The following is a 57671-nucleotide window of genomic DNA, read 5'->3' as shown; positions in this document are numbered from 1 at the left end:
ATAACATTGTTGCGATGTGGGTACCTGAGCATGAAGCCAAAGCCGGCAGTGAACATCAGTTTAGTTATCGTATGCACTGGCTGGCCGATGAGCCTTATCCTTCAACACTGGCGCGTTGCGGGATAACGCGGCTGGGAAGAGGGGGCAATCCCGGCGCTTATACCGATCCTGCGGCACGCAAATTTATGGTTGAATTTCACGGCGACGTACTGGAGCAACTGCCCGCAGATGCACATATTGATGCGGTGGTCAGCGCATCACGCGGTACGCTGAAAGATATTAAGGTGAACAAACTCCCTTCAGATAAAGGCCACTGGCGGACGTTTTTTGATTTGCACGTCGACGGCAAAGAACCGGTTGAACTCCGGCTCTACCTCAAATCTGGCGACAAAACGCTGTCAGAAACCTGGATGTACCAGTATCTGCCGTTTACCTCGTCACCGAAACCGTTGCAGGGAGTGTGAAGGCTAAACCTGCATAAAAAACGGGGATGCAAATTGCATCCCCGTTGTTCGTTACGCTCAGGATCAGAAGTCGTAAGTCATGGAGACTTTCAGAGAACGCGGATCGCCCTGATAGATATAGGTGCCGGTACTGTCGATATTTGACCAGTATTTCTCGTTGGTCACGTTATCCACACCGGCACGCCAGACCATATCGTTCTGGTTGATCTTTGTCCGGTAACGCACGCCGAGATCCAGAACGGTGTACGAGTCAATTTTCTTCGTGTTAGCAGAATCAGCCCATTGGGAGCCGGAATGATTAATTAGCGCGGTTGCCGTCAGACCTTCCACCGGTTTGATGTCATATTCTGCGCCCAGCACCAGATTGTATCGCGGCACACCAATCGCATCTTTGCCGTTGTATGTGTCATCTTCAGTTTTGGTCATCTTCGGATCAATCCAGGTCGCGCTGCCGTTCAGGCGCAGGCCGAGCACCGGTTCGCCAAATACGTTCAGCTCGACGCCACGGTTACGTTGTTCACCGTCCATGCCGTAATAGCCATCACTGTTCAGGATGCCGGAAGGTTTTTTGATTTCAAATAACGCCAGTGAACCTCCGATGCGACCAAAATCTGTTTTTACGCCCACTTCATTCTGTTTTGAATGCGCAATCCCGGTGGTTGTACCGTAGTTTTTCGCGGTATCCGGTGCGACATCGCCCGGCTGCAAAGACTCGGTATGGTTGGCGTAGAGGGAAAGTACCTGCCACGGTTTATAAACCACGCCGTACGTCGGCATCCAGCGACTGTCGTCGTAACGCGATGAAACATCTTCTGCGCCGGTCTTATTGCTGTAGTTACGCACGACTACTTTCTGATGACGGGCACCGACGGTGAACAACACGGTGTCATCGAGCACACCCAACGTATCGCTGAGTAAATAGCCCTGAGTGCGGTTACGTCCGGTCGTCAGCGGATCGTTGTAATTGCCGCCTGAAAGATTAGGTGTCGGGTTCGGGACATTCGGGGTGTCATAAATATTGGTGTTTTCTGCATTGGCACCGTAAGCCATACGCCAGGCGGTGTTATTGCGTGACGTCAGTGCGGAATAACCGAAGTTCACTTTGTGAGTGATAAATGCAGTTTCGAAATTGCCGCGAATGCCCGCCATACCGCTGAAGTTGTTGATGATGCGGTTAGTGTCCAGACGGCCAATCGTCGCCGTTCCGTCTTCATCTTTCAGGGCAGGGGACGCGTAGTCGCCAGTTTCCCGCGAATGCTGTGCGCCAACGCCGCCATAGACGGTCCAGTTATCGGTGACATCGTATTCCGCTTTGGCCATCCCGAACTCAGATTCAATGTTGCTGTAAATCCAGTCCTGACTGTAGTTGTGGCTGTTGGACGGCACTTTCGGAATGAAATCCACTCCGCTGATATTCACGCCAAGACGGGCGTCGTGGAAGGTCTTCTTCTGATAGCCCATGTCCAGAGAAGTGCGAAGACGATCGCCGCGATAATCGAGCCCGAGTGACGCTGCCGTGGTACGTTTTTTCTCACCATCAATATCGGTTTCACCCTCTCGGTTAACCGCATTGAGACGGACACCAAACTGATTATCATCACCAAAACGACGCCCCAGCTCCAGCGTGCCGCCAACCTGAGAAGAGGATGTGTAATCAATACCGACACGGGTCAGTGGCGTGTCATCCGCATGTTTCGGTTCGAGGTTGATCATGCCGCCGACGCCGGTCGTCGCTGCACCGTTCATCAATCCGTTGGCACCTTTAAAAATTTCTACCCGGTCGATTAATGAGGCATCCATGACCTGACGGGGAACGACGCCCGGCAGTCCGCCATAGGTCATGTCATCGCCGTCAAGTTCAAAGCCACGGATGCGGTAGGTTTCGGCAAAGTTGCCGTATCCCTGCACGTTCTGGACGGTGGCATCATTACGCACTACATCAGCAATCGTTTTTGCCTGCTGATCCTGCACCAGTTTCGAGGTGAAGCTCATCACGTTGAACGGCACATCCATCGCATTTTGTTCGCCGAGCATACCGAGACGGCCGCCGTGCGCCACCTGTCCATCGAGATACGCCGGAACCAGATCATTTCCGCCTGGTTTGAATTCATTATCTGGCGCGCTGACGATGGTCATGGTATCGCCTGACGCTGCTGTCGAAGAGGTCGCCGGAGCAGTCGCCGCCATCGCCGGTATACAAGTGACGCTGACAAAGAGTGCCAGCAGGCTCGGTTTAAACCCTGTGAATGTAGCGGAATCGCGCATAATGTAACCCTGATGTAAAAAAGGACTGAGAATCATTATTATTTTGATTTGCGATTATGCTTGCGACAATTTGGGATGCAAGGAAAATCTAAGCTGGCTAACTTATTTGGCGGGAATCGCCTCGTACATCATAAAAAAATCCACGGCATCGCGTGGATTTTGGTTAATGCCGAGGTTTTTAGTTTTGCTGGAGGAGCGGAGCGAAATCGATCCTATTTCTTCTTATTCAGCATCGCCTGTAAATCAGCAAACGGATTATAGGTGGCAGCGCCGACATCATCTTGTGCATCCTCACCGGCTACCACCGTTGAACCGTACTGGTCGGCTTCGGTGTATTTCGAGTGCTCATGGTCATGGCAATACAGACACAATAACTCCCAGTTACTGCCATCTGCCGGGTTATTGGTATGGTCGTGATCAATATGGTGAACCGTCAGTTCACGCAGGTTTGAATACACAAACTCCCGCGAACAGCGTCCGCACACCCACGGATAGATTTTGAGCGCTTTCTCACGATAGCCGCTTTCCAGCCGCTGGTAGTTTTTTGGGATCAGTGCCATTGAGATGTTACCTGTTACGAAGAGAAAATTTTATGAGAATGCCTCTAATATATCGCGTAATGAGGGAGAGGCGAAATGAAAGAGGGAGTCGGGCGCCGGTAGCCTGATCATAAAAAGAAAAACCCACGACAATGCGTGGGTTTTTAGTCAATGCAGAAACTGAAGTGCGGTTTACACGTTGAACAGGAAGTTCATCACGTCGCCATCTTTGACGATGTAGTCTTTACCTTCTGAACGCATTTTGCCGGCTTCTTTCGCGCCTTGCTCACCTTTGTAGGTGATGAAGTCTTCGAACGCGATGGTTTGTGCGCGGATGAAGCCTTTCTCGAAGTCGGTGTGGATCTTACCGGCAGCTTGTGGCGCGGTGGCACCCACTGGGATGGTCCATGCGCGGACTTCTTTCACACCAGCGGTGAAGTAAGTTTGCAGGTTCAGCAGTTCGTAACCGGCGCGGATCACGCGGTTCAGGCCCGGCTCTTCAATGCCCAGTTCAGCCATGAACTCTTCGCGGTCAGCATCTTCCAGCTCAGCAATATCAGACTCAACCGCTGCACAGACGGCCACAACCACAGAGCCTTCGGCGTCTGCGATTTTACGCACCACGTCGAGGTAAGGGTTGTTTTCGAAACCGTCTTCGTTGACGTTCGCGATGTACATGGTTGGTTTCAGCGTCAGGAAGCTCAGGTAACGGATGGCCGCTTTGTCTTCTTCGGTCAGGTCCAGCGCACGCAGCATACCGGCGTTTTCAAGCTGTGGCAGGCATTTTTCCAGCGCAGCCAGTTCTGCTTTGGCATCTTTATCGCCACCTTTAGCGCGTTTCTGCACACGGTGAATGGCGCGCTCACAGGTATCGAGGTCAGATAACGCCAGTTCGGTGTTGATGACATCGATGTCGTCAGCCGGATCCACTTTGTTGTTAACGTGGATGATGTTGTCGTTTTCGAAACAACGTACAACGTGGCCGATCGCTTCGGTTTCACGGATGTTGGTCAGAAACTGGTTACCCAGGCCTTCACCTTTAGATGCGCCTTTTACCAGACCTGCGATATCCACGAATTCCATGGTAGTTGGCAGAATGCGCTGCGGTTTTACAATCTCGGCCAGCTTGTCTAGACGCGGATCAGGCATTGGCACCACGCCGGTATTCGGTTCGATGGTGCAGAACGGGAAGTTTGCTGCTTCGATACCCGCTTTGGTCAGCGCATTGAACAGAGTAGATTTACCGACGTTCGGCAGGCCCACGATACCGCATTTGAATCCCATGTTTTTCTCACCTTAATAGCTTAGTTATCAAGCGATTAACTCTAACCGCACGATGTAATGTCCATAATTCTCCGCATTATACACGTAAACGACATTTATCTCGATCCGCTTGTGATCCCACGTGGTGCAGGCTGCGGATTAAACCTTGCCTCAGTTCCGTCATTTTTAGATACTTGTCACAATTTTTTAACTGAGTTGGAAATATACCGGATGTCTTATGTTTAGCCTGCGTGGTTTGAAGTTGTCAGAAGTGAAGAATGAAACGCTGGCCGGATTTGTGGTGGCGGTGTCGATGATCCCGGAAGCGGTGGGGTTCTCGCTGGTGGCCGGGTTGTCGCCGATTGTCGGTCTGCACACGGCGTTTATTATCGGGCTGGTGACCGCGCTGTTCGGCGGCAAACCGGGCATGGTTTCCGGCGCGGCAGGTTCTATTGTGGTGGTGCTGATGAGTCTGGCGGCACAGCACGGCATGGGATACGTCCTGTGGGCGACGATTTTTGCCGGGATCATTCAGATCCTGATTGGCGTTTTCCGCCTCGGTAAATTTATCCGTCTGGTGCCGTTGCCCGCGGTTCACGGCTTTGTGAACGGGCTGGCGATTGTCATTATGCTGGCGCAGTTACACATGATTGCCGGGCAGGGACCGCTGATGTACGGGCTGGTTCTGCTGGCGATTCTGGTGGTGGTGCTGTTCCCTAAACTGACCAAAATCATTCCGTCTTCGCTGGCTGCGCTGATTGTGGTCTCCGCCGTCGCGATTGGCTTTAATCTGCATACTTTACGTGTGGGAGATCTCGCGGATATTTCCGGCGCGTTGCCGCATTTCAGCCTGCCGGTCGCTCCGTTCAATGCTGAAATGCTGAAAGTCGTGTTGCCGTATGCGGTCGTCATCGCGCTGGTCGGTTTGATTGAATCGCTGCTGACCATGACAGTGCTCGATGAAATGGGTAATCAGAAAGGTAACGGTAACCGCGAAAGTATTGCGCAGGGTGCTGGAAATACGATTTGCGGATTGTTTGGCTGTTTCGCCGGTTGTGCAATGATCGGGCAGTCGATCATTAACTTCACGTCCGGCGGTCGCGGACGCATTTCCGGTACGGTGGGCGCTATTTTGCTGATCTTGTTCGTGGTCAGTCTCTCCGGATATATAGGTCTGCTGCCGGTTGCCGCGCTGGCCGGGATTATGCTGGTTGTCTGCTACAACACCTTTGAGTGGAGTTCGTTGCGCCGCTTGCGCCGTATGCCGAAAGCCGATGTGCTGGTGATGCTGATTGTTACCGTCATTACCATTTTCACCGATCTGGCTGTGGCGGTGATCAGCGGTGTGATTATCTCGGCGCTGGTTTTCGCCTGGCAGCAGGCGCGTATCCGTATTCGTGAGCACAAAACCAAAGGCGACCTGGCGGTATATAAACTGGACGGGCCGCTGTTCTTTGGCTCTGCCGCAACCTTTGCCGAGCTGTTTAATCCTGAAAACGATCCGCAAAATGTGGTGCTGGATTTTGCCGGTACGCGGGTGATGGATTCGAGCGGGGTGGAGGCGATTGATAAGCTGACGACGCGTTATCTTGAAGCCGGTAAAAGCATCCGCCTGCGCCATCTGAGTCATGACTGCATAAGTCTGCTTAAGAAAGCCGGACCATTCTGCTCGCATGAACTCGACGATCCGCAATATTATGTCGCGGAAGATACTCTCTGAAATCCTCATGGTGTCGCCTGAAAATGGCGCACCTCTTATGTGACTTTCCTTATAAAAACGGCTGGCAGAAAACCAATCTGCCGGACGTCCCGCCTTGCTGATAAATGCTTACAATTCGTGGCAAAAAAACGGCCAAATTCATATCGCTGAAAATTCTGTAATGTTATACGGTTACGCTCATCTGACTGCGTAATTGCTGGCTCCGTGCCCGCGTCGCGGGTTATTTTTTCTCTGCCGGAGCAGACATGAGCACAAACAAGGCATCCGGGGCTGATGACGCCGTTAAACCTCTGCGTTTTCAGGTGGCCGCCTCCCACACACGCTGGCTGACCGGGCTTATCAACGGCATTATGGTGATCAGCAGCGTGCTGTATCTGATATTGCTGATGCTGTATATGGTTTCCCCTGACTCAGTCTGGCCTTGGGTGACCGGCAATATTATGGCTGCCCTGTGGGTTTGCGCCGCCTCCCTGCAATGTGCGCGACGCATTACCCGCTGGCGCGGGCATCAGTTTGCATCTCCGGCTGAACCCGTTTTGCCGGAAAAACCTTCCGCTTTTCTCCGTCGTCTGACTGCTTCAGCTCGCGTGCGCCCGCTGTTGCGTTATGTCGATGCGCACGTGTTCTTTCAGGCACTTCCAGCATTAGCCGCATTACTGCTCATCTTTCTTTTGTGGCAACTGCCTTTACCCGCTAACGAAGCAGGGGATGCGGGATATTTTGCCGGATCATTCTTCATTCTTTGCGCATTTGCGGTGCTGGTGCTTGAACGTCACTGGACGTTAAAAAATCCGCAGGAATGGCCGGAAGCCGCAAGACTGGCACCGCTGCTGCGCATGCTGATTGGCGTTTTGCTACTGAGTGCCGCCGGCGTGATGTTTGCACGTGGCACGGCGGTCTGGCCCGCGCATTTGCTTATGCTCACGGGAATTTTGCCGGCGCTGGTGGCGCTGGAACTTTTCCTGCGCGCGCTGATGGCGCTGTTTTCGCCACCGCGTGAGGACAAAGAGCCTGAGTTTATCGCGGGCAGCCTGCTGGCAGCACAAATTTGCTGGCCGCCGCGTCCGCTGCAGTTTGTGCAGAACGAATTGCATCAGCATTTCGGCATCGATCTGCGCCAGATCTGGGCATTCCATTTTATCCGCCGCGCGCTGTTGCCGCTGGCCGCATTCTTACTGCTGACGGGCTGGCTGCTGACCGGTGTCAGTGAAGTCCCGCTGACGCAGCGTGGGATTTATGAATCCTTCGGGAAACCGGTCGCGGTCAGGCAACCTGGTTTGCATCTCGGTCTGCCGTGGCCTTTCGGGCATACGCAAATGGTTGACAACGGCGAAGTGCATGAACTTACCACCGGCGCGGAAGAACCGGCGACGGCATCGCCGGTTGAGGTTGCCGATACCGCCGAAGGCCCCGCGCCGGAAAGCGCCAACCGGTTATGGGATTCCAGCCACAGCAGCGACAAATCACAAATTATCGCCAGCGCGGGCAATGACCGGCAGAGCTTTCAAATCATGGATATGGACGTGCGGTTTGTGTACCGCATCGGCATGAACGATGACGCAGCAATGGCGAGTTTGTATCACACCGAAAATATGCCGGTGCTGATCCGCAGTATCGCCAATCAGGTGCTGGTGCATGATTTCTCCTCCCGAACGCTCGACAATCTGCTGGGCAGCGAACAGACCCGCCTTGCCGCCGATATCGGCCAGAAAGTGCAACGCCAGCTGGATAATCTCCACAGCGGTGTGGAACTGCTGGCGACGGTGATCGAATCCATCCATCCGCCAGCAGGGGCAGCGGATGCTTATCATGGCGTACAGGCCGCGCAGATCCTGGCACAAAGCGCGATTGCCGGTGAGAAAGGACAGGCCGCGCAGCAGCTGAATGCCGCGCAGCAATTTTCCCGTCTGGCGCTGGATGCTGCCACGGCACAAAGTCATGAAAATCTCGATCAGGCGCAGGTGATGACCTTGCGGTTTAACGCGGAAAATCAGGCGTATCAGGCTGGCGGGCAGTCGTTCCTGAATGAGCGTTATTTCAGCCAGCTGACGCTGGCGATGCAACAACATCCAAAAGTTTTGATTGTCGACAGCCGTATTGGTGGCGAAACGCCGCCGGTTCTGGATCTGAGAAATTTCACCCTGCCATTTACGCCCGGTGCGGATAAAGCGGCGCATTCTGTTAAAGCGGAGACTACCCGGTGAGTGATCCCCAACATACTCAATCCCACGACCATGACCACGATGCCCAACACGTGCATCATCACGGTGGCGGACATCACCATCATCACCACGCGCATTCCGGACCCGCTGCGCCGAAATTCTGGCGGCGCGCGTCGGTTGCCATCGTGCTGGTGGCGCTGATTGCCGCGTCTGCCTGTCTGGTACAGGTGCGTTCCGGCGAAGCGATGGTGATCACCCGATTTGGTGATCCGGTACGGGTGCTGCTGAATCCCGGGCTGGCATGGCATCTGCCGGTGCCGCTGGAAACTGCCATTCCGGTAGATTTACGCATCCGCACCACGTCGAGCGGTTTGCAGGATGTTGGCACGCGCGACGGCCTGCGGATCATCGTGCAGGCGTATACCGTCTGGCAGGTGAAAAACGATGCTCAGCATGTGCAGCGTTTTATCCGTGCGGTACAAAACCAGCCGGATATGGCTGCCGCGCAGATACGCACGTTTATTGGCTCGGCGCTGGAAACCACCACCAGCGGTTTTGCGCTGGCTGATCTGGTGAATACCGACGCCAGCAAAATTCGTCTTTCCGGTTTTGAACAGCATCTGCATGACCAGATTGCCCGCCAGTTACTCGACAGCTACGGCATCGAACTGGTGCAGGTTGGCGTTGAGCGCCTGACGCTGCCTTCCGTGACACTGGATGCAACCGTAGATCGTATGCGTGCTGAACGCGAAACCATCGCCACCCAGCGCTCTGCTGAAGGCAAACGTCAGGCGGCCGAAATCCGGTCTTCCGCCGAGCGCGATGCCCGCGTGATTAAGGCCGATGCGTCGGTTAACGCCGCCAATATTGAAGCGCAGGCGCAGGTACAAAGTGCGGCGATTTACGCCAAAGCGTGGGCCGGTAATCCCCCGTTGTACGATTTGCTGCGCTCGCTCGATACGCTCAACAGCGTGATCACGCCCGGCACACAGCTTGTATTGCGTACCGATGCCGCACCGTTCAGACAGCTAGTCGAAGGCCCGCCGGTTTTACCCGCCGCCAATAACGAGCCACATCCATGAATCCGCTGGCCCGTTTTCAGGGCAATGCCTGGTTTCAGGCGGGAAGGATGGCGTATCTGGCCTTATTTGCCATAACGCTGATTGCCGCCGCCAGCTGGCTGTTCTCCAATGTCCGCCAGATTGAGCCGGACAAACGCGCGGTGGTGATGCGCTTCGGAGCCGTATCACGCACGGCAGGTGCCGGTCTGCTGCTGGCGTGGCCCGAACCGCTGGAGCAGGTGGAAATATTACCCGCCGCCGACAGGGTGATCGAACACCATGTTACAGCCTTGCTGAGAAAAGACATTGTGCCCGCGTGGACCAATACCGGCGGCGAGAAAAGTGACGCGGTAGCCGGTGCCGGATATTTGCTGACCGGTGATTCCGGCGTGGTCCAGCTGGATGTGCAGGTGTATTACGTCATCACGGATCCGGTGGCGTTTGTGTTACAGGGCGGGCATGTATTACCGGCGCTGGATCGCTTAACCGAACACGCGGCGGTGGCGATTTGTGCCTCACGCGACCTCGACACGATTCTGGTCGCACGACCAGAAATGGTGGGTAACAGTAGCAATATCGCCGAACGACGCGAGCGGCTGCGCGGTGATTTGCGTCAGGGCATCAATCAGCAACTCGCCGCGCTGAATGCGGCGGGCAGCAGCACCGGTATTGAAGTCATGCGTGTTGATGTGCAGTCTTCTTTGCCGCCTGCGGCGGTTGATGCTTTTAATGCCGTTCTGACTGCCAGTCAGCAGGCGGAGCAAAACATCGCCAGCGCCACTAATGAGGCGGCTCGTGTGCATCAGGACGCTGTTCAGTCGGCAGATCGCGCCTTACAGGTTTCACAGGCCAAAGCCAGTGAACAGATTGCGCGGGCTTCCACCGATACCGCGACGATTGTGCAACTGGCAAACGATCATTCTCCTGAATTGTTGTGGCGTTTGTGGCGCGAGCGGATGCCTGCGATCCTGGCTCATGCCGGCAGCGTGACGGCGGTTGACCCCCATGACGACGCGCATCTGATCCTGCCGGGGCCAGACCGTCCATCCTCTCAACCCTGAGGTATTTGCCCTGTGACTTCTTTTACTTCTGAAGAACCGGCAGCGAAAAGCGTGCTGCTGACGCGTCATGAACAGCGGAGCCTGTCGGCGCAGCTGCTTCTGGCGATGACCGCGTTCGGTTTGCTCCTGTGCGGCTGGATCTGGCAGTGGCTGTTCCCGCAGCAAAGCGATGTCGGGCAGATTCTGTTCGGCGTGGCGTCTTTGCTGGTGGCGGTGCCGGTATTGCGTTCGGCGATTTACAGCTTGCGCAGCCCGAGTTTGCACGGTGTTACCGATCAGCTGATTGCACTGGCGATGCTCGGCGCGTGGGCGACCGGCGACCTGATGACCGCCGCATTGCTGCCGGGCATTATGATTTTTGGTCATATTCTGGAAGAACGTAGTGTGATCGGTTCGCAGGAAGCCATTGATGCGCTCAGCCGTCTGACCCGCAGCCGCGCACGGCGGATTTTGCCCGATGGTGAGATTGAAGAGATCGACAACCATCAGCTGCGAACCGGCGACCGGGTTGAAGTCCGCGCTGGCGACCGGCTGCCCGCCGACGGGCGTGTCATCTCCGGCAGTGCCAGTCTGGATACCGCACCTATCACTGGCGAATCCGTGCCACAGGAAGCCCGTGCAGGAGACGATGTTTTTGGTGGCGCCATTAATCTCGACGGATTGCTGTCTGTTGAAGTCACGCGAACCGGCGCGGATGCCACGCTGGGTAAAGTGATTGCGCTGATGCAAAAAGCTGAACATGCCAAACCGCCGATCACCCGTCTGCTCGAGCGTTATGCCGGGCAATATCTGGTGCTGATTTTGCTGATCGCGGCGGCGACCTGGTTCATCACGCGTGATGCCCACGCCATGCTGGCGGTGCTGGTGGCGGCCTGTCCATGTGCGCTGGTGCTTTCCGCACCCGCGACCGCAATTGCCGGTATTGCTGTCGCGGCGCGTCACGGGATCCTGATCCGCAGCTCTGCTTTTCTGGAAGAACTGGCCGATCTCAACGCCATTGTGGTGGATAAAACCGGCACGCTGACGCACGGCGAACTGCATCTGCAACAAACGGTGCTGGAGGAAAACGAATCCCCGGATGCAGTGCTTGTTCTGGCGGCCAGTCTCGGCGCGGCCAGCAGCCATCCGGTCAGCCGCGCGCTGGCGAAGTTATTTCCCCGGGAACAATATTTACCACTGGAAGAGTTTTCAGAACAGCAGGGCATGGGCGTGCGGGCGCAAACTGCGCAGGGCGAGGCATTGCTGGGTCGTCCGGCGTTTTTCAGCCAGAACAACGTCGCGGTGAGTGATGTCCCTGAGCATGACGGGCCGCTGGTCGGTCTGGCGCTGAACGGGCGTTTTCTTGGCTGGTTGCTGCTGGCAGATTCTTTACGGCCTGAAGCGCAGACTGCGTTAGCCGAACTGCGTCAGCTGGGGCTGCAACGACAGCTTTTACTGACCGGCGACCGCGCCAGTGTGGCGCATCGTATTGCCGGTGAACTGGGCATCAGTGACGTGGTCGCTCAGGCTTTACCTGAAGATAAACTGCATCAGGTCTCCGCTGAAATTGCCCAGGGCTACCGTCCGATGGTGGTCGGTGACGGCATCAATGATTCTCTGGCGCTGAAGGCTGGCGTGGTGGGGATTGCGATGGGCGCAGGCGGCAGTGATATCGCGCTGGCCTCTGCCGATGTGGTGCTGATCGGCAGCGATTTACGTCGTCTCGGAACGTGTGTCCGCCTGAGCCGTGCGTGCCGCCGGACGCTGAAAATCAACGTATTCATCGGACTGGGCTGGACGCTGGTGGTGATGGCTGCTGCTGCAATGGGATTGCTCGGCGTGGCGGGCGTACTGATCGCCGCATTGCTGCATAATCTGAGCACGTTGCTGGTGCTGGGTAATGCCGGACGTTTACTGCGTTTCGACGAGCCGCTCTGAACGTCTGAATTTTGTTGTTCTGTTCATATAAAGAAAACGGGCGCAAATTTGCGCCCGCGTTTCATCTTGCTTGCCGGAAATGCGTGTTAAAGCTCGGCTTTAAAGGTATGCAGACGACGCATGGTTTTTTCCAGACCTTCCTTCATCAGCAATTCAGTGCAGCGCAATGACTCATCAATTGCATCATCAATCAGCTTCTGTTCACTGGCTGGAGGCTTGCCCAGCACAAATCCCACTACTTTGCTTTTATCGCCCGGATGGCCGATTCCGATACGCAAACGGTAGAAATTCGGGTTGTTACCGAATTTGCTCTGAATATCTTTCAGACCGTTGTGACCGCCGTTACCGCCGCCAAGTTTGATTTTCGCCATGCCCGGAGGGATATCCAGCTCATCATGCGCGACCAGAATCTCGTCCGGCTCGATGCGGTAGAACTGCGCCATCGCCAGAACCGCTTTGCCGCTGAGGTTCATAAAGGTGGTCGGCACCAGCAGACGGACGTCCTGACCGGCCAGCGACAGACGCGCGGTGTAACCAAAAAACTTACTTTCTTCTTTCAGCTGCTGGTTGTGCTGACGGGCGAGAAGATCAACATACCAGGCCCCTGCGTTATGGCGGGTCTGGGCGTATTCTGCGCCGGGATTGGCCAGTCCAACGATCAATTTAATGCTGCTCACGATTTTCGCTTCTTTATCCGGTGAGGTTTAGCGGGCTAGTTTACCTGTCGCGTTTCACTGTGCCAAACATCACAAAGAATAATTCGTGCCAGTTACGCAAAATATTGAATAGTTCATTGTGCTGACTATTAACCTTTCAAACCTATATATCTGGAAAACGTAAAGATTTGTCGTTCAATGTTCTCTCTCTGTGATCGCTGCCGCAAAGTGAACCGGATGGGACGTCTATAGTTAAAGGCAGGAAAAGACAAGACAGCAATGATGCTAAGACTATCGACAACTGGAGGTGACTTATGAAACGTAAAACCGCACGAATGATCGGCAATGGCCTGATGGGACTCGGTTTACTCACAATGGTCGGTGGTGTTGGTTATTCGATTTTGAACCAGATGCCTGAACTCGGGTTGCCGCAATTCCTGGCTCATGGCGCGATCGGCAGTATTTTCGTCGGCGCCATTTTATGGGTGGCAGGAGCGAGAGTCGGCGGGCATGAACGCGTCGCAGACCGTTACTGGTGGGTTCGCCACTTTGATTCCCGCTGCGCGAACAGCAAATCGCATCGCCATTCCTGAGTCTCTTAAACAAAGTTAACAAAGTTTTATAAACAGTGTTTTATAAACAATAAAAAACCGTTGTCGCTCGCGCGATAACGGTTTTTGCATTTCTGTTCATGGCAAAACGCATTCAGGCAAAACAAAACGCCCCTGAAACAGGGGCGTAATGATTAATGCTCGAACATCGCAGAAATGGATTCTTCGTTGCTGATGCGGCGGATAGCCTCAGCCAGCATGCCTGACAGGGTCAGGGTACGCACTTTTTTCAGTGCGCGGATTTCTGCGGACAGTGGAATGGTGTCGCACACAATCACTTCGTCGATGACGGAGTTCTTGATGTTTTCCACTGCATTGCCGGAGAAAATCGGGTGGGTAGCGTAAGCGAATACGCGTTTAGCACCGCGTTCTTTCAGTGCTTCAGCGGCTTTACACAGCGTACCACCGGTGTCGATCATATCATCGACCAGTACGCAGTCACGGCCAGCTACGTCACCGATAATGTGCATCACCTGAGAAACGTTTGCGCGTGGACGACGTTTATCAATGATAGCCATGTCGGTATCGTTCAGCAGTTTTGCCACAGCACGGGCACGAACAACACCACCGATATCCGGAGAAACCACAATCGGGTTTTCCAGGTTTTGTTGCAGCATGTCTTCGAGCAGAATAGGGCTGCCGAACACGTTATCTACAGGTACATCGAAGAAGCCCTGAATCTGCTCTGCATGCAGGTCTACAGTCAGAACACGGTCAACGCCGACGCTGGACAGGAAGTCAGCAACAACTTTAGCGGTGATTGGCACACGGGCAGAACGCACCCGGCGATCCTGACGTGCATAGCCGAAGTAAGGAATAACGGCTGTGATACGACCAGCGGAGGCGCGGCGTAAGGCATCAACCATCACGACCAGTTCCATCAGGTTATCGTTAGTAGGCGCGCAGGTGGACTGGATAATGAAAATATCTCCGCCACGTACATTTTCGTTAATTTGCACGCTTACTTCACCGTCGCTGAAACGACTGACGGCGGCGTCACCAAGGCTGGTGTATAAACGGTTGGCAATACGTTGTGCTAGTTCCGGGGTGGCGTTACCAGCAAAAAGCTTCATATCAGGCACGAGAAGAACCTCAGGCTTGCGTCCAGGGAAGACATTGGCTTTTGGTACCACCGGGCGGTGAGCGGTACCAAAGCATTATGCTCACGATACTTCTAAATCTTACTACTTAAATCTGTTGAATAATTGGCTGGCAAAGAACAGACACAAAACTGCTGTGACTCTCTACGCTTTGCCCGCAGTTCTCAACCAGACTTCGCGAAAACGGTGCAACGGCGAGATATTAACACCTTGCGCGACAAAACCCCGACTCCACGATGGCATTTTGTCCAAAACCTGACGGGCGGCAAACTCAGTGTCGAATTCTGCAAACACACAAGCACCTGTCCCGGTCAGTCGCGACGGCGCGTATTCTAACAGCCAAGAAAGTAGCTGTTCAACCTCGTAAAAACGTTTTCTCGCAATCGGTTCGCAATCATTTGCGTAAGGCGTGTCCAAAAGCACATTAACAGGGCGTTTTGGTGTATTTCTGGTCAGCTCGGGATCGCCGAAAATCACCGGCGTTGGAATACTGACGCCCGGATGTGCGATCAGATACCATTTTTCCGCTGGTTCGACCGGCTGTAAAATCTCGCCAATCCCTTCGGCGAAGGCGGCATGGCCCATCACAAATACCGGCACATCCGCGCCCAGCGTTACACCCAGTTGCGCCAGTTCAGTATCGGAAAGCCCGCAATTCCAGACCGTATTCAGCGCCACCAGCACGGTCGCAGCGTTAGAAGAACCGCCGCCCAGACCGCCGCCCATCGGAATACGTTTTTGCAGCGCAATGTCTGCTCCCTGAGGCGTGCCCGTATGCTGCTGCAATAAACGCGCGGCGCGCACCACCAGATTATCTTCGGTAGCCACACCCTCAACCGGGGTGGTCAGGACGATGTCGCCGTCGTCACGAACGTTAAAACTCAGGCTGTCACCGTAATCGACAAACTGAAACAGCGTCTGCAAATCATGGTAGCCATTCGGGCGCTGCCCGGTGATATAAAGGAACAAATTGAGTTTAGCCGGAGAAGGCCACAATTGCTGCGTCATCTCAGTTTAGCGTCCAGTTATCCATTTTCAGTTTGATACGCTGTTCGCCCTGAGTCATTTCCAGACGCTGCGGCAGGGAAGGTTTGGCGTCATCGTCATAGCTCTGATAGACCACGGTGCCCGCTTTGCCGTTCTGCGTGAATTTCACCTGAGACAGACGGTACTGGCTGTCGAGCGTGAAATCGGTGCCATCGCCTGGCAGGCCAAGCATCCAAAGACGCAGATTAGCCAGCGGGATCGACATGCCGGTCAGCTTCTGGATCATGTCATCAGGGTTATCACTGGTGTAGCGTTTGCCTTCATTATTGGTCAGCTGCGCAATACCACTTTGCACTTTAAGCTCCATTTCGGTGCTGCCCAGCGGATTGGTCAGCAATAAACGGTAGCTGTCCGGGGAATATTGTTGCCAGAAGAAGCGGGCATAGACTTTCTGTTTATCGGAAAGATAAGCGAAAGAACCGCGGGTCTGATAATGCTCGAGCTGTTTAACCTGAGCTTCATGTTCACGCCACTGCGGAGAAGTCGGGCTGGTCGCCGGGCCTTTCGGCGCGTTAATCGAACAGGCGGCAAGCACTAAGCTTGCAAGAGGAAGAAGGCGGACAAAGTGTGCTTTACGCATTGGCATAACAGATAAAATCCTTTGTGCTTTGGCGAAATGGGATGCCAGGGCAAATGTGGCGTGCGTCAGTTTAGCACAGCAGAAGCGTTGGATGATCTCAACCCTGCGCAGATGATCGGCGATCAATTCGTTTTGGGACAATGCTGATGTGTAAAAGGATTTAACCGAAGGTGCTGTTCGCCTTTTATTGATCTCGCGCATCTTGTAGAATGCGCAGCAGACGTAAACCCATACTATTATAAAGTATAAGCCGATAACCGCTCCCGATATGACCCTGCTTGCATTAGGTATCAACCACAAAACAGCCCCGGTGTCTCTGCGTGAACGGGTAACATTTTCACCCGAGACTCTCGATCAGGCGCTTTCCAGTCTGCTCCAGCAACCGCTGGTGCAGGGCGGAGTCGTGTTGTCTACCTGTAACCGCACTGAGTTGTATCTCAGTGTTGAGCAGCAGGAAAATCTGCAGGAACAGCTGGTTAAGTGGTTATGCGATTACCATCATCTGAGTGAAGATGAAGTCCGCAAAAGCCTTTACTGGCATCATGATAATGAAGCCGTCAGCCATCTGATGCGCGTCGCCAGCGGACTGGATTCACTGGTTCTCGGTGAGCCGCAAATTCTCGGGCAGGTGAAGAAAGCCTTTGCGGAATCGCAAAACGGTCAGGCCGTTTCCGGTGAACTGGAACGTCTGTTCCAGAAATCCTTCTCGGTGGCCAAGCGTGTCCGTACTGAAACGGATATCGGTGCCAGCGCCGTCTCTGTGGCGTTCGCTGCCTGTACGCTGGCGCGCCAGATTTTCGAATCCCTTTCAGATGTGAATGTGTTGCTGGTCGGTGCGGGTGAAACCATCGAACTGGTTGCGCGTCATCTACATCAGCATAATGTGCGTCACATGATGATTGCCAACCGTACGCGCGAGCGTGCGCAGTCGCTGGCGACGGAAGTGAACGCAGAAGTGATCAGCCTGCAGGATATCGATTCCCGCCTCGCTGAAGCCGACATCATAATCAGTTCCACCGCCAGTCCGTTGCCGATTATCGGTAAAGGTATGGTCGAGCGTGCATTAAAAGCCCGCCGTAACCAGCCAATGCTGATGGTGGATATCGCCGTTCCGCGTGATATCGAACCGGAAGTCGGCAAACTGGCGAACGTCTATCTGTACAGCGTCGATGACCTGCACAGCATCATTCAAAACAATCTTGCACAACGCAAAGCGGCGGCCATTCAGGCTGAAACTATCGTGGAGCAGGAGAGTTCAAACTTCATGGCCTGGCTGCGTTCGCAGGGAGCCGTTGAAATTATTCGTGATTATCGCTCGCGTGCTGATATTATTCGCGCCGACGCACAAGCAAAAGCTCTCGCCGCCATTGCGCAGGGCGCTGACGTCGAAGCGGTGATCCATGAATTAGCCCATAAATTGACAAACCGTCTTATTCACGCGCCAACCCGTTCTCTGCAACAGGCAGCCAGCGACGGTGATGTGGAGCGTTTGCAAATTTTACGCGACAGCCTCGGGCTGGGTCAGCAATAGTTCTCCTTTTCTCACAGGGTTAAACACCACGCATGAAGCCTTCTATTGTTGCCAAACTGGAAGCGTTACAAGAGCGCCACGAAGAAGTGCAGGCGATGCTTGGCGATGCCAGCGTTATTGCCGATCAGGATAAATTCCGCAGTCTTTCCCGCGAATATTCACAGTTAACGGCTGTTTCTGAATGTTTTCTGGCCTGGCGTCAGGCGCAGGAAGATTTAGAAACCGCTGAGATGATGCTCAACGATCCTGCTCTTAATGATAAAGAAATGCGCGAAATGGCGCAGGATGAGATCAAAGAGTGCAAAGCCAATATCGAAGAACTCGAAGAAAAATTACAGCTTCTGTTACTGCCAAAAGATCCGGACGATGAACGCGGTTGTTTCCTGGAAATTCGTGCTGGAACCGGCGGTGATGAGGCGGCTATTTTCGCCGGTGACTTATTCCGTATGTACAGCCGCTACGCCGAAATGCGTCGCTGGCGTGTAGAGATCGTGAGCGCCAGTGAAGGTGAGCACGGCGGTTACAAAGAAGTGATCGCCAAAATCAGTGGTGAAGGCGCTTACGGCCAGTTCAAATTTGAGTCAGGTGGTCATCGCGTTCAGCGTGTACCGGAAACCGAATCTCAGGGGCGTATTCATACCTCCGCCTGTACCGTAGCGGTGTTGCCTGAAATTCCTGAAGCCGAACTGCCAGAAATCAACGCCGGTGATTTGCGTATCGATACGTTCCGTTCATCTGGCGCGGGCGGTCAGCACGTTAATACCACCGATTCGGCTATCCGTATTACGCACATTCCTACCGGTATCGTGGTGGAATGTCAGGACGAACGTTCTCAGCACAAAAACAAAGCCAAAGCGATGTCAGTGCTGGGAGCGCGTATCCGTGCTGCTGAAATGGCGAAACGTCAGGCTGAAGAGTCTTCAACACGCCGTAACCTGCTCGGCAGCGGCGATCGTTCAGACCGTAACCGCACCTACAATTTCCCGCAGGGGCGCGTTACCGATCACCGTATCAACCTGACTATTTATCGTCTGGATGAAGTGATGGAAGGTAAACTCGACAGTCTTATCCAGCCGATCGTGCAGGAGTATCAGGCCGATCAGCTCGCCGCACTTTCAGAGCAGGATTGATGGATTTTCAGTCCTGGCTGCGTGACGCCACCGGTCGTCTGGCTGCGGGTGAAAGCCCGAAGCGTGATGCTGAAATCTTGCTCGGCTTTGTGACTGGCCGGGCAAGAACTTTCATCATGGCTTTTGGTGAAACACAACTTTCCGCTGAACAGCTTCAACAGCTCGAAACCCTGCTGGCGCGACGTGAGCAGGGTGAGCCGGTTGCGTATCTGACCGGAGAACGCGAATTCTGGTCGCTGCCTCTCTCTGTTTCTCCTGCCACATTAATCCCTCGTCCTGATACCGAATGTCTGGTCGAACAGGCGCTGGAACGTCTGCCGTCTGAACCTGTCAGTATTCTCGATTTAGGAACCGGCACCGGTGCCATCGCGCTGGCTTTAGCCAGTGAACGGCCTGACTGCCAGGTCACCGGGATTGATCTGCAACCCGATGCTGTCAGCCTGGCGCAACACAATGCACAGAAGCTAAATATCCTGAATGCGCAGTTTTTGCAGGGCAGCTGGTTTACGCCGGTTGCCGGAGAACGTTTTGCACTGATTGCCAGTAATCCCCCTTATATTGATGCCACGGACTCGCATCTGTTTCAGGGAGATGTGCGTTTTGAGCCCGCGAGCGCACTGGTGGCAGATAATGCCGGTCTGGCTGATCTCGCACATATTATTGCCGCTGCACCCGCGTATCTTCAGAAAGGCGGCTGGTTATTGCTTGAACATGGCTGGCAACAGGCGGCGGATGTACAAAGACTTTTCCAGGATGCTGGCTATCAGCAGGTGATGACCATCAAAGATTATGGCGGGAATGATCGTGTCAGCCTCGGACAATGGCAGCCATAACGACGCATCATCAATTTCTAAGAGCATCACTCTTTAAGTACAACTGACAGAAAGGAAACAGACAATGGCGTCGTATGTCTGGATTAAAAATCTGCATTTGCTGACAATCACGCTGAGCATTACGCTGTTTGTCCTGCGATTTTTTTGGAAATGGGCGGGTTCTGCTATGATGCAGAAACGCTGGGTGAAGGTTGTTCCACATATTGTGGATACTTTACTGCTATTAAGTGGTATTTCGCTTATCTTCATCACACACTTTTATCCGTTCAGCCCACAGGGAACCTGGCTGACCGAAAAGATTTTTGGCGTTATTATCTATATTGCGTTGGGTTTTGTAGCCCTGAGCAAGCGACCAGTGAGTCAGAAAACCCGCTGGCTGGCCTTTATCCTGGCGCTTGCTTGCCTGTATGTGATTCTTAAACTGGCGCTGACGAAAATACCGCTGCTAATGGGATAACTATGAGTACCCTTGCTGATTTTGAATTTAACACCGCCCGGCTCAGTGCCGGGGTGATCAAAGTAACAGAATCCGTGCGTTTTGATTTTAATCCGGACGAAGTTCGCCATCAGTTGCAATTGCTGGTTGATGAAGCGCGCAGCGTCGTTCCTGCGGATCTTGATCAGGATCAGCAGCTCGAAGTGTTGATTGAACTGTTTTACCGTACCTGGGGTTTTGGTGGCGCGGGGGGCGTTTATCGCCTGTCGGACGCTATCTGGATAGACAAAGTATTGTCATCACGCCAGGGAACCCCGGTTTCGCTGGGGGTGATTTTCCTGCATATCGCGCATGAGCTTGATCTGCCGCTGATGCCGGTTATTTTCCCGACACAACTTATCATGCGTGCCGACTGGCTCGATGAAGAAATGTGGCTGCTCAATCCAATCAACGGCGACACGCTCAATGAGCACATGCTCAATGTGTGGCTGAAAGGCAATCTGGGTGTGACGGCGGAAATCGAAGATGATGATCTCGATGAAGCGGAAAATACGCTTATCGTGCGTAAAATGCTCGACACGCTTAAAGCCGCATTGATGGAAGAAAAACAGTTTGAACTGGCTCTTCGTGCCAGTGAAACCGTATTACAGTTCGACCCGGAAGACCCGTATGAAATCCGTGACCGTGGGCTGATTTACGCCCAGCTGGAATGTGATCATGTGGCGATCAACGATCTTAACTATTTCGTTGAACAGTGCCCGGAAGACCCGATTTCAGAAGTGATTAAAGTGCAGATCCACTCGATTGAGCACAAGCAAGTGACACTCCATTAATTTATAATTACCTCTCGTTCCATCTGATAAATGTTGATAAAACAGCCGGTTGCGGCAGATTCAGATGAAGGATTTTTTACTAAAAGGCCAAAGTATGAAACATAAAGTGGTTAGCATTCAGGACATCAAAGTCGCCAACGACCTGCCGTTTGTGTTGTTCGGCGGGATGAACGTACTGGAATCTCGCGATATGGCGATGCGCGTCTGTGAACATTACGTCACCGTGACCCAGAAACTCGGTATTCCTTACGTGTTCAAAGCGTCTTTCGATAAAGCCAACCGCTCATCTATTCATTCTTACCGCGGTCCGGGCCTGGATGAAGGTATGAAAATCTTCCAGGAACTGAAAAAAGCTTTCGGTGTAAAAATCATTACTGACGTTCACGAATCCTGGCAGGCACAGCCTGTTTCTGAAGTGGTTGACGTGATCCAGCTGCCAGCGTTTCTGGCGCGTCAGACTGATCTGGTTGAAGCCATGGCGAAAACCGGCGCTGTCATTAACGTGAAAAAACCACAATTCGTCAGCCCGGGTCAGATGGGTAACATTGTTGATAAATTCAAAGAGGGCGGCAACGATCAGGTTATCCTGTGCGATCGTGGCAGCAACTTTGGTTACGACAATCTGGTTGTCGACATGCTGGGTATGAACGTAATGATCAACGCCACTGGCGGTCATCCGGTCATCTTCGACGTGACTCACGCACTGCAAACACGTGACCCGTTTGGCGCAGCATCCGGCGGTCGTCGTGCTCAGGTAGCAGAACTGGCACGTGCGGGTATGGCGGTCGGTATTGCAGGCCTGTTCATCGAAGCGCACGAAGATCCGGAACACGCGAAATGCGACGGTCCTTCTGCATTGCCGCTGGACAAACTGGAGCCTTTCCTGGTGCAAATGAAAGCTATCGACGATCTGGTGAAAAGCTTCCCGGCACTCGATACCAGCAAATAATCTGTCTCAGCCGGATAAAACAAAGGCGACCTTCGGGTCGCCTTTTTCGTTTAGTGGTGATTGTGAAGGGCATCCTGCAGGGAACTATAGAAACTGAGTTTTCCTTCAACCGGTTGCATTCTGGCACGGGCCATGGTTTTCAGGGGCTGGAAGGGGATTTCGGCAAGCCGCAGTTCGGTACCTTCCGGTAAACCGTCGATATAGTGCTGCAACGCATTAACGCCACCGGCATCAAGAACAGCCACACGATCCCACAGCAAGACAATCACTTGCTTACCGGAACTGCGTGCCTGTAATTCACTGAACAGGCGCTCAGCCGCAGCGAAGAACAGCGGACCGTTAACACGCAGTACCAGCGTATTTTCCGCCGTTTCGCCAGGGACTTCCGTCAGCCGCGTCAGTTTCGCTATCCGACGCATAAACAGTAAAGACGCCATCACGATACCGGCAGTAATGGCAATCACCATATCAAACAGCACCGTCAGGCTCATGCAGGTCAGCATCACCAGAATGTCGTCTTTCGGTGCGCGGCGCAGGATATCCACCACTTTATGCGCCTCGCTCATATTCCACGCCACCATCAGCAGCAGCGCGGCCATCGCCGCCAGCGGTAACCAGGAAAGCAGCGGCGCGAGAATAAGCAGGGCGAGGATCACCAGCAAGGAGTGGATCACAGCAGACACCGGCGATGTCGCACCGGCACGAACGTTAGCGGCGGATCGGGCAATGGCCGCCGTCGCCGTAATACCGCCAAAGAAAGGGCTGACCATATTGCCAATACCCTGACCGATCAGTTCATTGTCCGAATGGTGTTTCTTGCCGGTCATCCCATCGAGAACCACAGCACACAGTAACGATTCAATTGCACCGAGCATTGCCATGGAAAACGCAGCGGGCAGCAGCGCCTGCACCAGAGACCAGCTCAGTCCGCTGCCATCGGGTTGAGTCCACGGCAGGGCGAATTGCGGCAAGATAGGCGGGATGCCGTTACCTTGCGAGCCATCCGGTAACAGGAAATGAAAGCGGGAACCGATAGTCGCAACCGGATGCCCGGCCTGCATGAAAATCGCCATTACCGCGCAACCGGCCAGCAGCGCCGGAAGATGGCCGGGAACGCGCAATCCCAGTTTCGGCCAGAGGATTAAGACCCCGAGCGTCACAATGCCAATCGCTGCATCGCCCATATCCAGCGTTGGCAATGCCATCACCAGCGCGGCCACTTTACTCAGATAATGTTCAGGCACCGTCGCCATCGTCAGACCAAAGAAATCCTTGAACTGCATCGTCCCGATAGTAATCGCAATGCCGGAGGTAAACCCGAGCGTGACGGGCAACGGGATATATTCAATCAGCCTGCCAAAACGCGCCAGCCCCATTAGCAGCAACATAAAGCCGGACATCAGTGTCGCCAGCAACAGGCCGGATAAGCCGAATTGCTGCGAAACCGGATAGAGGATCACCACGAATGCCGCGGTCGGGCCTGATACGCTAAAGCGAGAGCCGCCGAAAATAGCGATAATTATCCCGGCTACCGCTGAGGTATAAAGTCCGTACTGCGGCGGAACGCCACTGCCAATGGCCAGCGCCATCGCAAGGGGGATAGCGATAATCCCGACGGTTACGCCCGCAATGGCGTCTTTGAGTAAACGTTGAAAGGTATATTTTTCACGAAAACAGGCGTCGGTCAGAGCACTGAAAAGTCTGATGCGGCGACTTCCTGAGATATTCATAGGGCGTAAACCACCTGGGAGAAGAATTGATAATAACCCGGTATTCCTTCACCGGAAAAGTCACAGCCTACGCCGGTCTGACTTGGGTTACGTAGATATAAATCAAGACTCGATAACACTTTCCTGCGTAGTCTTCATTTTATTGTAACGGGTGGCAATGTGATGTGCCGCCAGTTATTTTACATGCGAATACGACGAAGGCATTCATCATCTATATTTATGTTAATACCCGTGAATCGACAGGTAATAGCGTGAGAGGACGCATTTAATTATGCCGGATATATTTTCGCTGACCAGCCTGTATGCGGATATTTGTGTCACGTACGCCACGCTCTCGATCAGCTTTTTTGTCCTCAGCCGCAGTGAGCCTTTTACCTTCAAAGGGTCGTACTGGAAACGCCTGGCCTTCGGCCTGGTGGCGGGCATCACGTCGCTCTATTTGCGGGGCAATCAGCTGGCGCTAACGGACAGCCTTTCTTTTAGTTTTGAAATGTTGCCGATGATTTTAGTGACTTTTTTCGGCGGCTGGCTCAGTGGGTTATCCAGTTATTTCGTGGCATTTTTCTTCAGCGGTATGTTCACGCTTAATAATCTATTTATCGCAATAATCCTCTGCACCCTGTTTTTATTCCGTGTCTGGCAACGGCGGAAACACCGTGAACTTTACATTACCATTGTGCTGATCGGTATTTTCCGTCTGGCGCTGGTTTCCGGATTGCATGGCATTAAGGTGCCATGGACGGAGCTGATTTTTTATCAGCTGGTGGCCGCATTCTGCATGATCCTTTGTTATCACGCGCTGAATTATAAAGAAATCTACATGAGCAAAGTGTTCACCATCCGCGTGAAGGCGGCGACTGATGAACTGACGCAAATTAACAACCGGGCCAGTATTGATTACTGGCTGGCGCAGCGGCAAACGCAGCGGGAAGCCTGCGGCTTAATTCTGCTCGATATCGATAACTTCAAACGGGTGAATGATACCCTTGGGCATCTGGCGGGCGATCGGGTATTAATTGAAGTAGGACGTTTATTACGTCACCTGACACGCAATGAAGATTTCGCCGGGCGTTACGGCGGCGAGGAGTTTCTGGTCATGACGTCGGCTTATGACCCGCCGACGCTGCTGGCTATAGCGGAACGCATCCGCCAGGAAGTCGAAAACTGCGTGATCATTCTGGAAGATGGCAGGGAACTTAAAGTGACGGTGTCATTAGGCGTGTCATTGTATTTGCCGGGAATGATTATCCGCAAGTCGCTAAAACTGGCGGATTTATCATTATATGAGGCCAAACGGCAGGGCAAAAACCGCGTGGTCGCCAGCTCGATCCTGACACTGGCTACGCTCGGTACGAAACGTCATTATTCCAGAATGTAAAAAGGAGCCTTAAAAGGCTCCATGGGTTTGTTATCAGAAAGCAGATTACTTCTGCGTTCCTTCTTCAATTTTCGGCGGATACTTCAGGTCAGCCGCTTCACGCATTTTTGCAACGTCTTTGGCGGTGACAGTTGCCGCTGCCGGATTTCCGAATTGCGTGCTGACATAATTACTCAGTGTCGCAATCTGCTCGTCATTCAGCTGATTGGCAAACGACGGCATCATGATTTCGCCCTTATCCATATGACGCTGCACGCCATTAAGGATAACGGAAACCTGATTTTTGTTGTCGTAAGAACCGGTACTGGTATGACTGAACAGCGACGGATACGCATGGAAGCCCTCGCCGCTGCCTTCACCGCCTTTGCCGTGACAGGCTGCGCAGCTGGCATTAAACAGGGCGGCGGCTGACTGGTCGATTGTCTGACCTTCAGCACGCAGCGGATAAACGTCCTGATTTTTCTGGCCCCATTCATCGCGCGGTTTGGTTTGCTTGTCATCACCGATCGCCGGAACCGAGCGGATATAGGTCGCAATCGCGTTCAGGTCATTGTCTGTCAGATGTTGCAAACTGTGCTCGATGGCTTCAGACATCGCACCGGAAGCTGACGCTTTGCCCGCCACAAAACCGGTTTTCAGGTAAGTTACCAGTTCCTGCTGCGACCAGTTGCCGATCCCGGCGTTTTTGTCCGGCGTGATATTAAACGCCACCCACGAGCCTAAATCACCGCCGGAAAACGCTTTATCGGTATCCATGCCCATGGTCAGCGTGCGCGGTGTATGGCAGGTGCCGCAGTGTTCCAGCGCTTCCACCAGATATGCGCCGCGATTCCAGTCCGCTGATTTGGACGGATCGTTTTTCAGCTCGCCTTTATCGAAGTTAAACATCTTCCACACGCGCATGCCCCAGCGCTGGTTAAACGGGAAAGACAAATCCGTTTGCGGCCCGGCGGAATGTACTGCTGGTTGCGACATCAGATAGGCTTTGATCGCCAGTACGTCTTCACGTTTCATTTTGGTGAAAGAATCGTAAGGCATTGCGGGATACAACTGCTGTCCGTCTTTGCCGACGCCTTCACGCACCGCGCGAACGAACTCATCGTCACTCCAGCTGCCGATACCAAATTCCTTATCAGAAGAAATATTGGTGCCGTAAATCACCCCGAAAGGGGATGCCAGCGGATAACCGCCGCCAAACTTCGCGGTTTTATCTGCACCCGGTGCGGTGTGGCATGCGGTACAGTCACCGGCTATTGCCAGATACTCACCGCGTTTAATCATCTCCGCATTGCCTGCTGCATCATCAGCCCAGGCGCTGGCTGCTGCCATTATCGGCAGCGCCGCCAGCACGAATTTCATTTTCATTGCTCAATCCTCAGAAAATCAGGCCAGGCTTTTCAGCACCGCGTCAGCCATACGTAATGCCAGCGCGGTTCCGGACAGCGTGGAATTCACTGTCGAAGCAGAAGGCATAATGCCGGTACCGGCAATAAACAGGTTCGGGTGGTCATGCGTACGGCAATTTCCATCCACCACGGAATCTTTCGGGTCGCTGCCCATGATCATGGTGCCGGTAATGTGCTGGTTGTTGTCGTAAACGCCACGTTTGCTGTACACCACTTCGGTGCCGCCCATCTCTTTGACGATTTTCTGGAAGTCGAGCATCGACTGGTCATAGCCGCGGTGAACGTAGTCCGGGAATTTGTAGTGAACCTCCAGACGCGGGATCCCCCATTCGTCTTTTTCGGTCTTGCTCAGTACCACGCGGTTTTCAGGCTCCGGCAGCATTTCCAGCAGGCATTTCAGCTGAATAAAACGCTCGGACTGATAGGTCAGTTTGTCGTTCAGCGCTTTGCCGTAATATCCCTGACGTACCAGGCGCTCGGTCAGATAACGCACCGGCGAGGTGTTGGCGACGTCGATACGTAACGCAGAGCGTTCGCGGCGGAAATCACCATCACGCAGATTATTGATACTGCCCGGACGCATCGGGCCGCGACCGAAATACACCGGTTCATCGGCATAGAATTCAACGGAAGTACCCGGGTGATCCATCAGGTTGCGGCCGACCATACCGGAACTGTTGGCGATACCGTCCGGGTATTTGTCACTGGTGGACATCAGCAGCAGTTTCGGGCTTTCGATGCCGTTGGCGGTCAGCACGAAGCGTTTGCCGGTGACTTTGTGGGGCACTTTGTCTGCATCGAGATAATGCACGGCCACGATTTCACCGCTGTCATTGGCTTCGATTTTGTACACCACGGCGTTGGCAATCACGCGTACACCGGCTTCAATGGCTTTGCGCGCGGAGATACCGCCGTGATATTGCGCGTCAATCGGACAGACAGGCATACAGTTGTTGTTGCCACAGCAGGCAGGACGGCCATCGTAAGGAATACTGTTGCGCGCCTGTGGGCCGATACCCAGGATGTAACCGAGTTTGGCAATGCGTTTACTGATGCGGTCGAACCCGTAAGGCAGCGGAATACCCGGCAGCGGATAAGGCTGTGAGCGCGGGGAGTCCAGCGCATCATCACCCGAAACCCCCATCTGAATTTCCGCTTCGGTGTAATACGGCTCCAGCTCTTCATAGCTGATTGGCCAGTCGCGACCCACGCCATACAGCGTTTTGATCTTCATGTCGTTTGGCAGCAAACGGAACGCCTGTCCCGCCCAGTGCCAGGTCGTACCGCCGACACCGCGCAGATATTGCGCAGCATAGAGATCCGGGCCTTTCTGGATCAGATAGTTGTTATCTTTTGGCTGGAACTTCGGTTGCGGAGCCCAGGGTTTGGGCGGATACGGCTCGGTGAAATCGCCTTTCAGCGGTGACTGACGGAACAGTTCTACCGCTTCATCGCGTTTAATCACCGGCCCTGAATCGAGCATCAGCACGGAAACGCCGGCTTTCACCATTTTCAGCGCAGCCAGCGAACCGGCGATACCCGCACCAATAACAACGACATCTGCATTCAGTGCATCAGCCATGAGCAATCACCTCCGTGGAATTTTGTTGCAGTGCAGCAGGCTTGTTGACCCAGAAATTCGGTTCACCCGGCGCATAACTTGGCGGCAGCAGGTTATTTTTCAGCAACTGATAGCTGACGATATTTTCGAATCCGATACATTTCTGGCTGCCAGGCTGACCGACCACACCGAGATACCAGCCGCTGACCAGTTGCTGATACAGCTGCGCCAGCTCTGCCGGTTGCGTGGCCAGCAACTGATGCAAATCTTCACCGACAACATTTTTGTGCGTGGTGATCAGCGCCGAAAGGGCATCCAGCTGCGTGTCGAGCTGCGTATTATTTGATGACTGATGATTTTGTGACTGATGCAGCCAGCTGTAGAGCGCCTGAGCGAGGTGCGGTTCGAGCGTGTCCATGCCGGTCAGCTGTTTAGAAAGTGCCATAAAACTGTCTGGCATTGTCACAGCAGAAGCCAGCGGTGGCGCGGCATGGGCGAGGGTGGCAAATACGCCACCGCCCAGCATCTGGCTACCGATACCCGCAACCATGACGCCCGCAGTGCCGAGTATCCACCGGCGACGAGAGAGATTGATCATGCTGAAAGTCCGTAAATGTTCCGTATAAAACGGCCACGGGCGTGGCCGTCAACAAGAAGGAGTAATTAAAAGTGCCTGTTATTTCAGGACGCTGGCCGCTTTTTCTGATGACTGATTATCGATGTCCTGCTTCGGTGTGCTGACACCGACTGCACCAACCACTTCACCGTTGATGGTCAGCGGGAAGCCGCCACCCAGTGCCACGGCGTGCGGGATTGCCAGCACGGTAGTTTCACCGCCTTGCAGGCGCTGCATGAATTTCAGCGAAGGAGCGTGATACAGCGCTGAAGTGCGTGCTTTACCGATGGAGGCTTCGATGCATCCGGCAGGAGAGCCGTCCAGACGCTGGAATGCCAGTAATGAACCAGACGCATCAACAACAGCAACGCAACCGGTGCTGTGTTGCTCAGCAATGGTCGATTTAACACTGTCGATGACTTTTGCAGCCTGCGCGCTATCGAGCTGAGGATGCCCGGCGGCGAAAGCGGAAGTGGCAGAGAATAATAAAGCGGAAGCACAAATCACAGCACGTGCTGTGTGTTTTTTAACAGACATAGACTCATCCCTTGTAGCGGTAGCAAAACATTGCTTAAAAAAGATCTGGAAAAATAATTGCATTAAATCAATATCTTTAAAATTCAGTGGCGTCATGAGCTGAACACTTGATGTGTTTCTTAATACCATGCAGATGAAGCGGGTATTGAATTTTGTTTCCCAGATGTTAATTCAATTAACAAGCGTGAAAAAGTGACGGTTGCGGGTGGTAACTAATTTTCAGGAGATTTTGTGAGGGTATTTTGGGCAAAACGGGCTTGCAGGCCTTGTTAAATAAGGACTGAACATTTTGTGCGGTTATGTACCAGATGATCCGTTTGTATTAATAAATTGTGATGAAGTTAACAAAAAAGCCTCCGCTAAGGGAGGCTGTAGAATAACGCGTATTGGATTACTGACCCGGCTGCCAGCTGCTGCGGCATTCGTCGCGGCGGAAGCTCAGCACACGGCTGCGGTTTGAAATGAGTTTGACGTTGTAGCCCTGGAAATAAAGACAGAAGGTTTTCTTCCACGGGCCGTCGGGAAGTTCCACCAGCAAACGGCCAGCCCCCAGCGAGGTTAGCTGGCCGCTGGCGCGCTGAGTGCCAACGCCAGTCCGCAGTTTGTCGCCGTCGATATCAAAGGCGGCTTTTGACTCAGGATGATACCAGCGCCCCTGAACCATCTTCAGGCAGTCATTGGGCTCAATCGGCCGGAAATAACGTGGCGCGTGGCCGATTTCCCCTTCAATGGCATGACCATTCCAGCGCAAGCGCATCGGCATATGCGCCGAAAGTGTAATGGCCTCACCGGCATCTTCGCCCTGATACAAGTTATCGGCGGAACCGAGATAACTGGCGGTGCCGTTACTGACTTTCAGCCAGTAAGGATCGGCGATGCTGGAATACAAACCGTCCGGCAGGGCGTCGCTGCGGGCGGGAAGCGGTGATGCGAGTAATGCGGACATCACTTCCAGTGCGTGCGTATAGGCAGTGGTATCTTCACGGTTGGACACCAGCGCGATGCCCGCGTCCAGTTGCGGGTGAAGCAGGAAATAGGTTTTGTATCCTGCATGTGAGCCGCCATGGCCGTAAACCGTATGTTCACCGATTTGCGACGAGGTGGTTCCCAGCCCGTAAGCGGAAGGGATATTGCCGTGCAGATGGCGTTGCGCGGTCAGCGTTTTCAGCACGCCTGCACCCGGACCGCTGTCTGCCAGCAGGCTCTGCAGCCAGACGGAAAGCGACCGTACGCTGCCGGTCAGACTGCCGGAAGCCGAAAGATGTAATCCGGCGACCGCTGTTTTCCAGCCGCTCGTGTCCTGCCAGTAACCGGGCACCAGATTGGGCACAATATCAAACCAGGTTTCCGGCGCGCGGAAGGCTACATCAAGCGGACGCGCGATGTGTTCCGCCAGCAAATCGTCAAACAAAATGCCTTTTTGCCTGAGGATTTCTTCCACCAGCCGGTAACCGGTATTGCTGTAGGAAATCTCGGTGCCAGCGGGGAAATTCAGCGCGCCGTCCTGCGCGAGAAATCCCATAATCGCCTCCGCATCGCTGACGTTATAAACCGAAATCCCCAGCAGGGAGAGCGTTTCCCGTACATCTGGCAACCCGCCCGTCATGTCCAGTGCCTGACCGACAGTCACTTCAGACATCGGCGGTTTCAGGTCAGGCAGATACTGACCGAGGCGGTCTTGCGTTGAAAGTCCGGCATCACTTTTCAGTAAGGCCAGCGCCGCGAAAATATGCTTGGTGACTGAAGCATAGCGAACCACGGAATCAATGCTGAAGGGCTGCGAAGTGGTCAGATTGGCCAGGCCACCGGTGGCGAAACCGCGCAGTGTTTTACTGTCGAAAAGAGTGATTGCCCCGCCGGGCTCACCGGGTTTATCCCAGTTTTGAGTGATGCGTTTTGCTGTCGCCTCAGCGGCTTGCCACTGTAAATCAGAGGTCATGAGAATCTCCACAGACTGTCTATCAGTGAATAAGAGGGCAGCCGGACTGCCCGTGAGACCGGAATAATGTCCGTTTGTGCAACGGTTATTCGGGCTCCTCTAAACTGAGACTTAACGATCGTAGTTCTGCTGTATGCGGGTGGGTGACGTTGCCCGTCCGTAAATCGTCTGCGCTCAGAAGCTCGACCATTTCACCACCAATCATTACGCCAATGCTGGTGCAAAGATGCGTTACCACGGCCAGATTGTGGCTGACGAGAATATAAGTCAGTTTCCGCCGTTCACGCAGGTCGCTTAGCAGATTGAGGATCTCCGCCTGAACCGACACATCCAGCGCCGAAGTCGGTTCATCGAGCAGTAAAATTTCCGGTTCCGAAATCATTGCCCGCGCAATGGCGACACGCTGACGCTGTCCGCCGGAAAGCTGATGCGGGAAACGAAAACGCACCGCCTGCGGCAGACCGACTTCGCTCAGGGCATCGGTTATGCGCTTCTCAATGTTGAGAAAACCATGCACGATCAAAGGTTCGCTGAGAATGCGGTCGATGGTCTGGCGCGGATGCAGCGAACCGTACGGATCCTGAAACACCATCTGCACGCGGCGGAAGAAGCGTTTCTGGCGTACCGGCAGTTGATCTTCACCGCCGATTACCATTTCTCCTGACCATGACTGATTCAGTCCGGCCAGCGCGCGTAAAATGGTCGATTTTCCGGAGCCACTTTCGCCGACAATCCCGAAGCATTCGCCCGGCGCAACGCTGAAACTCACGCCTTTGACCACTTCGGTCTCGCCAAAAGCAATCCGCAAATTGTTGAGAATGATTTTGTTGTTATCTGCATCCTGATAGAAAAGAGGGGATTGGTCAGTCATGAGGTTTTCCATGCTTCGTCACGCACCAGAACCGGCAGTCTGTCACGCGGATGTTTCAGCGACGGCAGACATTCCAGCAGCCCGCGGGTGTAAGGATGTTGCGCTTTCAGCAGGTCGCCCGCCTGTAATGTTTCGACGATACGGCCTGCGTACATCACGGCCACGCGGTCGCAGAATTTGGATACCAGCGGCAAATCGTGGCTAATCAGGATCAGCCCCATACCGCGACTGGATACTAAGTCATCCAGCAGGCGTAAAATCTCGGCCTGCACGGTGGCGTCCAGCGCGCTGGTCGGTTCATCGGCAATCATCAGTTCCGGATCCGGTGCCAGCATCATGGCAATCATTACGCGCTGGCCCATACCGCCGGACACTTCATGCGCATAGCGTTCGGCGACTTTATGCGGGTCACGGATACGCACCTGATCCAGCAATTCTATGGCGGCGTTCATCGCCTGTTTTTTCGAACCGCCTTTATGTGTCTGCCACGCTTCCGCCACCTGTTTACCAATGGGCATGACCGGATTGAGCGAGTATTTCGGATCCTGCAAAATAAATCCGACGCGTTTGCCGCGTATCTGCCGCATCTGCTTTTCACTGGCGTTGCGCAAATCAATACCGTCGAAAGACAGCGTTTCAGCACGGCATTTTGCACTTGAAGGCAACAGGTTCATCAGGCAACGCGCGGTCAGGGATTTCCCCGAACCGCTCTCGCCGACAATCCCGAACTTTTCTTTACCCAGTGACAGCGAAACGCCGCGAACTGCGTCGAAACTGCCGCTGTTGGTCTGAAAGGTAATATGCAGATCTTTGATATCAACCAGCATCATTTCTCCTTAGGATCGAGGACGTCGCGCAGGCCGTCGCCGAGGAAGTTAAACGCCAGTGAAGTGACAAAAATCGCAATGGCTGGGATCAGCGGCACCCACCATTCGCTGAACAGGAAACGGCGCGCAGTGGCAATCATCGCGCCCCATTCCGGCGACGGCGGCTGAGCGCCCATCCCCAGAAAACCCAGGCTGGCAGCGGTGATAATGATCGAACTCATATCCAGCGTGATGCGCACCACCAGACTGGGCACGCACAGCGGCATGATATGGCGAAGCACAATACGCGCCGGTGTCGCGCCGGTCAGGCGGCAGGCGGCAATATAATCCGTGCCGCGCACCTGCATAGTTTCAGCGCGGGCGAGACGGGCATACGGCGGCCAGGCAGTAAGGGCGATCGCCAGAATGGCACTTTCGATACCAGGCCTGAGTGCAGCCACAAAGGCCAGAGCCAGGATCAGACGCGGGAATGCCAGGAAAATGTCGGTGATGCGCATCAGAATACGGTCAAGCAATCCGCCTGCGTAACCGGCCACGCAGCCGATCAGCAGGCCAAGCGGGGCAACAATCGCCACCACAATAATCACCATCCCGAGCGTGATACGTCCGCCATAAAGAATACGGCTCAGGGTATCGCGTCCCAGTTCGTCGGTACCCAGCCAGTGCAGGGAAGACGGTTTTGCCAGACGGTGTGCCAGATCCTGTGCACCCGGATCGTAACTGGTCAGCCACGGCGCACAGATGGAAATCAGCAGGACGATAAGCACGGTGAACAGACCGGTAACGGCCAGCGGATTTTTGCGCAGACCAAGCCAGATGCGGTAACGACGGCCCCAGACGGCTTGTGTCCGGGTATGCGGCGTATCCGCCAGCAGCCAGGCACGGCTGCCCGCGCGGGGTTGAGGTGTGACAGGAAGAGTGCTCATTTTACGCGGGGATCCAATAGTCTGTAGAGAAGGTCGGCCAGCAGGTTAAGCAGCACGTAAATCGCGCCAATCAGCAGCGTGGAGCCGATCACCGGGTTCATATCCGCATTCATCAGCGAGACGGTGAGGTATTGCCCGAGGCCGGGCCAGGAGAAGACGTTTTCAGTCACGACTGCGCCTTCCAGCAAACCGGCATACGTCAGTGCAAGCACCGTAATCAGCTGTACGCCGACCGTCGGGAAAGCATGTTTCCAGATGACGCGTTGCGCAGAAAGCCCTTTGGCGCGGGCCGTTATCACATATTCTCCGCCGAGTGCGTTGAGCATAAAAGTACGGGTCATGCGGGTGATGTAAGCCATGCTGAAATACGCGAGGATCAGCACCGGCTGGGCCATATGCGCAAGGGCATCCCAAAATGCGCCCATGTCACCGGCCAGCAGAGAATCAACGGTAAGCAAACCGGTGACTTGCGGGATCATGTCCTGATAGATGATGTCCTGACGCCCAGGTCCCGGCGCGATACCCAGCGCGGAATAGAAAATCAGCAGGCTGAGCAGCGCCAGCACAAACACCGGCAGGGAGTGACCGGCCAGACACACTACGCGGATCGTCTGATCAATCCAGCTGCCCTGACGCGTTGCCGCCCAGACGCCCAGCGGAATACCGACAATAGCGGCGATAATAATGGCCGCCGTCGCCAGTTCCAGCGTTGCCGGGAAAAAGCGCGCGATATCGGTGGTCACCAGATTGGAGGTCAGGGCAGAACGGCCTAAGTCACCGTGAAATACCTGACTGAGATAATGGAAGAACTGCATCCAGAGGGGCTGATCCAGCCCCATTTCATGACGAACCCGTTCGACGACTGCCTGCGGGGCATTATCGCCAACCGCAGCCAGAACCGGGTCTGTCGGCATCACGCGACCGATGAAAAAAGTCACCACCGACAGACCAAACAAAGTAAGACAAACGCTGATGCAGGTACTCAGAAATCCTTTGAGTCTCTTGCTCACGCTTTAACAACCTTCTCGTAAGGGCTGGTGCTCATTACTGTTAATACCACGCCGGAAATCACGTTTCGGCAGGCGGCGGTCATGGTGGGTTGCAACATGATGGCAAACGGGCTGTTTTCCATATGTCTGGTCTGCAACTCTTCGTAGAGTTTGATGCGGGTGGCCGGATCAGACTCTTTCAGCGCTTTGGTGCTGAGATCTGAAATGTCTTTATCCTGCCAGCTGCAACGCCATGCCAGCGTGCGGCTCTTGGCTTTGTCGGTGTTATCCGGGTTGCTGCAGAAGGCTTCTGCATTGGAGTTCGGATCAAAGTAATCCGCGCCCCACTGGGTCATCGCCAGTTGCTGCTGGCGCGCACGCATTTTAGTCAGCACCTGACGGCTTTCGGCAGCCAGCAGCGTGACTTTAATCCCGACTTCGGCGAGGTTAGATTGCAATGCCTGCACGATGTCAGAAGAAGGCGAGGCGGAGTAGTGATCGAGGGTGATTTCAAAACCGTTTGGGAAACCGGCTTCGGCCAGCAGCGCTTTGGCTTTTGCCACATCACGTTTGTACATAATGGTATTCACCGCCGCAGGGAAACCTTCCGGCAGGAAGCTCTGGTGGATTTTGTGGGTCAGCGGCACGATATGCTGCTGGATGTTTTCGTAATCGATGGCCCATTTGATCGCCTGCCAGACCTGCGGTTTGGCAAGATTCGGATGCGCGGTATTGGCAGAAAGCATAAAGGTGCCGGCAATGCCTTTCTGTACCAGCGTGAAGTTTTTGTCCTTCAGCAGAGGACGTAACTGTTCGGTGGTCAGGTTACGCGCGATATCTATATCGCCTTTCTGCAACATGAGCAACTGGGCAGAAGGATCGATGATGTGACGCATGATGATGCGCTGGATTTTGCCTGCGTGCGGGTTGTTTTTGTTGCTTTCGAGAATCACGGATTCGCTGACTTTCCAGTCGCGCAGTTTGAAAGCACCAGAACCGGCGCTGTTTTTCTTCAGCCAGGCGTTACCCAGATCGTCACCTGCCTGATTGGCCAGGCAGGCAGATTTTTGCACGATACTGCCCACGTTCGCGGTCAGGCAATACAGCAGGAAGGATTCAGAAGCAGGTTCGGTGGTCTGGATCACCAGCGTTTCGGCGTCCGGTGCGGTAATCAGGCTGTCGACGTTATCTTTGGTATAGCCAAACTGGTTGATGATGTAGGCCGGGCTCTTGTCGAGTTTCACCACACGCTGCAGGGAAAATGCGGCGTCTTCGGCGGTCACAGGTTTTCCATCGGCCCATTTTGCTTTCGGGTCGAGTTTGAACGTGAAGGTTTTTTTATCGTCGGAAGCGGTCCATGAAACAGCCAGATCGCCTTCGATTTCATCAGGGGAGGCCAGTTTTGGTTTCACCAGTTGCTGGTACATATTGCCGGTAATTTCACTGCCCACGGACTCGAAGCTTTCATGCGGATCAAGGCTGGTAATGATATCAAGCTGGATAGCCATCACCAGAATTGAGGCCGGTGTGGCAGCAAACACAGCATCGAATTTCAGGTAGGACAGAACAGGTATTGCGGAAAAACCGGTAACAAATTGACGCCTGGTAACCATAACTACTCCCATCGTGTTGATATATAAAAGTAAAATTAAAAATTACGTTGGCCAACCCTTGACTTAACTCCGGGCAACTGGCTTAAATGAAAAACTGTTGCTTTACACATCCCGACGTTTCATATCGAAAAAACTAATGTGAAGCGTACTGTGCTTGTTCTTTGCTGGTGCAATTTCACGCGGTGAGTGCACCCTGTCGGAACAAATCTCCGTTGTCTTAGCCATGCTCAATCAAAGGTAGACCTTTTTTATGAATAACGTAGCGCACGGAACTGAAGAATTAATGCCGGTTTTTGATGGACATAACGATGTTTTGCTACAACTTTGGAACGAACATCGTCAGGATCCTGCACAGACATTCCTTCAGGGACCCGCCAGCGGACAATTAGACCTGCCGCGCTGTCGTGACGCAGGCTTTGCCGGCGGGCTTTTCGCCGCCTGGGTGCCTACTCCTGAAGTAGATCTAGCAATTAGCGTGCCTGATCGTACTGTGGACACCCGTTTTCTGCCGGAAGGTACTCAAAAGCATCCTGATTTTTCCCCGACACCTTCTTTCGATTTTGCACGTGACGTCACATTTGGCATGATGGCGTTCCTGCTCAGAATCGAAGAACAGTCACAGGGAAAGGTGAAAATTTGTCGTACCGCGCAGGAAATCAGACAGTCGATAGATAACCATGCATTAGCTGTGGTTATGCATATCGAAGGGGCGGAAGCGATAGATGAGGATTTATATAATCTGGATGTGCTTTACAGTATGGGGCTGCGTTCTCTCGGGCCAGTCTGGAGTCGCCCGAACATTTTCGGCGAGGGTGTGCCATTCAAATACCAGACATCGCCGGACACCGGACCGGGGCTGACCGATGCGGGTATCCGGCTGATCAAAGCCTGTAACCAAAAACGCATCATGATTGATTTGTCACATCTGAACGAAAAAGGGTTCTGGCAGGTGGCTGAACTGAGCGACTCGCCGCTGGTGGCCAGCCATTCCAATGCGTTCAGCATATGCCCGATGTCGCGTAATCTCACTGATAAACAGCTTGGCGCAATCAAAGAGAGCAGCGGTTTTGTCGGGCTCAATTTTGCTGTGCCATTCCTGCGTGAAGACGGCAAACGCAGCGACGATACCGGCACAGACATTATGGTGCGTCATGTGGATTATCTGGTTGAACATCTGGGTGAGGATGGCGTGGGCTTCGGTTCGGATTTTGACGGGGCATCGATGGCACCGTTTATGAAGGACGTACGCGGTCTGCCGGTGCTGGTTGAAGCACTGCGAAAAGCGGGGTATGGCCAGGCGTTGCTGGAGAAAATCTGTTACAAGAACTGGATTAATGTGCTGGAACGTACCTGGGGGCAGTAAGGCTGCGGGAAATATGTTCGCGGCAAAAGAAAAGGCAGCCATTTCTGGCTGCCTTTTTGCTGTTTCGGGCTCAGACTTATTTGAAGAAGTCTGCACTGATGGTGAGGTTGCCACCGCTTTTGTTCTGCCACTGACGAGTGATGTGGTAGAACTTGGCGCCTTTGGCAGCTGCACGGTTTGCCACTTCCTGTGAAACATCCGTGGTGCTGTTAAAGTGACCGGTGAAGGTCGTGGAGTCAAACGGCACCATCTGAGCGGCGGTCACGTCATTCACTTCCTGAATTTTCGCGCCGTTGGTTGCTGTGACGGTGTAACGTTTACCAGTAGACGACTGTGTTTCGAAGAAACGGCCGACTTCACGGCTTGGACTGCCGGAAGATGCTACGCCTGGGATCTCAACTTTCTTCGCTTCTGCGCCACCGGCTGCCAGTGCTGCACGGCCTGCATCAGAATCGGCAGGAATAGCATCAGGAGACTGAACCACGCGTTTTGGCGCATCTTTCTTATAAATAAACGCAGTGATGTACTGGTTGCCGCCGCTGTTGGCATCAATCTGGCGGACGATGAAGAAGGAATAAGCCCCTTTATCTTTCGCCGCTTTTGTAATGGCATCGTTAACGTCTGGCTGGCTGCGATAGAAACCGCTGACAGTCACAGTATCAAAAGGCTCAAGTCCATAAGCGACGTCTTTCGGCAGCTCTACCACGCCATTAATGACGCGATAATGGGGATCTTTGCTCACTTCCGGCGCATCTTTTTTATAGATATCTGCCACTACACGCCAGTTACCGCTATTGTTAGTGCTGTTGGTATCTTGAATATAAAAATAATCTGCACCCAGCGTATCGGCACGGCGGGACACGGCATCAGCCGCATCGCCCAGCGTGTTGAAACGCCCGGTAATAACAATGCGATCAAAAGGCTTAATGGCTGCAGCTTTCTGTGGGCTAATTTCCTGCGCGGCATGTGCAGCCGACAGCGCAGAAACAGAAAACAGGGCCGATGCGATGATCGTTTTTGTCAGCTTCATAAAAAATCCTTTCACCTTGCGCAGTAATGTTGAAACGTGCTGAATTCTTGATGTGTAACAGGTTAGCGGCCGATTATTGCATGTAACAATGCCGAGTGTCTCAGCAATTTATGGCAATAATGCGTGCGCCACCGGCGATAACAGCGACTTTTTTTACCAGGTATAACTTATATAAGTTTGTTGAATAATCCAAGTAGTGAAATAAATGTTAATTATTCACTATTTTCTAACTTTTATGCCCGTTCTGAGCGGGTTAAGGTAGAGAAACCCCCAGTGATAGATCGGGTTTAAAGCAGGTTATCAGGTAGATTAAAGGCCTGTTTACTCAGGTTTGCAGCAGGTTTGCGGCCCATATCAATTTTTTCATTATTAATTGTCTGACTATCGCTGTGATACGTAGATTATTGATTAGATATTCAGTAGGTTATAAGCGGCCTGAAAAAATACAAACCGGGGTTTACTGTTAACCGGCAGGCGTGAAGTTGAATTGTTATGACGATGACACAAATCATCAATGAAAAGGGTGAAGGGAATACTATGCGTATTGGTGTACCAAGAGAGCGGTTGACCAATGAAGCCCGGGTTGCAGCCACGCCGAAGACGGTGGAACAGTTGCTTAAACTCGGCTTTACGGTCGCTATCGAACAGGGAGCCGGTAAATTAGCCAGCTTTGACGATGCAGCTTATGAACTGGCGGGTGCATCTGTCGTCAGCGGCGATGATGTATGGCAATCAGATATCGTGCTGAAGGTGAATGCGCCTGAAAACGATGAAATCGATAAATTACAAGCAGGCACCACGCTGGTCAGTTTCATCTGGCCTGCGCAAAACCCTGAGTTGATTCAAAAACTGGCTGACCGTCAGGTGACGGCAATGGCAATGGATTCTGTGCCTCGTATTTCCCGCGCACAATCTCTTGATGCCCTGAGCTCAATGGCTAACATCGCGGGTTATCGCGCGATTGTGGAAGCCGCCCATGAATTTGGTCGTTTCTTTACCGGGCAGATCACTGCTGCGGGTAAAGTGCCGCCGGCGAAAGTCATGATCATCGGTGCCGGTGTGGCTGGCCTGGCTGCCATTGGCGCAGCAGGAAGCCTCGGCGCTATCGTCCGTGCTTTTGATACCCGTCCTGAAGTGAAGGAACAGGTAAAAAGTATGGGTGCGGAGTTCCTGGAACTGGACTTCGAAGAAGAGGCGGGCAGCGGTGACGGCTACGCGAAAGTGATGTCAGAAGCTTTCATTAAAGCGGAAATGGCGCTGTTCGCCGCCCAGGCCGAAGAAGTAGACATCATTGTGACCACCGCGCTTATCCCAGGACGTCCTGCACCGAAGCTCATCACCAAAGAAATGGTCGCTTCGATGAAACCGGGCAGTGTGATTGTCGATCTGGCAGCACAAACGGGCGGTAACTGTGAACTGACGGTCGCTGACCAGATTACCACCACAGAAAACGGCGTGAAGATTATCGGCTATACCGATTTGCCAAGCCGCCTGCCGACGCAGTCCTCCCAGCTTTACGGCACCAATCTGGTTAATCTGCTGAAATTACTGTGCAAAGAGAAAAACGGTGAAATCAAAATCGATTTTGAAGATACCGTTGTGCGCGGTGTGACCGTGGTGAAAGCGGGTGAAGTAACCTGGCCGGCACCGCCGATTCAGGTTTCTGCTCAGCCGCAGGCTGCGAAAGCCGCTGAGCCGGTAGCAAAAGCTGAAGTTAAGCCCGCATCTCCGTGGACCAAATTTATCATCATGGCCGTTGCCATTGTGCTGTTTGGCTGGCTGGCGAATGTGGCGCCGAAAGAGTTCCTCTCTCACTTTACGGTGTTTGCGCTGTCCTGTGTGGTCGGTTACTACGTGGTGTGGAATGTCAGCCATGCGCTGCATACCCCGCTGATGTCGGTAACTAACGCCATTTCGGGGATTATTGTGGTCGGTGCCGTACTGCAAATCGGTCATGGCGGATGGGTCAGCTTCCTGTCCTTTATTGCCGTGCTGATTGCGAGTATCAATATTTTCGGCGGATTCACCGTCACTCAGCGCATGCTGAAGATGTTTCGTAAGAACTAAGGGGAATATATGTCTGGGGGTTTAGTTACAGCAGCATATATTGTTGCCGCTATTCTGTTTATTTGCAGCCTTGCCGGGCTGTCAAAACATGAAACATCCAAACAGGGTAACATCTTCGGCGTCACCGGGATGGCCATCGCGTTAATCGCGACCATTCTTGGGCCTGACTCCGGTAACGTTGGCTGGATCATCGTCGCCATGGTGATAGGCGGTGCGATTGGTGTTTATCTGGCACGTAAAGTCGAAATGACCGAAATGCCGGAACTGGTCGCCATTCTGCACAGCTTCGTGGGTCTGGCTGCGGTTCTGGTGGGCTTTAACAGCTATCTGGATCACGGTGCGGTGCCGATGGAAGGCGTGATGGAAAACATCCATCTGACCGAAGTATTCCTCGGTATCTTCATCGGTGCTGTGACCTTTACCGGTTCGATTGTGGCGTTTGGTAAACTTCGCGGGATTATCTCTTCCAAACCGCTGGCTTTGCCGCATCGTCATAAACTGAATCTGGCTGCGCTGGTTGTTTCTTTCCTGCTGATGGTGATGTTTGTTCGCACTGATAGCGTCGGTCTGCAGGTTGTTGCATTGCTGATCATGACCATCATCGCTCTGGCGTTCGGCTGGCACCTGGTGTCTTCCATCGGTGGTGCGGATATGCCGGTTGTAGTGTCCATGCTGAACTCGTATTCAGGTTGGGCAGCGGCAGCAGCGGGCTTTATGCTCAGCAACGACCTGCTGATCGTCACCGGTGCGCTGGTGGGTTCTTCAGGTGCAATTCTGTCTTACATCATGTGTAAAGCGATGAACCGTTCGTTTATCAGCGTGATCGCCGGTGGTTTCGGTACTGATGGCTCTTCTACGGGCGACGCTGAAGAGATGGGTGAGTATCACGAAGCAAGCGCGGAAGATGTGGCTGAGCTGCTGAAAAACGCCAGCTCAGTGATCATCACCCCGGGCTACGGCATGGCGGTGGCTCAGGCACAGTATCCGGTGCATGACATTACCGCCAAACTGCGCGCTAAAGGCATCAAGGTGCGTTTCGGTATTCACCCTGTTGCAGGGCGTTTGCCGGGCCATATGAACGTGCTGCTGGCTGAGGCGAAAGTGCCTTATGACATCGTGCTGGAAATGGACGAAATTAACGACGATTTCAGCGATACCGATGTTGTGCTGGTTATCGGTGCAAATGACACCGTGAACCCGGCGGCACAGGAAGATCCACGCAGTCCAATTGCCGGTATGCCGGTGCTGGAAGTGTGGAAAGCGCAGAACGTGATCGTCTTCAAACGTTCAATGAATACCGGTTATGCCGGTGTGCAGAACCCGCTGTTCTTCAAAGAAAACACTCAGATGCTGTTTGGCGATGCCAAAGAAAGCGTTGAGAAAATCCTGCGTGCTCTGTAATTCCTGAGGCACAATGAAAAAGGCCAGTCAGTTGACTGGCCTTTCTTTTGTGCGCGATTCAGCGATTATTCTCAGACAGTATTCTCACTGATTACTCGTCGTCATCTTCTTCATCGTCATCGAATGTTAACGGACATTCGAAATCATCCGGTTTGATGGCCAGCAAATCGCATTTCAGATGGTCGATCACCTGTTCCGTGGTGTTGCCTAAAAACGCCGCAGAAAGACCGGTACGGCCAATCGCACCGAGAACAACCACACCTGCCTGCAAATGCTCTGCAAGGTCAGGAATGACTTCTTCCGGTAAGCCTTTTTCCACGTGTGTGAATTTTTCGTCAAGCTGGAATTTCTGTCGCAATGCTTTCATCGCAATCAGATGCTGACCGCGGATAGCATCGTTATAGACGCTTGGGTCAAAGTCAGGCAGTTCGATGGCAATATTAATTGGCGTGACCGGATACGCGCCGACCAGATGGACTTCCGTCTGATTAACGTGTGAAGCCAGTTCGATGGTTTCTTTCACCAGTTTAATATTAAGCGGGTCGTGATAGGGTTCTTCACTGGAAAGGTTAACGGCGACAACGGCTTTACCGCTTTCAGGCCACGGCTGGTCTTTGACCATCCAGACCGGGCAAGGGCACTTGCGCAGTAAATTCCAGTCCGTAGGCGTGAAAATGACAGATTCAAGACGGTCATGCTGGTGGGCCATTTTCAACAGCAAATCATGATTACCGGCAATCACTTCCTGAATAATGGCTTCGAAAGGTTTGTTGTGCCAGACCACTTTCACGTCGATCGGAATACCCGCTTCGACATAGTAGCGACACTGTTCTTTAATCCATTCTTCCCGTTCACTGATTACGCTTTGCCGCATACCGATTCGCTCATCTGGCGAAAGCATGGTGGTCATTTCATAGGAGAAATCATAAATCGACAAAAAGGCTTTGATGCTGCCGCCGTTACGTTGCACCAGATAAACGGCACGACGAAGCGCGGGTTGGTCATCCTGATTGGGGTCGATAGCAACGAGTAAATTCTGATACTTAGCCATGGGGACTCCTTAACACCTGTAAGAGAACGGCGGTCAGTGTATTAAGTACAGAGTAAACCAAGATTAAGCAATCGGATAGCGGAGAAATTGAGTCGGATCAACAAATTATTCATTGATGATCCGACGCAATAATTGTCAGGCGGGAGCCTGGCAGATCAGGCAGAGACCGGCGCGGACTGACCGGCTAACTGAGAAAGCATTTCATGATTCTCAATCGTGATGTATTTACCTTTAACACTCAGCATTTCTGATTTCTGGAAACGGCCGAGCAGGCGGCTGATGGTTTCTACAGTCAGACCGAGGTAGTTACCGATATCGCCACGCGTCATCGTCAGGCGGAATTCGCGCTGAGAGAAACCACGCTGAGCGAAGCGGCGGGAGAGGTTATAGATAAATGCCGCCAGACGTTCTTCGGCATTTTTCTTCGAAAGCAACAGGATCATATCCTGGTCACCTTTAATCTCACCGCTCATCAGACGCATCATTTGCTGACGCAGATTCGGCATTTTACCGGACAAATCGTCCAGGGTTTCGAAAGGAATTTCGCAAACCATTGAGGTTTCCAGCGCCTGAGCAAAGCTCGGATGCTGCAAGCCACCGATAGCATCGAAGCCGACTAAATCGCCTGCCAGATGGAAACCGGTAATTTGCTCGTCACCTTGCTCGGTAATGGTGTAGCTTTTGATAGTCCCGGAACGAATGGCATACAGGGATTTCAATTCATCACCGGCTTTAAACAATGCCTGACCTTTTTGGATCGGCTTTTTCCTTTCGATAATGTTATCGAGCTGATCAAGTTCATGCTCATTAAGCGTGAAAGGAATACAAAGCTGGCTAATGCTACAGTCCTGACAATGGATCGCACAGCCACCAGATTGGATACGTCGAATAATACGCTTTTCCGGGATCATAAGAGTCACTCTGGCAATATTGATATGGGTCAATTTTAACATCTTTTACGCCGAGTGATAAGTAGCTTAAAGGAGCGAAAAGAGCGAAATGTTAAAAAACCCCGATTTTAAAAGGTTTTTTTTAAATAAAAAATTGATCTTCACATGCAATTAAGCCGAACTGAGAATCAATGAGCTTTAAATCAGGATCAATTTATTGATGGGGGGAATATTTAGTGCGGAGAAAATAAAGGATTTAAATCAATTTATAGCAGGCTAAGAATGAATTTTTTCGCCCGTTTTGCTTTATTTTAGCCCTGATGAATCCTGAAATATGCGGCAGAGGATTATGGCATAAACACTGAAGCGGATCGACTTTGATACCCATTCTCCTCACAACCGCTTACAATGCTCCCTTCGTTTAGCATTCGTTTACTTTTAGGAAAGGTGTCATGCAGTCCGATTCCCTGGGTTTTCCGCTGGAAACAACCATTGTTTTTGTCGTCGTGGCGGTCGCCGCGTTGTTAACTGACATCTTTGCGCACCGCAGTCACAAGCCGATTGGCCTGAAAAGTGCCTCTTTATGGACACTGTTCTGGATTGCCGTTTCCCTGAGTTTTGCCGCGTTTTTATATGTCCATCATGGCAAAGAAGTCGCGAGTCTTTTCCTCACCGGGTATGCGCTGGAGCAGGTGCTTTCCATCGATAACCTGTTTGTGATTATGGCGATTTTCGCCTGGTTCAAAGTGCCTGACGGTTATCGTCACCGGATTTTGTACTGGGGCGTGATTGGCGCAATCGTGTTCCGCGGGATTTTCGTGGTGATCGGCACCAGTTTGCTGGCGCTCGGACCCTGGGTCGAAATGGTGTTTGCCGTGGTGATCCTCTGGACAGCGATCCTGATGATGCGTGCGGGAAATGATGACGAAGATAATGATGATTACTCAGATCATATCGCCAACCGGCTGGTTCGCCGTTTCTTCCCGGTGTTTCCAAAACTGGTCGGCCCGCATTTTCTGGTCAGCAGTGAACAGGTCGAAGCTGAGCTGGCAAAGCCTGAAAATCAGGGCTTCAGTTTTACGGTGAAAAAGGGCGTGCGTTACGCGACGCCGTTGCTGTTGTGTATTGCCGTGGTTGAGATTTCTGACCTGATGTTTGCGTTCGACAGCGTGCCTGCGGTTATCGCCGTCAGCCGCGAACCGCTGATTGTTTATTCCGCCATGATGTTTGCCGTACTCGGTTTGCGTACGATGTATTTCGTGCTCGAGGCATTGCGCAAATATCTGGTGCATCTTGAGAAATCAGTGATTTTCCTGCTGTTCTTTGTGGCGGCGAAACTGGCACTGAATTCCAGTAACCATCTGTGGCATCACGGGGTTGAAATCAGCGCCTTAGCCAGCCTCTACGTGGTGCTGGGTGTTCTTGCGCTGGGCATTATTGCCAGCTTGTTGTTTCCCGCAAAAAAAGAAGCCGCATAGCGTGAGCTGACGTTAAGGTATAAAAAAACGCTGCGGATGCAGCGTTTTTGCTTTGTGCGGAGAGAGAAATTACCGGCGCTACACATCACCTTCGTTATCTTTTTCCACCGCTTCGTGAATGCGATCCAGCATATCCGGGAAGGCAGACTGTACGCGGCTCCAGCTCGGGATAAAGGGTTTTTCGCTTGGCGTATCCACAAATGCCTGACCGGCTTCCATAATCGCGCCTGAAAACAGTTCTACAGCAGATTCTTCGCTGTGACGGTCAAACGATAATCCGTTCATTTTTGCGTCATTCTCAAACCCGTCAATCATATCCAGCGCATTGCGATAGTAGGTGGCTTTGAGGATACGGAAAGATTCGCTGGTGATATTCACACCAAGGATCGCCATCTTGCGGTAAAGCGCCTTGGTGATATCGATACTCATGCGTTGCAGCCCGTTAGTCGCATCATCTTCGGACATCGGCTGGTGCTTATGATCGTAGGTATCGGCGATATCGACCTGACAAATACGCTTGGTCGCCGTATTTCGATGAAGTTCTGAAAGAACGCCAATCTCCAGACCCCAGTCGCTCGGGATACGCAGGTCATTCAGAATGTCCGTGCGCATCGCAAATTCGCCGGAAAGCGGATAGCGGAAGGTACGCAGGTATTCCAGAAAGTCAGAGTGGCCGTAAACAATTTGCAGCGATTTCAGCAGCGGGAAGACCAGAAGACGTCCCACGCGGCCATTGAATTTTCCGTCGGCGACGCGCGCGTAATACCCTTTACAGAAATCGTAATGGAAGTTGGGATTCGCCACCGGATACATCAGACGGGCCAGCATATCGCGGCTGTAAGTGACAATGTCACAATCATGCAGTCCGACCACCGACGTGCGCCGCGATGCCAGCGTATAACCGGCACAGAACCACACGTTGCGGCCTTTGCCCGGCTCATTCGGTGAAAGATTTTCTTTTTTCAGCTCTTCATCCAGCGCTTTGAGGCGCGGGCCATCATTCCATAAAATTCGGTGGCGCTGCGGAAGGCGGGAGAAAAATTCACGCGCAAATAAAAACTGATCGCGATCAGCGCGATCTAACCCAATAACAATCTCCTCCAGATACGGGACTTTGGTCAGCTCATCCACAATGCGGGTCAGTGCCGGACCTTCAAGTTCTGAAAAAAGTGACGGTAATATTAATCCCATTGAACGGCGGCCTGAAAAAACCTGCAAATCGTATTCCAGTTCTTCGACTTTGCGGTTAGTCAGATTATGAAAATTGGTAATGACTCCATCCTGATAAAAATCGCTCATACGGTATTCTCCAATTTTAGAATTGATAAAATTATTGGAAGTCTTCTCTGTAAATACAGAACGATAAACAATGTGAAAACAATTTATTAATAAAGGCCATTACCTCTTCAAATTTGCCCTTTAAAGAAGGGGGATAAAATGACTCAGCCCCTGACTCCAGCCATGAGGGCCAAATTCACTGGTACGAAAAACTCCTAAGATATCGTCACGATGCAGCGGCATTTCATGGTCATGATGACCTTTAACCACCACCGCGTAATTCACCACCTCCAGCATGGATAAATCATTCGGGCCATCGCCAAGACCGATGCTGATAACTGCTTGCCCGCGTTTTTGCTGATAGCGATCAGACAACCACTGCACAGCCTGACCTTTACCTGCGCCAGCTGCCATGACATGCCAGAACCGTCCGCCACGGGTGAGTGCCAGACCTTCGCGGGCCAGGCATTTTTTCAGATGCGCAAAATCCAGATCATTCCCAAACCAGACCAGCGGTTCGGACGCCACGCGCTGCATGGCGAGCTCTGCTTCCTGCTCCGATAAACCCGTCCAGACGGCGACTTGTTTTGGCGTGACATCACCAAAACCGCGAAACTCAAAATCGTAACGCTGACGCAATTCGACCAGCGTCTGGCGGATTTCGCTGTAACCCGCGCCGTTGATATAAAACGGGACTTCATCCGCGGTTCGCCAGTCCGGCGGCAGATGGATCATCGCGCCATTTTCAGCGATAAAAGGCTGGTGCGTCAGGTGCAAAGCTGACTGCAATGTCGCGACTTCAGCAGACGTTTTACTGGTCGTCAGAATAAGCGGAATTTTTGCCGCCGAAAGTTTATCCAGCCAGGGTTGGGCCGGTTGCCAGCTGTAATCATGATGATCGAGCAGGGAGCCATCAAGGTCAGTAAAAATAATCAAGGGATCGTCAAGGTAAGGCATCTTTTCTCCTCAATTCAGCCGGTAACAGACGCAAATCTTTAACGATTTAGTTCTGTCCCAGCAGCTAAGTATAGATAGAAAAATGAGTTTTATTGACCGCGCCGCCATTTCAGGATTTTTTACCGCCGCAGGCTCGTTTGCTGACAGCTTTACCCGCAGGAGGTTTACAGAGATAATTTGCAGCAGTCCCACCGCTGAGAAAGAGGTAAGCAGATGAGCGAAGATGATGATTTATTCAGTCAGGAAATGGCCGGAGTTCAGCCACTGGCGTCGGATAAACGGGTGGTCTACCTCAAAAACTCAACCACCGGACAGAAGGTCAGCAGCGAAGAGGTAACGGAAAAACGTGAAAATCCGCTGACCACTGGCTTTCTGAATATCCAGCCGTGCGACGAACCGCTCGGGTATAAGCATGACGGTGTTCAGCAGGGCGTTCTCGACAAACTTCGTCAGGGAAAATATCCGCTGGAAGCCAGCCTGAATCTGCTGCGCAAACCCGTTGAACAGTGTCGTCAGGAGCTATTTACGTTCTTCTGCCAGGCACAGGCCGAAAATCTGCGTACTTTGCTGATCATCCACGGTCGTGGCCGTGATGATGAAAGTCATGCCAACATTGTGCGCAGTTATCTCGCCAAATGGCTGAAACAGCTTGATGATGTTCAGGCGTTCTGTGTGGCCATCCAAAAAGATGGCGGTGCCGGTGCCTGTTATGTTGTGCTGAAAAAATCCGCGCAGGCGAAACAGGAAAACTGGGAACGCCACGCCAAACGCAGCCGCTGATACTCGCGGATCCGGCCAGGTCAACGTTTGTTGCCGCGTGGTTTAAGCGCTATCCCTTACTGTCCTGACACTTTTCCATGCCCGGTAACGGGCACTTAATTGAGTTATTTGCATGTTCCTGAAACCGATTTATTTGCGCTGCGCGCTGTTGCTTTGCGGCGTCACTCTTTTATCTGCCTGTGACCGCAAAGCGGCTGAACAGGGCGAGACGATGGTGATTGAAGGTAAGACCATGGGGACGTTTTACCGCGTCAGTCTGGCGGGGGTGGATAAAAGTCGTGAAGCCGCGCTGCGCGAACAAATCGAGGCGCAGCTTAAAGAAGATGATCACCAGCTTTCGACTTACAAAGAAGACTCGGTGCTTTCGCGCTTTAATCAGTATCAGGGCAGCGTGCCGCAACCCATCAGCGCAGGCATGGCCGATGCGATTGTTACGTCTATGCGCATCGGAATGCTGACCGGCGGCGCGATGGATATCACCGTTGGCCCGCTGGTCAATCTTTGGGGCTTCGGACCGGACAAACAACCGGTCAAAACGCCGACGCCGGATCAGATTGCCGCCGCACGTAAACTGACCGGATTACAGCATCTGAAAGTGATCCAGCAAAGCGACGGACAGTATCTGCAAAAAGATTTGCCGGGGATGTACGTGGATCTCTCAACGGTCGGCGAGGGTTACGCCACGGATCATCTGGCGCGTCTGATTGAAGGCAATGGCATCAGTAATTATCTGGTGTCTGTGGGCGGTGCGGTGGTGTCCCGCGGACATAATGCAAAGGGCAATCCGTGGCAGGTGGCGATTCAGAAACCAACGGATAAAGAAACGGCCGTGCAGGCGATTGTCGATTTGCAGGGCATGGGTATCAGCACGTCCGGCAGCTATCGCAATTATTACGAACTGGATGGAAAACGCCTTTCACACATTATTGATCCCGCCACGGGTTCGCCGATCACGCACAAGCTTGTATCCGCAACGGTGATTGCGCCTACCGCGCTGGAAGCCGATGGATGGGATACCGGACTGATGGTGCTGGGCACGCATAAAGCGTTGGCGCTGGCGGAAAAACAGCATCTGGCCGTGTATCTGATCACCAAAGAAGGTGACACGTTCAAAAGTTATATGTCGCCGCAGTTCAAAGCCTATCTGAAAGACCCGGAATAATTCCGCGTACTGAATCCGCGGACTACAGCGCCCCGTGAAGTTTTTCTGAGAGGAAATCCAGAAACACCCTCAGCGCGGGCGACTGGCCTTTATGACTGGCATACAACGCAGAAATGGAAGACGGCTGCGTTTGCCAGTCAGGTAGCAGAGGCATTAATTTGCCTTCGTTCAGACTCTTTTTGCAGGCCATTTCCGGCAACAGCGCGATGCCCATGCCGTCCACTGCCGCCTGACGTAAAACCAGTAAATTATTGCTGATCATGCGGGGGGTTAACGACACCTTTCGCGTGCCTTCCTGCGGATGAGCCAGTTCCCACTGTGATCCGGCCCACGGTGTTTTGCGCACCAGCGTTGGCAGATAACTCAGTTGATCCACAGAAGGCGGCGCAGGTAATGCCGCAACAAACGCCGGACTGGCAACCAGCACATATTTCAGCGTCCCGAGCGGTTTGCGATACAACCCGGAATCTTCCAGAGGTTCGCTGTGCGAATGTATCGTCACATCAAAATTTTCCTCGAGTAGATCCACGCTGCGGTTAATAGCCAGAAGTTCCAGCGTGATAGCCGGATAACGTCTCAGAAACTCGGTCATCAGCGGAGCCACGACCATTTCCGCCATCATTACCGGCGTGCAAACCCGCAACAATCCGCTGGGATTTTGCTGTAAATCGTCAATCACCTGTTGTGCCGTTTGCGCCTGTTGCAGCAGTTTCTGGCATTCGATGGCGTAGCACTCGCCGACACTGGTCACGGAAAAATGGCGGGAAGTGCGTTGCAGCAGCCGGACCCCGAGACGGGTTTCCAGTGCGTCAATCCGGCGGCTGAGCAGGGATTTTGAAACGCCCAGCACCCGCGCCGCGGCGGTGAATCCCTGATGCTGGACGACGGCGGCAAACAGCGCCATATCATTGAGATTATCGTTCATCTGCCTTCTCATATTCATCGTTGCGAAATGGCAACGATATGTTGCTATATTAGATATTTCACGCCATATCAACAACGATTATCCTGTGTTCATTCCGCAGAACATCTGCCAACAGGATTTAAAAATGAAAATATTACATATCGATTCAAGCCCGTTTATTAACGAGTCCGTTTCCCGTGAACTCTCGGCGATGATTGTCACGGAACTTTGTTCACGCCATCCGGACGCCAGCGTAACCTATCGCGATCTCGGTATTGCGCCACCGCCGCACCTTTCAGCCGGTGCCATGAGCCTGCTACACAACGCGCAGGATGTGACGATCACGCCAGAGTTGCAGGCCGAACTCGACGGGATTTATCAGTCAATCGAAGAACTTATCGCCTGCGACGTACTGGTGATTGGCGCTCCGATGTATAACCACTCCATTCCGAGCAACCTGAAAGCGTGGCTGGATCAGGTCTGTCAGAAAGGCAAAACGTTCCGTTATACCCCGCAGGGTGTGGTCGGGCTGATCCCAGGCAAAACGGCTTTTGTTGCCTCAAGTCGCGGTGGCGTTTACAGCACACCGGAAACACTTCCGCATGATTTTCAGGAGCCGTATCTGGCGTCGATTCTGGAACTGATGGGCGTAGCGGATTGCCATATTATTCGTGCTGAAGGTTTGAGCCGTCAGGCAATTGGACGTGAGAAAGGGCTGGCAGAGGGAAGGGAAACGCTGCTTCAGATCCTCGGTAACTGAAACAGCGCTGCCCGATTTTAGTGTTTCGAGGTACTTATCAGCTCGAAAAGCACCACGGTGCGGGATGTGCAGATATACTCGCGGCCGAATTCGAAATTATGTTCGTTAACGTCATCCGGCTGGAAGGTGTCGAAAATATGCCGCCAGCTTTCGCCGTGTGCAACGGAAGGCAGTGTGAACACCACGTCTTTGTGTGAGGCGTTAAACAACAGCAGGACCGTACTTAACGAACCCTGACGCAGTAAACCGGTCGGTTGCGCGCGACCATCAAGCAGCATCGCAATGCATTTGGCATGCGGATCTTTCCAGGCTGCATCGGTCATTTCCGGCCCCTGTGGCTGGAACCAGCTGACATCTTTCACGCCCAGCTTCTCGTGAACCGCACCGGTGAGAAAGCGCCCGCGATGTAAAATAGGGAAGCGCTTACGCAACGCAATCAGCCGGTAAGTGAACAGCAGTAACGCCTGACCTTTTTCTTCGATATTCCAGTTAATCCACGCAATCTCAGTGTCCTGACAATAGGCATTGTTATTGCCATTCTGCGACCGCGCAAACTCATCACCGGCCAGCAGCATAGGCGTACCCTGTGAAAGCAGCAGCGTCGCCAGCATATTGCGCATCTGCCGCAACCGAAGTTCATTGATCGCCGGATCATCACTCGGGCCTTCCACACCGTAGTTGGCCGAGATGTTGTTATCGCTGCCGTCCTTACCATTCTCGCCGTTGGCTTCGTTGTGTTTGCTGGCATACGAAACCCAGTCATTGAGCGTAAAACCGTCGTGCGCGGTAATAAAATTCACAGAGGCGTAGGGCTTGCGGCCACGGTGATTGAACAAATCTGCTGAGCCGGAAAGTCGGGTGGCGAACTGCGCCAGCTGGCCTTCATCACCTCGCCAGAATTTGCGCACCGTATCGCGGAAACGGTCGTTCCATTCCATCCAGCCCGGCGGGAAGCCGCCCACCTGATAACCGCCGGGACCGCAATCCCAGGGCTCAGCAATCAGTTTGCACTGGCTTAGGATCGGATCCTGACGGCAGGTATCGAGAAAACCGCAACCTTCGTCGAAACCGTAACTTTCACGCCCGAGAATGGTTGCCAGGTCAAAGCGGAAACCATCGACCTGCATTTCTGTCGCCCAGTAACGCAATGAATCGGTAACCATTTGCAGCACACGTGGATGGCTGAGATTGAGGGTGTTTCCGGTGCCGGTATCGTTAATGTAATAACGTTTATTGTCCGGCATCAGGCGGTAATAGCTGGCGTTATCAATGCCTTTAAATGAGAGTGTCGGTCCGAGTTCGTTACCTTCCGCCGTGTGGTTATACACCACATCCAGTATCACCTCGATATTGGCGGCGTGCAGGGTGGCAATCATCTGCTTGAATTCGTTCACGGTGTGCGTCGCCATATATTGCGGATGAGGCGCAAAGAAACTCAGCGTGTTGTAACCCCAGAAATTATGCAGCCCTTTGTCCTGCAAATGCCGGTCATCAGTAAATGCATGAATGGGCATCAGCTCGACTGACGTTACGCCCAGCGAGCGGATGTATTCCACAATGTGCGGGGTACTCATGCCGGAAAATGTTCCGCGCAGATGTTCGGGAACCGCCGGATGGCGCATGGTATAACCGCGAACATGCGTTTCGTAGATCAGCGTTTTTTCCCACGGAATGTGTCTTTTACGCGAGCGTGCCCAGGAGAACGCCGGGTCGATTACACGACACTTGGGCAGAAACTCCGCGCTGTCGCGGTTATCAATGTGCAGGTCTTTTTTCGGGCTCTGCATATCATAGGCGAACAGCGCATCGTCCCATTTCAGCTCACCGACAATCTGTTTAGCATACGGGTCGAGCAGCAGTTTGGCGGGATTAAACCGGTGTCCGTCATGGGGCGCATACGGGCCATGCACGCGATAGGCATAAAGCAGACCGGGGCGGGCATCGGGCAGATAACCATGCCAGACCTCATCGGTATATTCCGGCAGCTCAATCACGTCGTACTGTTCGCCGTCTTCATTGAAAAGACACAGCTCGACTTTGGTGGCATTAGCCGAGAAAAGGGCGAAATTCACACCCAGTCCGTCCCATGTCGCACCCAGCGGTACGGGCAATCCTTCACGTACGCGGGTGGTATGTCCGGAATCGAAACTGCGAACAATTTCGCCGTCACTGTAGGGATGGATAATCCTTACGCCGAGTTCATCCACGGCGATATCAACCTGAGCATGTGAAGGAACTGTGCGAACTTCTTCCTTTGTGGCGGTAGGTTTACTTGTCTTGCTGGACCGGGCCTTTGTCATACTCGACGTCACTCCGTTTCAGGGAAATCTGACAAAAAATTGCCGAAAGAGGGCCATCTGCGCATGCACAGACGACAACAACGAGTGTAGACCGGAGTTTGGAACTTCTCCCGTTAACCGTCGAAAAGCTGTACAAGGCGCCGGGCTTCAATGATAGTGAGAACGAAAAGGCTAGCCCGCTAGTTATTGTCTGACATTCTCCCGAGGAATCCCCATGACCATCGCGTTACTCAGCCATGTCGATCTTGATGCTGGCTATCCTGACCGGTTCGAAGCGGCCGGTTTTACTCTTTATTTTGCGACGACCCCGGAACAACGTGCCTCGCTGGACCCGCAAATAGCGCAGCAGATCCGCGCGGTACTGACTATCGGCAGTATCGGTTTAAGCGCGGCAGAAATGGATAACCTGCCCAATCTGGAAATCATTTGTGCGCAAGGTGTCGGGTATGAACATATTGATGTAGTTGCAGCGAAACAGCGCGGTATTTATGTCACGCATGGTCCGGGAACCAATAATTCTTCCGTGAGCGATCACACGCTGGCGCTGATGCTGGCGATCACCCGTAAAATCCCGCAATTTGATGCGGCGGTGCGTGGCGGAGAATGGAAAAAAGCGCGCTGGAATACGCCGGGAATGGCGGGTAAGCGTTTAGGAATTATCGGCATGGGCAACATCGGCAGTCTTATTGCACGCCGTGCTGCGGGCGGGTTTGATATGGAAATTGCTTATCATAACCGTCGTCCTCTGCAGGACACGCCATACCGTTATTTCCCGGATATCACCGGACTGGCGCAATGGGCCGATTATCTGGTGGTCGCCACGCCGGGTGGCAAAGACACGGTCAGGCTGGTGGATGCGGAGGTGCTTCGCGCGCTGGGGCCGGACGGATTTGTGATTAACATTGCCCGCGGCAGCGTGGTGGACAGCGGGGCGCTGATCGCCAGTCTCCAGAATCGTGAAATTGCCGGCGCTGCGCTGGACGTGGTTGATGGCGAGCCAAAGGTACCTGCACAAATGCTGACACTGGATAACCTGGTCATCACGCCACACGTGGCAGGCCGTTCGCCAGAATCCGTTGAAAACATGATGACGCTGGTATTATCTAATCTCACGGCGCATTTTAGCGACAAACCGGTCATGACCCCGGTGCCGGAATAGCACGTTATCACCGCTCGCCTGCACCCTGACATAAACGCCCCCTGACGGCGTTTTTTTACGAGTGTCATCCCTCCGTTAGTCAGAAAAAGCATAAGACACAGCTTTTTCTTATTTGTCTGGCATAGCAACAGATCGTAACAATAGGGTTTTGGCAAGCAAGAGGCAGACAGCGGTGAACTTTCAACAACTCAAAATTATACGGGAATCAGCGCGATGCAATTACAACCTGACTGAAGTCTCGAACATGTTATTCACTTCACAGTCAGGGGTCAGCCGCCATATCCGCGAGCTGGAGGATGAGCTGGGCGTTGAGATATTTATCCGTCGTGGTAAGCGTTTGCTGGGGCTGACGGAGCCCGGTAAAGAGTTGCTGGCTGTTGCCGAAAGGATCCTCAACGAAGCCCAGAACATTCGCCGTCTGGCCGATGTTTTCTCGAAAGAGGACGCTGGCGTTCTGACTATTGCCACGACACATACCCAGGCGCGTTACAGCCTGCCAAAAGTCATCAAAGCGTTCCGCGCGATTTATCCCGGCGTTCGTCTGGAATTACATCAGGGCTCGCCACAGGAAGTCCTTGCGATGTTGCTGAGCGGACAGGCGGATGTGGCCATTGCCAGTGAAAAACTGATGAACGACCCGGCTGTGGCGGCGTTTCCCTATTACCGCTGGCACCACGCGATAGTGGTTCCGCAAGGGCATCCGCTGACGTTGCAGCACCCGGTGACATTGCAGCATCTCAGTGAACAGCCGTTAATCACTTATCGTCAGGGGATCACCGGCCGCTCGCGTCTCGATGAAGCGTTCAGCCGCGCCGCGCTCACCGCCGACATCGTGCTCAGCGCTCAGGATTCCGATGTGATTAAAACCTACGTCGAGTTAGGGCTGGGTGTGGGGATCCTGGCGGATAAAGCGTTCGAAGCTGCCCGTGATACTGGCCTTCAGCTGATTAACGCCGAGCATTTGTTCGAAGCGAACACCGTCTGGCTGGGGCTGAAAAAATCGCAATTGCAACGTAACTACGTCTGGCGGTTTATTGAATTGTGTAATCCGGGACTGTCGGTGAATGAGATTAAAGAGAAGGTGTTTACGACGGGGGGAGAACCGGTAATTGACTACCAGATCTGAGAGAACGGGCTGGCTTTTCGCTCCTCCCCCTGCGAAGGGGGAGGTTGGGAGGGGGTATAGCAAACGAAATTAATGCCAAAGCATACTTCAACTGTTTGATTTGTCAGTAATACCCCACCCCAACCCTCCCCTTCGCAGGGGAGGGAGTTGACAGAGCACTTTCTCAGCAATGCCTCTTTTGGGCATAAAAAAACCGGTCCTGAGACCGGTTTTTTACATTCGCTAAAAGCGAAACCTAGGCTGCCGGTTTGGCAATCACATTGCGATTTTCCATGCGAACTTCCGCAATGTTCACATCAATGATGTCGCTCTGACGGTAGGCCACTTCGCCTTTGATCAGCACGGTGCCGGTATCAGCGCTGCATACCAGTTCGTCGCGCACACTGTGCAGGAACGGAGCAGGGATGAACGCCACGGCGCCGATATCTTGCAGACGCACTCGCAGACCGCCACGGGTGACATCGATGATTTCAGCGCTGAATTTAATGTCAGTGCCGACTTTATCTTCCAGATAACGCGCATACAGCCAGTCACCAACATCGCGCTCGGCCATGCGGTTGGCACGGCGGCGTTCTGCCAGCTGAACAGTCATCTCGTCCTGAGGTTTCTCAGCAGACTGTTGCAGGATCATCGCTTTAAGCAGACGGTGGTTCACCATGTCGCCGTATTTACGGATTGGCGATGTCCAGGTGGCGTAAGCTTCCAGACCCAGACCGTAATGCGGCCCAGGGGTGGTGCTGATTTCTGCAAAAGTCTGGAAACGACGGATACGGCTGTCGAGGAACTGCGTTGGCAGCGCATCCAGTTTACGGCGCAATGCGCAGAAACCTGGCAGTGTCAGCAGTTCTTCAGCATTAGCTTCCACGTCGTTGGCCTGCAACACGGTCACTGCGTTTTCTACCAGCAGCGGATCAAAACCGGTATGCACGTTGTAAACGCCGAAACCGAGGCTGTCACGCAGGGCGATAGCCGCACAGACGTTGGCGGCAATCATCGATTCTTCCACGATGCGGTTAGCGATACGACGATGTTCAGCGACGATTTCCAGCACGTTGCCTTTCTCACCTAACACGAAGCGGTAATCAGGACGATCTTTGAATACCAGCGCGTGCTCGGTGCGCCATGCGCTGCGCACGTCACAGACGCGTTTCAGCAGACGGATCTGAGAAGCAATGACATCGCTGGCCGGTTGCCATTCGCTTTTCTCATCCGCTTCAAGCCAGTCAGACACATCGTCGTAAGCCAGTTTGGCTTTGGATTCGATGGTCGCGGCGAAGAAGCGAATATCACTGCCCAGTGCGCCATCGGTGCCCAGCGTCACAGAGCACGCCAGAACCGGACGGCTGACGTCCGGCCACAGGGAACAGATATCATCAGACAATTCACGCGGCAGCATCGGGATGTTGAAGCCCGG

49 protein-coding genes (2 of these 49 cut by a window edge) are annotated in these 57671 nt (G+C 53.1%); 23 read left to right on the top strand and 26 right to left on the bottom strand.

Translation table 11 applies throughout. From position 1 onward, the window contains the following. On the top strand, positions 1–464 hold the 3' end of the coding sequence (locus CKQ54_RS14925) for an OpgD/OpgG family glucan biosynthesis protein (RefSeq protein WP_244220216.1). The gene continues 1123 nt to the left of window position 1, outside the view; only the last 464 of its 1587 coding nucleotides appear in the window; the start codon falls outside the window, past its left edge; its stop codon occupies positions 462–464. A gap of 63 nt (positions 465–527) precedes the next feature. Here CKQ54_RS14925 and CKQ54_RS14920 read toward each other — a convergent pair whose 3' ends face one another. The 3 genes from CKQ54_RS14920 to ychF form a co-directional block, all read right to left on the bottom strand. After that, positions 528–2729 carry a TonB-dependent receptor gene (locus CKQ54_RS14920; protein ID WP_120162514.1) on the bottom strand — a complete coding sequence of 734 codons (2202 nt, stop codon included), beginning with the start codon at positions 2727–2729 and terminating at the stop codon, positions 528–530. A 212-nt stretch (positions 2730–2941) separates the two neighbouring features. Further along, the gene (gene yajD, locus CKQ54_RS14915; RefSeq protein ID WP_112288719.1) at positions 2942–3289 is read right to left on the bottom strand and encodes an HNH nuclease YajD; all 348 of its coding nucleotides are present in this window, start codon (positions 3287–3289) and stop codon (positions 2942–2944) included. Between the two features lie 171 nt (positions 3290–3460). Further along, complete coding sequence (gene ychF, locus CKQ54_RS14910) at positions 3461–4552, bottom strand: redox-regulated ATPase YchF (protein WP_112288718.1); 1092 nt, start codon at positions 4550–4552, stop codon at positions 3461–3463. A 217-nt stretch (positions 4553–4769) separates the two neighbouring features. Between ychF and CKQ54_RS14905 the strand changes: the two genes are divergently transcribed. The 5 genes from CKQ54_RS14905 to CKQ54_RS14885 all read left to right on the top strand — a co-directional run bounded on the left by CKQ54_RS14905 (position 4770) and on the right by CKQ54_RS14885 (position 12452). Next, positions 4770–6251 (top strand): SulP family inorganic anion transporter, encoded by a 1482-nt coding sequence (locus CKQ54_RS14905; protein ID WP_120162515.1) that lies wholly within the window; start codon positions 4770–4772, stop codon positions 6249–6251. Between the two features lie 245 nt (positions 6252–6496). Next, the gene (locus CKQ54_RS14900; RefSeq protein ID WP_120162516.1) at positions 6497–8455 is read left to right on the top strand and encodes an SPFH domain-containing protein; all 1959 of its coding nucleotides are present in this window, start codon (positions 6497–6499) and stop codon (positions 8453–8455) included. Then, positions 8452–9495, top strand: coding sequence for a protease modulator HflC (hflC, locus tag CKQ54_RS14895; protein WP_120162517.1), 1044 nt, complete (start codon positions 8452–8454; stop codon positions 9493–9495). Before CKQ54_RS14900 ends, hflC begins: the two co-directional genes overlap by 4 nt. Beyond that, positions 9492–10535 carry a protease modulator HflK gene (hflK, locus tag CKQ54_RS14890; RefSeq protein ID WP_120162518.1) on the top strand — a complete coding sequence of 348 codons (1044 nt, stop codon included), beginning with the start codon at positions 9492–9494 and terminating at the stop codon, positions 10533–10535. Before hflC ends, hflK begins: the two co-directional genes overlap by 4 nt. 12 nt (positions 10536–10547) lie before the next feature. Further along, positions 10548–12452 (top strand): cation-translocating P-type ATPase, encoded by a 1905-nt coding sequence (locus CKQ54_RS14885; RefSeq protein WP_120162519.1) that lies wholly within the window; start codon positions 10548–10550, stop codon positions 12450–12452. Positions 12453–12538: 86 nt separating this feature from the next. On the opposite strand, the gene pth is transcribed toward CKQ54_RS14885, so the two are convergent. Beyond that, positions 12539–13129: an aminoacyl-tRNA hydrolase gene (pth, locus tag CKQ54_RS14880; protein WP_037034067.1), complete on the bottom strand. Its 591-nt coding sequence runs from the start codon at positions 13127–13129 to the stop codon at positions 12539–12541. Positions 13130–13422: 293 nt separating this feature from the next. On the opposite strand from pth, the gene ychH reads away from it, so the two are divergent. After that, a complete protein-coding gene (ychH, locus tag CKQ54_RS14875) occupies positions 13423–13701 on the top strand; it encodes a stress-induced protein YchH (protein ID WP_112288712.1) in 279 nt (92 codons plus the stop codon). A 152-nt stretch (positions 13702–13853) separates the two neighbouring features. On the opposite strand, the gene prs is transcribed toward ychH, so the two are convergent. The 3 genes from prs to lolB all read right to left on the bottom strand — a co-directional run bounded on the left by prs (position 13854) and on the right by lolB (position 16452). Beyond that, on the bottom strand, positions 13854–14801 hold the full coding sequence (prs, locus tag CKQ54_RS14870; RefSeq protein WP_013575591.1) for a ribose-phosphate diphosphokinase: 948 nt from the start codon (positions 14799–14801) through the stop codon (positions 13854–13856). Positions 14802–14963: 162 nt separating this feature from the next. Continuing rightward, positions 14964–15827: a 4-(cytidine 5'-diphospho)-2-C-methyl-D-erythritol kinase gene (gene ispE, locus CKQ54_RS14865; protein ID WP_120162520.1), complete on the bottom strand. Its 864-nt coding sequence runs from the start codon at positions 15825–15827 to the stop codon at positions 14964–14966. A 1-nt stretch (position 15828) separates the two neighbouring features. Continuing rightward, the gene (gene lolB / locus CKQ54_RS14860; RefSeq protein WP_120162521.1) at positions 15829–16452 is read right to left on the bottom strand and encodes a lipoprotein insertase outer membrane protein LolB; all 624 of its coding nucleotides are present in this window, start codon (positions 16450–16452) and stop codon (positions 15829–15831) included. Positions 16453–16714: 262 nt separating this feature from the next. On the opposite strand from lolB, the gene hemA reads away from it, so the two are divergent. From hemA to kdsA, 6 genes are all read left to right on the top strand, one after another. Next, complete coding sequence (gene hemA / locus CKQ54_RS14855; RefSeq protein WP_120162522.1) at positions 16715–17977, top strand: glutamyl-tRNA reductase; 1263 nt, start codon at positions 16715–16717, stop codon at positions 17975–17977. A 32-nt stretch (positions 17978–18009) separates the two neighbouring features. Further along, positions 18010–19107 (top strand): peptide chain release factor 1, encoded by a 1098-nt coding sequence (gene prfA / locus CKQ54_RS14850; RefSeq protein ID WP_112288708.1) that lies wholly within the window; start codon positions 18010–18012, stop codon positions 19105–19107. Then, complete coding sequence (gene prmC, locus CKQ54_RS14845) at positions 19107–19940, top strand: peptide chain release factor N(5)-glutamine methyltransferase (RefSeq protein ID WP_120162523.1); 834 nt, start codon at positions 19107–19109, stop codon at positions 19938–19940. Before prfA ends, prmC begins: the two co-directional genes overlap by 1 nt. A 64-nt stretch (positions 19941–20004) precedes the next feature. Next, complete coding sequence (locus CKQ54_RS14840) at positions 20005–20397, top strand: SirB2 family protein (protein ID WP_112288706.1); 393 nt, start codon at positions 20005–20007, stop codon at positions 20395–20397. A 2-nt stretch (positions 20398–20399) separates the two neighbouring features. Next, positions 20400–21209, top strand: a complete 810-nt coding sequence (gene sirB1, locus CKQ54_RS14835; protein WP_112288705.1) for an invasion regulator SirB1 — start codon at positions 20400–20402, stop codon at positions 21207–21209. Positions 21210–21303: 94 nt separating this feature from the next. Beyond that, on the top strand, positions 21304–22158 hold the full coding sequence (gene kdsA, locus CKQ54_RS14830) for a 3-deoxy-8-phosphooctulonate synthase (protein ID WP_120162524.1): 855 nt from the start codon (positions 21304–21306) through the stop codon (positions 22156–22158). A 50-nt stretch (positions 22159–22208) separates the two neighbouring features. Here the strand turns inward: kdsA and dauA are convergent, their stop codons facing one another. Next, the gene (gene dauA / locus CKQ54_RS14825) at positions 22209–23888 is read right to left on the bottom strand and encodes a C4-dicarboxylic acid transporter DauA (protein WP_120162525.1); all 1680 of its coding nucleotides are present in this window, start codon (positions 23886–23888) and stop codon (positions 22209–22211) included. Positions 23889–24159: 271 nt separating this feature from the next. On the opposite strand from dauA, the gene CKQ54_RS14820 reads away from it, so the two are divergent. After that, on the top strand, positions 24160–25266 hold the full coding sequence (locus CKQ54_RS14820; RefSeq protein WP_120162526.1) for a GGDEF domain-containing protein: 1107 nt from the start codon (positions 24160–24162) through the stop codon (positions 25264–25266). Positions 25267–25311: 45 nt separating this feature from the next. Here CKQ54_RS14820 and CKQ54_RS14815 read toward each other — a convergent pair whose 3' ends face one another. The 10 genes from CKQ54_RS14815 to CKQ54_RS14770 all read right to left on the bottom strand — a co-directional run bounded on the left by CKQ54_RS14815 (position 25312) and on the right by CKQ54_RS14770 (position 36551). Continuing rightward, entirely contained in the window at positions 25312–26631 is a 1320-nt protein-coding gene (locus tag CKQ54_RS14815; RefSeq protein ID WP_120162527.1) for a cytochrome c, read from the bottom strand. 18 nt (positions 26632–26649) lie between these two features. Continuing rightward, a complete protein-coding gene (locus CKQ54_RS14810; RefSeq protein WP_120162528.1) occupies positions 26650–28254 on the bottom strand; it encodes a GMC family oxidoreductase in 1605 nt (534 codons plus the stop codon). Beyond that, the gene (locus CKQ54_RS14805; protein WP_112288699.1) at positions 28247–28831 is read right to left on the bottom strand and encodes a sugar dehydrogenase complex small subunit; all 585 of its coding nucleotides are present in this window, start codon (positions 28829–28831) and stop codon (positions 28247–28249) included. The genes CKQ54_RS14810 and CKQ54_RS14805 overlap by 8 nt, the downstream gene beginning before the upstream one ends. 78 nt (positions 28832–28909) lie before the next feature. Continuing rightward, the gene (locus tag CKQ54_RS14800; protein ID WP_120162529.1) at positions 28910–29386 is read right to left on the bottom strand and encodes a GlcG/HbpS family heme-binding protein; all 477 of its coding nucleotides are present in this window, start codon (positions 29384–29386) and stop codon (positions 28910–28912) included. Between the two features lie 391 nt (positions 29387–29777). Beyond that, positions 29778–31325 carry a serine hydrolase domain-containing protein gene (locus CKQ54_RS14795; RefSeq protein WP_120162530.1) on the bottom strand — a complete coding sequence of 516 codons (1548 nt, stop codon included), beginning with the start codon at positions 31323–31325 and terminating at the stop codon, positions 29778–29780. A gap of 85 nt (positions 31326–31410) precedes the next feature. Next, complete coding sequence (locus CKQ54_RS14790; protein WP_120162531.1) at positions 31411–32196, bottom strand: ABC transporter ATP-binding protein; 786 nt, start codon at positions 32194–32196, stop codon at positions 31411–31413. Further along, positions 32193–33023 (bottom strand): ABC transporter ATP-binding protein, encoded by an 831-nt coding sequence (locus CKQ54_RS14785; RefSeq protein ID WP_095922004.1) that lies wholly within the window; start codon positions 33021–33023, stop codon positions 32193–32195. The genes CKQ54_RS14790 and CKQ54_RS14785 overlap by 4 nt, the downstream gene beginning before the upstream one ends. Further along, on the bottom strand, positions 33023–33949 hold the full coding sequence (locus CKQ54_RS14780) for an ABC transporter permease (RefSeq protein WP_112288694.1): 927 nt from the start codon (positions 33947–33949) through the stop codon (positions 33023–33025). The genes CKQ54_RS14785 and CKQ54_RS14780 overlap by 1 nt, the downstream gene beginning before the upstream one ends. After that, positions 33946–34959 (bottom strand): ABC transporter permease, encoded by a 1014-nt coding sequence (locus CKQ54_RS14775; RefSeq protein WP_112288693.1) that lies wholly within the window; start codon positions 34957–34959, stop codon positions 33946–33948. The genes CKQ54_RS14780 and CKQ54_RS14775 overlap by 4 nt, the downstream gene beginning before the upstream one ends. Beyond that, entirely contained in the window at positions 34956–36551 is a 1596-nt protein-coding gene (locus tag CKQ54_RS14770) for an ABC transporter substrate-binding protein (protein ID WP_120162532.1), read from the bottom strand. The genes CKQ54_RS14775 and CKQ54_RS14770 overlap by 4 nt, the downstream gene beginning before the upstream one ends. A 250-nt stretch (positions 36552–36801) precedes the next feature. Here CKQ54_RS14770 and CKQ54_RS14765 point away from each other — a divergent pair, with 250 nt between their 5' ends. Continuing rightward, complete coding sequence (locus tag CKQ54_RS14765) at positions 36802–37914, top strand: dipeptidase (RefSeq protein WP_120162533.1); 1113 nt, start codon at positions 36802–36804, stop codon at positions 37912–37914. A 76-nt stretch (positions 37915–37990) separates the two neighbouring features. On the opposite strand, the gene ydgH is transcribed toward CKQ54_RS14765, so the two are convergent. Next, positions 37991–38944 (bottom strand): DUF1471 family protein YdgH, encoded by a 954-nt coding sequence (ydgH, locus tag CKQ54_RS14760; protein ID WP_112288690.1) that lies wholly within the window; start codon positions 38942–38944, stop codon positions 37991–37993. Between the two features lie 537 nt (positions 38945–39481). On the opposite strand from ydgH, the gene pntA reads away from it, so the two are divergent. Both pntA and pntB read left to right on the top strand, forming a co-directional pair. Beyond that, complete coding sequence (gene pntA / locus CKQ54_RS14755; RefSeq protein ID WP_120162577.1) at positions 39482–41011, top strand: Re/Si-specific NAD(P)(+) transhydrogenase subunit alpha; 1530 nt, start codon at positions 39482–39484, stop codon at positions 41009–41011. A 9-nt stretch (positions 41012–41020) separates the two neighbouring features. After that, positions 41021–42412: a Re/Si-specific NAD(P)(+) transhydrogenase subunit beta gene (gene pntB, locus CKQ54_RS14750; RefSeq protein ID WP_120162534.1), complete on the top strand. Its 1392-nt coding sequence runs from the start codon at positions 41021–41023 to the stop codon at positions 42410–42412. A 91-nt stretch (positions 42413–42503) separates the two neighbouring features. On the opposite strand, the gene uspE is transcribed toward pntB, so the two are convergent. Beyond that, entirely contained in the window at positions 42504–43463 is a 960-nt protein-coding gene (uspE, locus tag CKQ54_RS14745) for a universal stress protein UspE (RefSeq protein ID WP_120162535.1), read from the bottom strand. A 155-nt stretch (positions 43464–43618) separates the two neighbouring features. Then, entirely contained in the window at positions 43619–44374 is a 756-nt protein-coding gene (locus tag CKQ54_RS14740; RefSeq protein WP_013575564.1) for an FNR family transcription factor, read from the bottom strand. Positions 44375–44805: 431 nt separating this feature from the next. Here CKQ54_RS14740 and CKQ54_RS14735 point away from each other — a divergent pair, with 431 nt between their 5' ends. Beyond that, positions 44806–45831, top strand: coding sequence for a TerC/Alx family metal homeostasis membrane protein (locus CKQ54_RS14735; RefSeq protein ID WP_120162536.1), 1026 nt, complete (start codon positions 44806–44808; stop codon positions 45829–45831). Positions 45832–45909: 78 nt separating this feature from the next. Here CKQ54_RS14735 and CKQ54_RS14730 read toward each other — a convergent pair whose 3' ends face one another. Together CKQ54_RS14730 and CKQ54_RS14725 are read right to left on the bottom strand one after the other, a co-directional pair. After that, the gene (locus CKQ54_RS14730) at positions 45910–47130 is read right to left on the bottom strand and encodes a glycosyltransferase family protein (RefSeq protein WP_112288685.1); all 1221 of its coding nucleotides are present in this window, start codon (positions 47128–47130) and stop codon (positions 45910–45912) included. A gap of 120 nt (positions 47131–47250) precedes the next feature. After that, complete coding sequence (locus CKQ54_RS14725) at positions 47251–48066, bottom strand: mannosyl-3-phosphoglycerate phosphatase-related protein (protein WP_120162537.1); 816 nt, start codon at positions 48064–48066, stop codon at positions 47251–47253. Between the two features lie 213 nt (positions 48067–48279). Here CKQ54_RS14725 and smrA point away from each other — a divergent pair, with 213 nt between their 5' ends. Further along, positions 48280–48846, top strand: a complete 567-nt coding sequence (gene smrA / locus CKQ54_RS14720) for a DNA endonuclease SmrA (protein ID WP_120162538.1) — start codon at positions 48280–48282, stop codon at positions 48844–48846. Positions 48847–48958: 112 nt separating this feature from the next. Then, entirely contained in the window at positions 48959–50008 is a 1050-nt protein-coding gene (gene apbE, locus CKQ54_RS14715; protein ID WP_120162539.1) for an FAD:protein FMN transferase ApbE, read from the top strand. A 22-nt stretch (positions 50009–50030) separates the two neighbouring features. On the opposite strand, the gene CKQ54_RS14710 is transcribed toward apbE, so the two are convergent. Further along, complete coding sequence (locus CKQ54_RS14710; RefSeq protein WP_167459639.1) at positions 50031–50933, bottom strand: LysR substrate-binding domain-containing protein; 903 nt, start codon at positions 50931–50933, stop codon at positions 50031–50033. Positions 50934–51057: 124 nt separating this feature from the next. Between CKQ54_RS14710 and CKQ54_RS14705 the strand changes: the two genes are divergently transcribed. Continuing rightward, complete coding sequence (locus CKQ54_RS14705) at positions 51058–51672, top strand: FMN-dependent NADH-azoreductase (protein WP_120162541.1); 615 nt, start codon at positions 51058–51060, stop codon at positions 51670–51672. Between the two features lie 17 nt (positions 51673–51689). On the opposite strand, the gene glgX is transcribed toward CKQ54_RS14705, so the two are convergent. Then, positions 51690–53972, bottom strand: a complete 2283-nt coding sequence (gene glgX / locus CKQ54_RS14700; protein WP_120162542.1) for a glycogen debranching protein GlgX — start codon at positions 53970–53972, stop codon at positions 51690–51692. A gap of 214 nt (positions 53973–54186) precedes the next feature. On the opposite strand from glgX, the gene CKQ54_RS14695 reads away from it, so the two are divergent. Both CKQ54_RS14695 and cbl read left to right on the top strand, forming a co-directional pair. Then, the gene (locus CKQ54_RS14695; protein WP_120162543.1) at positions 54187–55131 is read left to right on the top strand and encodes a 2-hydroxyacid dehydrogenase; all 945 of its coding nucleotides are present in this window, start codon (positions 54187–54189) and stop codon (positions 55129–55131) included. Between the two features lie 172 nt (positions 55132–55303). Further along, a complete protein-coding gene (cbl, locus tag CKQ54_RS14690; protein WP_120162544.1) occupies positions 55304–56257 on the top strand; it encodes an HTH-type transcriptional regulator Cbl in 954 nt (317 codons plus the stop codon). Between the two features lie 235 nt (positions 56258–56492). Here cbl and CKQ54_RS14685 read toward each other — a convergent pair whose 3' ends face one another. Continuing rightward, positions 56493–57671: the 3' portion of an exoribonuclease II gene (locus tag CKQ54_RS14685; protein ID WP_120162545.1), read on the bottom strand. Its footprint extends 765 nt past the window's final position; the window shows 1179 of its 1944 coding nt (coding positions 766–1944); its start codon lies beyond the right edge, outside the window; the stop codon is at positions 56493–56495.

The organism is Rahnella variigena (genome assembly GCF_003610915.1).
Taxonomy (GTDB): Bacteria; Pseudomonadota; Gammaproteobacteria; order Enterobacterales; family Enterobacteriaceae; genus Rahnella; species Rahnella variigena.
This window is presented reverse-complemented; position numbering and strand designations above follow the sequence as displayed.

Bases quoted from the DNA above. Each gene is read 5' to 3' on its own strand.
- CKQ54_RS14920 (WP_120162514.1), bottom strand. From the start codon at position 2,729: ATGCGCGATTCCGCTACATTCACAGGGTTTAAACCGAGCCTGCTGGCA.
- yajD (WP_112288719.1), bottom strand. From the start codon at position 3,289: ATGGCACTGATCCCAAAAAACTACCAGCGGCTGGAAAGCGGCTATCGT.
- ychF (WP_112288718.1), bottom strand. From the start codon at position 4,552: ATGGGATTCAAATGCGGTATCGTGGGCCTGCCGAACGTCGGTAAATCT.
- CKQ54_RS14905 (WP_120162515.1), top strand. From the start codon at position 4,770: ATGTTTAGCCTGCGTGGTTTGAAGTTGTCAGAAGTGAAGAATGAAACG.
- CKQ54_RS14900 (WP_120162516.1), top strand. From the start codon at position 6,497: ATGAGCACAAACAAGGCATCCGGGGCTGATGACGCCGTTAAACCTCTG.
- hflK (WP_120162518.1), top strand. From the start codon at position 9,492: ATGAATCCGCTGGCCCGTTTTCAGGGCAATGCCTGGTTTCAGGCGGGA.
- ychH (WP_112288712.1), top strand. From the start codon at position 13,423: ATGAAACGTAAAACCGCACGAATGATCGGCAATGGCCTGATGGGACTC.
- ispE (WP_120162520.1), bottom strand. From the start codon at position 15,827: ATGACGCAGCAATTGTGGCCTTCTCCGGCTAAACTCAATTTGTTCCTT.
- lolB (WP_120162521.1), bottom strand. From the start codon at position 16,452: ATGCCAATGCGTAAAGCACACTTTGTCCGCCTTCTTCCTCTTGCAAGC.
- hemA (WP_120162522.1), top strand. From the start codon at position 16,715: ATGACCCTGCTTGCATTAGGTATCAACCACAAAACAGCCCCGGTGTCT.
- prfA (WP_112288708.1), top strand. From the start codon at position 18,010: ATGAAGCCTTCTATTGTTGCCAAACTGGAAGCGTTACAAGAGCGCCAC.
- prmC (WP_120162523.1), top strand. From the start codon at position 19,107: ATGGATTTTCAGTCCTGGCTGCGTGACGCCACCGGTCGTCTGGCTGCG.
- CKQ54_RS14840 (WP_112288706.1), top strand. From the start codon at position 20,005: ATGGCGTCGTATGTCTGGATTAAAAATCTGCATTTGCTGACAATCACG.
- sirB1 (WP_112288705.1), top strand. From the start codon at position 20,400: ATGAGTACCCTTGCTGATTTTGAATTTAACACCGCCCGGCTCAGTGCC.
- kdsA (WP_120162524.1), top strand. From the start codon at position 21,304: ATGAAACATAAAGTGGTTAGCATTCAGGACATCAAAGTCGCCAACGAC.
- dauA (WP_120162525.1), bottom strand. From the start codon at position 23,888: ATGAATATCTCAGGAAGTCGCCGCATCAGACTTTTCAGTGCTCTGACC.
- CKQ54_RS14820 (WP_120162526.1), top strand. From the start codon at position 24,160: ATGCCGGATATATTTTCGCTGACCAGCCTGTATGCGGATATTTGTGTC.
- CKQ54_RS14815 (WP_120162527.1), bottom strand. From the start codon at position 26,631: ATGAAAATGAAATTCGTGCTGGCGGCGCTGCCGATAATGGCAGCAGCC.
- CKQ54_RS14810 (WP_120162528.1), bottom strand. From the start codon at position 28,254: ATGGCTGATGCACTGAATGCAGATGTCGTTGTTATTGGTGCGGGTATC.
- CKQ54_RS14805 (WP_112288699.1), bottom strand. From the start codon at position 28,831: ATGATCAATCTCTCTCGTCGCCGGTGGATACTCGGCACTGCGGGCGTC.
- CKQ54_RS14800 (WP_120162529.1), bottom strand. From the start codon at position 29,386: ATGTCTGTTAAAAAACACACAGCACGTGCTGTGATTTGTGCTTCCGCT.
- CKQ54_RS14795 (WP_120162530.1), bottom strand. From the start codon at position 31,325: ATGACCTCTGATTTACAGTGGCAAGCCGCTGAGGCGACAGCAAAACGC.
- CKQ54_RS14790 (WP_120162531.1), bottom strand. From the start codon at position 32,196: ATGACTGACCAATCCCCTCTTTTCTATCAGGATGCAGATAACAACAAA.
- CKQ54_RS14785 (WP_095922004.1), bottom strand. From the start codon at position 33,023: ATGCTGGTTGATATCAAAGATCTGCATATTACCTTTCAGACCAACAGC.
- CKQ54_RS14780 (WP_112288694.1), bottom strand. From the start codon at position 33,949: ATGAGCACTCTTCCTGTCACACCTCAACCCCGCGCGGGCAGCCGTGCC.
- CKQ54_RS14770 (WP_120162532.1), bottom strand. From the start codon at position 36,551: ATGGTTACCAGGCGTCAATTTGTTACCGGTTTTTCCGCAATACCTGTT.
- CKQ54_RS14765 (WP_120162533.1), top strand. From the start codon at position 36,802: ATGAATAACGTAGCGCACGGAACTGAAGAATTAATGCCGGTTTTTGAT.
- ydgH (WP_112288690.1), bottom strand. From the start codon at position 38,944: ATGAAGCTGACAAAAACGATCATCGCATCGGCCCTGTTTTCTGTTTCT.
- pntA (WP_120162577.1), top strand. From the start codon at position 39,482: ATGCGTATTGGTGTACCAAGAGAGCGGTTGACCAATGAAGCCCGGGTT.
- pntB (WP_120162534.1), top strand. From the start codon at position 41,021: ATGTCTGGGGGTTTAGTTACAGCAGCATATATTGTTGCCGCTATTCTG.
- uspE (WP_120162535.1), bottom strand. From the start codon at position 43,463: ATGGCTAAGTATCAGAATTTACTCGTTGCTATCGACCCCAATCAGGAT.
- CKQ54_RS14740 (WP_013575564.1), bottom strand. From the start codon at position 44,374: ATGATCCCGGAAAAGCGTATTATTCGACGTATCCAATCTGGTGGCTGT.
- CKQ54_RS14735 (WP_120162536.1), top strand. From the start codon at position 44,806: ATGCAGTCCGATTCCCTGGGTTTTCCGCTGGAAACAACCATTGTTTTT.
- CKQ54_RS14730 (WP_112288685.1), bottom strand. From the start codon at position 47,130: ATGAGCGATTTTTATCAGGATGGAGTCATTACCAATTTTCATAATCTG.
- CKQ54_RS14725 (WP_120162537.1), bottom strand. From the start codon at position 48,066: ATGCCTTACCTTGACGATCCCTTGATTATTTTTACTGACCTTGATGGC.
- smrA (WP_120162538.1), top strand. From the start codon at position 48,280: ATGAGCGAAGATGATGATTTATTCAGTCAGGAAATGGCCGGAGTTCAG.
- apbE (WP_120162539.1), top strand. From the start codon at position 48,959: ATGTTCCTGAAACCGATTTATTTGCGCTGCGCGCTGTTGCTTTGCGGC.
- CKQ54_RS14710 (WP_167459639.1), bottom strand. From the start codon at position 50,933: ATGAACGATAATCTCAATGATATGGCGCTGTTTGCCGCCGTCGTCCAG.
- CKQ54_RS14705 (WP_120162541.1), top strand. From the start codon at position 51,058: ATGAAAATATTACATATCGATTCAAGCCCGTTTATTAACGAGTCCGTT.
- glgX (WP_120162542.1), bottom strand. From the start codon at position 53,972: ATGACAAAGGCCCGGTCCAGCAAGACAAGTAAACCTACCGCCACAAAG.
- CKQ54_RS14695 (WP_120162543.1), top strand. From the start codon at position 54,187: ATGACCATCGCGTTACTCAGCCATGTCGATCTTGATGCTGGCTATCCT.